Origin of the sequence: Paraburkholderia sp. J76 (genome assembly GCF_905220295.1) — a bacterium.
GTDB lineage: Bacteria > Pseudomonadota > Gammaproteobacteria > Burkholderiales > Burkholderiaceae > Paraburkholderia.
In genome coordinates this window covers 172157-228413 of record NZ_CAJMZJ010000010.1, presented here as the reverse complement: position 1 = coordinate 228413, position 56257 = coordinate 172157, and the positions used below count along the sequence as shown (strand labels likewise).

Sequence of the window (56257 nt, the reverse complement as noted above, 5' to 3'; positions counted from 1 at the left end):
TGCCCACGTTGGCGTCGATCACCACCGACTCGACGATGTTGATCGGCGTTTCCACGCCGTGTGTCTCCAGCACCGATAGCAGGTGCTGGTGCATCGGGGCGCCGGCGCTCGGCACGATCCACGCCAGGCCGGCCAGATCGGCCCACTTGAGGCGCTTGCGGGCCGCCAGCGGATGCGTGCGCGCGACCACGATGACTGTCGGGTCGTCGAACAACGGCTCGCTGGTGAATTCCGGCGCTGCCAGTCCACGCGCGAGGCGCCCGACGATCATATCGAGCTCGTTCGCGCGCAGCGCCGGCACGAGTTGATCCAGCGTGCCTTCATGCAGGCACACCGTAGCGGTTGGCGAGCGCTGCTTGAACAGCGCCACGGCCGCCGGTATCAGGATTGGCGCAGCCACCGACAGCACGCCCACCTCGACGCGGCCGCCAATGCCGCTGGTCATCGCATGCAGTTCCTCACTGGCGCGCTGCGCCTGTAGCAGCAGTTCGCGCGCATGGCGGATCAGGCATTCGCCGTAGGCCGTGGGCCGGATGCGGCGGCCATCGCGCTCGAACAGCGGCACGCCGATACCCTTTTCCATCTCGTTGAGCATCTTCGAGACAGCGGGCTGCGTCACGTGCAGCGCGTCGGCGACCTTGCCGACCGTCTGGCGATCGGCGAGTGCCACGAGCAACTGCAGGTGCCGTAGCTTCAACTGGCGGAAAAAATAGCTGTCGATCGCACTGCGTTCGAGCGAAGTATCGGTAGACGTGCCGGAAGTTGCGGAACCCATCGACTCATAACCTTTATTTTATGATTTGAAGGCAATATCTCATTGGACGGTTACGAAGTAAATCCACACAATCGTCATCGCACTCCACCCGGAAAGCCCCGAGCGCCCGGCTGGCAGCGACAACAATACAGACACGAGACATGGCAGCCGGCCGCCCGCGAGCCCGGCCGCCACCTGGAGGATTCCGCGATGCCAACCATGCCCGCCCTGCCCCGCGCCAATCGCCGGGCGATCGTCGCCGCCACCATCGGCAACGCATTCGAGTGGTACGACTTCATCGTCTTCGGCTTCCTCTCGGTGATCATCGCGCGGCAGTTCTTTCCTTCGTCGAACCCGACCGTATCGATGCTGCTGACCACCGCCACCTTTGGCAGTGCGTTCCTGATGCGGCCGATCGGCGGCATCCTGCTCGGCATCTACGCCGACCGTGCCGGGCGCAAGGCCGCGCTGTCGCTGGTGATCCTGCTGATGACGCTGTCCTCGGCAATGATGGCGCTCACACCCGGATACGCGACGATCGGCATCGCCGCGCCGGTCATCGTGGTGCTGGCGCGACTGCTGCAGGGCCTGTCGGCCGGCGGCGAGTTCGGCAGTGCCACTGCGATGCTGATCGAATACGCGCCCCCTCACCGGCGCGGTTTCTATGGAAGCTGGCAGAACTTCGGCCAGTTCGTCGCCGCGGTGACAGCCGCGCTGATGGGCGCTCTCGTCACGCGCGGGCTGAGCGCCAGCACACTCGATGCGTGGGGCTGGCGTGTGCCGTTCCTGTTCGGCATGCTGATCGGCCCGGTCGGTTTCTATATCCGCACGCGGCTGCACGAAACGCCGGTCTGTCACGACGACGCAGCGAACGCCACCCTGTCCGACAAGGCTGCCTCGACACTCGCCGCCGTCTGGCGCGAGCACCAGCCGGCGCTATGGATCGCGTTCGGACTCGTCGTCGCCAGTTCGGTCGCGCAATACGTGCTCAATGTGTACCTGCCGGTCTATGCGGTGAGCCAGTTGAAGCTGCCGGTATCCGCGCCGTTCATCGTGCTGATGGTCACCGGCACGCTGCGCATGATCCTGATTCCCCTGTTCGGGCTGCTGTCCGATCGCATAGGACGCAAACCGGTGATGGGCGCCTCGATGGCGCTATACGTGCTGTGCATTTATCCGCTGTTCGTTTGGCTCGTGGCCGCGCCGAGCCTGCCGAGACTGCTCGCGACCGAGGTCGTGTTCGCGGTGCTGATGGCCGCGGCGCTGGGCCCTGCATCGACCGCGCTGGCCGAACTGTTTCCCGCACAGGTTCGGGCGACGGGCCTGTCGATTTCGTACAACGTGGCCACGACTCTGTTCGGCGGCTTCTCGCCCTTTCTCGTCACCTGGCTCATCAGCGTAACCGGCGACAAGATGATGCCCGCCTATTTCGTGACGGCAGCCATGATTGTCGGCCTCGTCGCGTTGTGGCCAATGCCGGACATGGCGCGCCGTGCGAGCGGGTTGCGACTAGCCAGCAATGGCACGACGTCGCGTTGAATATCGCCCTCTGCTTTTAATTCGGATTCCTACGATGTCATCGATCCGCAATGTGCTTTTCGTGATGTGTGACCAGCTGCGCGCAGACCACCTGTCGTGCTATGGGCATCCTTACCTGGCCACACCCAACATCGACAGCCTGGCCCGTCGCGGCGTGAAGTTCGAGCGTGCATTCGTGCAGTCAGGTGTGTGCGGTCCGTCGCGAATGTCGTTCTACACCGGGCGCTATGTGGCCAGCCATGGCGCGACGTGGAACCGCGTGCCACTGTCGATCGACGAAATCACACTAGGCGAATACCTTGCGGCACGCGACATGAAGCTGGCGCTGGTTGGCAAGACGCACATGATGCCGGACAACCACGGTCTGAAGCGGCTGCACCTGGACGGCGGCAATGCGCTCGGCGCGCTGCTGCGCGAAGGCCATTTCACGCTGGTCGACCGTTACGACGGCCACCATGCCGAACCCGCCGGCGGCTACGCCGGATACCTTCGCCAGCGCGGCTACGCAAGCGACGATCCGTGGACGGACTTCGTGATCTCGGCCGAAGACGAACAGGGCCGCATCGTCAGTGGCTGGCACATGCGCAATGCGCACCTGCCCGCGCGCGTCCACGAAGCCGATTCCGAAACAGCCTATACCACCGATCAGGCCATCCGCTTCATCGAACACCAGGGCGATACGCCGTGGGCGATGCACCTGTCGTATGTCAAGCCACACTGGCCGTACATGGCGCCTGCGCCGTACCACGACAAATACACACTCGACCAATGCCTGCCGGTGCGGCGCGCTTCACGTGAGCGCGAGGCGCCGCATCCGGTGACGGGCGCCTACTTCCAGCAGGAGGAATGCGCCAATTTCATGCGCGACGAGGTCATCGCCAAGGTGCGGCCCGCGTACCAGGGCCTGATAAGCCAGCTCGACGATCATCTTGGGCGCCTGTGGGAAACGCTGGACAGGCTCGGGCGGTGGAAGGACACGCTCATCGTCTTCACCGCCGACCACGGCGACTTCCTCGGCGATCACTGGCTGGGCGAGAAAGAATTGTTCTACGACACCGTGCAGCGCGTGCCGTATATCGTCTACGATCCGTCGCCCGAGGCCGACGCCACGCGCGGCTGCAGCGACGCACGCTTCGTCGAAGCCATCGACACCGTGCCCACGCTGCTGGACGCGCTGGGCATGCGGGTTCCCGGTCACCGCATCGAAGGCCGCTCACTGCTTGCGCTTACCCGCAACGCCGCAACGCAAGCGCCCTGGCGAGATGCGGTCTACTCCGAGCTTGACTACGCCTATCGGCAGGCGCGCCAGATCCTCGGCCGCCGCCCCGACGCCTGCCGCGGCTGGATGGTGCGAACCGACGCGTGGAAATATATCCATTGGGACGGCTTCGAGCCGCAGCTTTTTGATCTGCACAACGATCCCGAAGAATTCATCGACCTCGGCACCGATCCTGCGTTTGACAACGTGCGCCAAGCCATGCGCGAGCGCCTGCTCGCCTGGTCCCTCGGACTGCGCAATCGCACCACGGCTACCCATGACGACGTCGAACGCGGCACGCACCAGTACAAGAATGCTGGTGTGTTCTATGGGGTGTGGTAAAGGCCGGCGACGTCCCGAAGCCACGCCGATGGCGCTCGCCCAATATCCTGCTGATTCCGGGCACGTCCACGCTTTCGCACCTGCGCGAAAACGTGGCAGACGCACACGCCTGAGCGCCACGCCGTCACGCGACTTCGGCGGTCTCCAGCTTGCGGGCCAACGCATCGCGAATGAGCGCGACCGGGCGCACGAGGCGCCCCGGCAGCGCCCCGTGCACGAGCCACACGTTCAGGCCCGAGCGGAAGTCGGTCGCGTCGATGATCTGCAACTGGTCGCGCAGCGGGCTGCGGGCGAGCGCCTGCGGCGCGGCGAGCCCGACGCCCATGCCGCGCGCGACCAGCGAAAGCTGCAGTTCCGAGCCGAACGCCTCGACCGCCACGTTGAACGGCAGCCCCGCCGTGCCCATGGCGCGGCTCAGCGCCGAGCGCATCCCGCAGCCGTCCTGGTTCAGCACCCACGGGTGATGCGCGAGCGCAGCGAGCGTGGTGGGCTCGTCGGGCAGGCCGAACGAGCGCGCCGCGACAACGAGGGTCGGCGTATAACCTAGCTGCGTTGCGACGACGCCCGGCGGTGGCGACACCGCGGCGGGCAGCAGGATGACGGCTGCATCGAGCCGCGCGCGCTCGACCTCGTCGAGCAGCCCCGGCGACCAGCCCGCCCTCACCCGCAGCGTCAGCTTTGGAAACTCGCCGCGCAGTTGATCGACGGGTTGCTCCAGCGCCAGTTCCGAAAGAAACGGCGGCACGCCGAGCTTGAGTTCGCCCGCCGGTTCGGTTTCCGGCGAGGCGACCGACATCAGGTCGTCGACCGCGCGCAGGACCGAGCGCGCGAGGCCGTACACCTCGTTGCCCGCGGCCGTCGGTTTGAGGGGCTTGCTCTGACGGTCGAGCAATTCGATGCCGAGCGTCGTTTCCAGGTTCTGCACGCGGCGCGTGAGGCCCGGTTGCGTAAGGAACAGCCGCTCCGACGCCCGCACGAGCGAGCCGCTTTCGACCACCGCCACGAAGGCTTCCAGATCTCGCGTATTCACAACGACTCCGCATAAAGATTATCGCGATAATTCAATTGTCGCATAACGCGGCGCTTCCTACGATACCTGCACTTGCCACGTTGCGGAGCCAATCGATGGAGCACCCTGCTGAAACCTGCACGCGCGCGATGCCGCGCGAAGCCGTCCCCCCGAGCCACGCCGGTCACGCCACCCACGCCACCCTCACGCTGCCGATGACGCTGTTCTTCGCCGCCGCTGTCGGCGTGATCGTCGTCAATCTGTCGGCGGCCCAGCCGCTGGCCGGGCTCGTGAGTCATTCGCTGCATCTGCGCCCGGAGTTCGTGGGCGCGGTCGCCATGCTGCCGCAGCTTGGCTATGCGGCCGGCCTGCTGCTGCTCGTGCCGCTTTGCGATCTGCTCGAAAACCGGAGCCTGATTTTCCGCACGCTGCTCGCCTGTTCCGTCTTTCTCGCGCTCGCGGCGCTGGCGCGCTCTGGCCCGCTCTTTCTCGCCGCCGCATTCCTCGCGGGAGCGACCTCCAGCGTGATCCAGATGCTCGTGCCGATGGCCGCATCGATGGCGCCCGAAAGCCAGCGCGGGCGCGCGGTGGGCAACGTAATGAGCGGCCTGATGCTGGGCATTCTGCTGTCGCGGCCACTTGCGAGCCTGATTGCGGGCACGCTGGGCTGGCGCGCGTTCTACGGCATCGAAGCGGCCGCCGATGCATTGCTCGCCGTGATCCTGTTCCTGCGCACGCCGCGCCGCATGCCGGCCGTGACCGCGCGCTACGCCGAGCTGCTTTATTCGCTCTGGACGCTGCTGCGCACCGAACGCGTTTTGCGGCGCAGCGCGTTCCTGGCGGCGCTCGCGCTGGGCGCGTTCTCGGCGTTCTGGACCGCCGTCGCGTTGCTGCTTTCGCAGCCGCCGTTTTCACTGGGCATGAACGGCATTGCCGCATTTGCACTGGCCGGCGCGAGCGGCGCGATCGTCACGCCGCTCGCGGGCCGGCTGGGCGATCAAGGCGCGGGGCGCACGGTTCAATACGCCGCGCACGCGACCATGCTCGGCGCGGTCGTGCTGCTGGGCGTGGCGGGCGCGGGCTGGGGCGGCTTTTCGCCCGCCGCGCATCCCGCGCTGGCGCTCGGGCTGCTCGTGGTGGGCGCGGCCTCGCTCGATGCGGGCGTCATCGCCGATCAAACGCTCGGACGGCGCGCCATCAACCTGCTCAATCCCGCTGCGCGAGGTCGGCTCAATGCGATTTTCGTGGGGATGTTCTTTATCGGCGGCGCGGCCGGCGCGCTCATGGCTGGCGCGGCGTGGGCCTCGGCGCGCTGGAGCGGCGTATGTTTCGTCGCCCTGGGCTTCACGGTCGTGGTCATCGCGCTCGGTTTTGTTTATCGCGCGGCGCCGGCTTCCGGGCGCTAGTGCTGCGCCCGGCGTACCAGTGAAAAAGCCGCGGCTGAGCCGCGGCTTTTCTGTATTTTTCTGTATCCCAGGTGCCGCTCGTACGCGGCGAGCCGCTCAAATCTGCTGATCGGAGCCGTCCGCGGGCTGCGCGGTGGTGTCGTCGGCTGCCTGTTCGTCTTCCTTCTTTTCCGCCAGCTCCTCGAGCTTTTTGGCCCCCTCGAAACCGGCAACGGCTGCTGCCGCCCGGGTCAGAAAACCTGCGTTCGGATCCAGTTTCTCGGCGCCTTCCACCGCGGCCACCGCACCGGCAACTTCACCCAACTTGTCCAGAATGCCCATTTCACCCCTCCAGTTGACATATTCACACCCGCTCCGGGCGCGCCGCGTCATTGTGTGCCCGCTCCAGGGCCGCATCAATCGCTAACGCATTAATCTGACAATGGTTAACGATTCTTTATACGAACGTATATTGCGATGCGGTAATGGTTTGACTATAGTGGATGTGTCTCCTCCATGTCTTCCCTGGCATGGTTCAAGCCCGCGCTTGCTGCGGGCTTTTCTTTTTTCGGGCTCCCTTCGCCTGAGCGCCGCGGCCAGGCTCGCGCCGTCTGCTGGCATAATCGTCCCTTCGCCGTTTTCCAGCCCTCTTTTCTCTCGCCGCTGCAATGAATCCGCATACCTGGTGGCTGTTCCTCGTTACCGTCTTCGTCGTCTGCGCCATCCCCGGTCCCAACATGTTGCTCATCATGTCGCATGGCGCGCAGTACGGTCTGCGACGCACGAGCGCGACCATGGCCGGGTGCCTTTCGGCACTCGTGCTCATGCTGGCCGTTTCGGCAGCCGGGCTCGGTGTGTTCCTGCAAGCGTGGCCGGCCATGTTCAATGCGCTGCGCTTCATCGGCGCCGCGTACCTCGTGTATCTGGGCGTCAAGGCTTGGGGCGCGAGCGTGCCCGAGGCCGCCGCCGATACCAGCGAGCGTGTGGCGGCGCGCCCCGCGCGCTCGGCGCTTGCTCTCTATCGCAATGGCTTTTTCGTCGGCGGTAGCAATCCGAAGGCGATCCTTTTCGCGGCCGCGCTTTTGCCGCAGTTCATCGACGCTGGCCGCCCGGTGCTGCCGCAGTTCGGCGTGCTCGTCGCGACCTTCGCCGTGTGCGAGGTGAGCTGGTATCTCGTCTATGCCGGTTTCGGCACGCGCATCGGCGCGACGCTCAAGAGCCGGCGCGTGGCAAAAGCGTTCAATCGCGTGACGGGCGGCGTATTCGTCGGCTTTGGCGCGATGATGGCGTTGCTTCGCCAGTAAAGCGGGGCGAACGGCGCGCCGCCAGTCGCGCAAGCATTCCGTGCAGGCGAAGGGTCCCGGGCGCCCCATCGTTCGATATCAATCCCCGATCAGAAACTTGTCCGGCAAGGTAATTTCGATCAACTGGAGATCTTCCGAATAGCGATCGAATGCATACCGCGTGTTTCCGGGGATCGTTACGCTTGCATCCGATGTGAGCGTATAACGGTCGCCCTCCACGACTACCTCGAGCCTCCCGGATAGCACATAGAAAAAGCACAGCTCGGTGTTGTGCGTCTGGGTCCGACTATTCGCCTCTCCCGCAGGCCGAATAACGCGAACCCCGCCAACGCCCGCGGTAGCGGCGCCAATGCCGGTATCGGACGCCTCAAAGCCGGCAATGCGCCATGGCTCCCACCCGGCTGACTTCGCAACGTGACGCACAAAGCGCTGGCCGTTGAAATCCCGCACAGGATGCGTCGCGGTTGTCGGCAGCAGCATCTCGTGGTCGACGACCGTGATGTGCTCAGCCGGACTGCTGAGTTCGACCACTTCCGCGCCAGCCGAGCTTGCAAGCACGCGATGGCGAATTGTCGGCGGCTGCAGAACGCAGTCTCCGGCGTGCATTTCAAAGGGCTCGCCCTGCCCTTCATAAACAACGCGCACCCAGCCCTTTCTGCAAAAAATCGTCTGGAAGCGAACCTTATGAAAGTGCGTGTAGTCGGGAACCGGTCCCCCTTCGAGAATGCGAATATGCGATGCGATAAATGCGCCACCGTGCCTCGCCGGCAGGAGATCCCGATAGCGAAGCCCAGCGCGCCCGACATTCCAGTGCGTCTCTTCATCCAGGTTCGAAAGCACGAGTTCCTGAACCGTCTCTGGCTGAAGGATTGGCGGATCGCTCGCCTCGAGGCGAATACGCACCCCGTTCGGCGCAACGAGTTCCCGTGCGCCAGCCGGCAATTGATAAGGATCGTCGCAAAGCACGCGCAGCTCCTTAACGCCGTTGGCAAGGCCGACGCCAAGCCGGATCGACAAGCCATGCCCGGAGAGCATCGCGGTTGAAGGGTTGTCGGCCGGAAAGATAGCGTCGATCCGAAGCCCGAGCGTGCTCCTGAGGAACTCGAGCGTCGGGTTTAGCTCGTCGCATGCCATGAGCACCTGGCAAGCGTGAATGCCGGAAATGGGCTGCGGGGCGGAAGAAGAATCGTTGGGTTCGTACATGACAACGCTCCAGAATCGTGGCCACGGCATCGCTCGCGCGTTGACGCCGTGGATATTCAGGTTAAAACTCAGTAGTGCAAATCGGGTTCAGCGCCGGAAGTATTGCTTGATTGCATTAACGAACGTATCGATATCAGCGCGCGAAACATCCAGATGAGTAACGAAACGGGAACCGTATAACACCTGCGTGAGAATGCCGCGCTCCCGGAGCCATGCTTCCAGCGGGGCGCAATGCTGTTGCGGGAATTGCGCAAAAACCATATTGGTGGCCTGCGACAGGACCTTCACCTGATCAATCTGCGCGAGCCCTGCGGCGAGATGTGCTGCATTAGCGTGATCTTCAACGAGGCGTTCGAAGTTGTGGTCGAGCGCGTAAAGACACGCTGCCGCGAGTACGCCCGACTGTCGCATGCCGCCGCCCAACATCTTGCGCCAGCGGCGCGCCGCCTCGATTACGGGCTTGCTGCCGACCAGCACCGAACCCACAGGGGCACCGAGTCCCTTCGAAAAGCACATCGACACCGAGTCGAAGGGCGCGCACAGCGCCTCGAGCGGCAGTTTCGAAGCGACCGCCGCGTTGCAGACACGCGCCCCGTCAAGATGCGTCGACAGCCCGCGTTCGCGCGCAAGTTGCGTGGCTTCGGCGACATAGCCCGCGTCCAGCACCTTGCCCCCGGTTGTGTTTTCCAGCGCGAGCAGGCGTGTGCGCGCGTAGTGGATGTCGATCGGCTTGATGGCGGCCGTGATCTTGTCGAGCGGCAGTGAGCCATCAACGGCGTTTTCGATGGGCTGCGGCTGAATGCTCCCCAGCACGGCCGCGCCCCCACCCTCGTCCCTGTATGCGTGCGCCGCCTGGCCAACGATGTATTCGTCGCCGCGCCCGCAATGCGCCATCAGCGCGGACAGATTGCTTTGTGTGCCGGTCGGGAGAAACAGTCCCGCCTCCTTGCCCGCACGCTCGGCGACTGTTGCTTGCAGACGATGCACGGTAGGGTCGTCGCCCCACACATCGTCGCCAACTTGTGCGGCTGCCATGGCGGCCAGCATCCCCGCACCTGGACGGGTCACGGTATCACTGCGCAGATCGATCATGTGTTGTCCTTCAGATCCCGTATATTTGTCGCCTTGTGGCCAGGCGCCGACGATATGCACCAGTCGCCTCACTAAATGTCCGATGAAACGCCCCACGCAATCCTGGCGATACGCCGGGTAGCGACTAAAATGTGACTGTGCCGCCACTATCGGAGGACACGTCATGAAGCTCAAAACCCGGTGCGTGCTGGCTGTTCTGCTCGGCACTGCGGGAGTTCTTTCCGCAAGCGCACAAACTTCCCCCATGCCGTCGCACCAGCCGTCCCCTCCGGCTCGCGCAGACGTACAGGCCGACCTTGCCGCCTGGCGGGCCGCCGGATTCAAGCCGCCCATTAACTTCGAGCACTATCCCGACAACGCCCAGCAAGCGGGTCGAATCGTGGCGGAACGGCGAGCCGGTTCGCCCAACCAGCAGTAGCGGGGGCTTTCACCGGCGCACTTAGCGGCCAGGCACCAGCGCGACTACCCGAAGCGGACTTCCTGAGCCTCCTTGAATCTTCAAAGGCGCAGCAAATATCACTGCGCCAGTGGGCGGCAGTTCGTCGAGGTTTTTCAGGCACTGCAACCCATATCGGTTGGCCCCGTGCATCAACGTGTGGCACGGGTACGGAACCGGCCATGCATACGATTGGCCGGCGTCCGTGTTGATCGTTTCAACGCCGAAGCCATGGACGTTGCGCTCGTGAATCAACCACTCCACGGCATCCTGAGTGGGCCCCGGCGTATGCGCGCCGTCTTCCCGAAGATTGACGAATTCGGCGACATCGGTGCGTTTGGACCAATCTGTGCGGAACAACACCCATGCAGACGCAGGTATTTTCCCGTGCTGCGACTCCCAGTGTTCCAGAAACGCCTTCGTGAGTAGCCAGTCGGGGTTAGCCGCCACTTCCGTGCTGGCGTCGATCACGACTGCCGGCGTAATGAAATTCTTCACGTCAATCGTATCGACCGAATTGTGTACGTGGTCCTTGCCGGTAATCCAATGAACGGGAGCATCGAAGTGCGTCCCGGTATGTTCGCCGCAAGAGAAGTTGTTCCAGTACCAACCGGGACCCTTTTCGTCGTAGCGACTGATCTGCTCCATCTTGAACGACCAGACTTGCCCGAATTCAGGCGGCAACTGCAAGGCAGGAAAATCCGGCGAAAGCGTATGCGTTAGATCGACCGAACGAATCCCGCCCTGGGTGAGTTCGCGAGTGAGTTGATCGAGAATCGTCGTCATATAACCTCTCGTATCCGTAATGTGTGGACAATCGTCGTTGACTTCGAAAAAACCGCCGGAGCCTGTATTTCGTTGATGCTCCCCGGCAAAAACTATCGCACTGCTAAATCTCTTCATATACGCCCCGTTCAGTACATTTTCGAGGCGCTGAATCCGCTTCGGAATCATGGCTAAGGCCGACCCGATCCCCGCGAGTCATGCGCATTGTTAAGCGCCGGTCATCCTCTAGCCAGCCTGGTCTTCGCCGGGATTACTATCCGTGCTATGGTTGCCGTTCTTTCTCTCGATACGTGCCTGCCTTAGCTGTGCATACGAAACGTCCAACCCCATCCCAGTCACTGGCTTTTGTTGAAAACTACACGCCAGCGCTGCTCGCTCAGGTTAGTCAACTCATCTCTGGCGAATTTCACGCTATCGTTCAGGCCAACGGGTTCGAGATCTCCGACTGGCGTGTTCTGTCCACCCTGTCTGACGGCAAGCCAATCAGCATTGGCCGCCTGGCCCAGGTCTCGGTCACCAAACAGCCCACGGTCACGCGGCTGCTGGACCGGCTGGAGGCGCAGGAGTACGTCGAGCGCCTCCCTCACGAGAAAGACCGGCGCGTGACACTCGTGCGCATCACGCCACAAGGGCAGCAACTCGTCTCCGCGTTGATCGAACAAGCGAAGGCGCACGAAGAGCAGGTGCTCGCGCCCCTCGGCAAACAAAGAACCGAGGAACTGAGAGCAACGCTGCGCCTGTTGATCGAGCTGCATCGTTCGGACGTTTGATAGCCTGATTGTTCCATTAGCTGCCCGGAATCCTCTGCACGCGGGTCATCAGGCCAACGCGTGCCGGGCGAGCGCCTCCTGAAGCTTTTTGCCGTGCTCGTCCGCTAACGCCGCCTCGCGCAACTCACGCAACGTGGCGGGCGCGAGCAGCGCGCCCGCACGGGCAAGGGCGGTCATGATCCTTTCATAGTTGCGCAATCCGCGCGCGTGCGTATCGCTGTAGCCCTTGACTAGACGCTGACATTGCGCCACCTCAATGGCAAGCGCCGGATTACGCTGCGCCGCCTGGAGCACCTGGCTCAGCCAGTGTTCGATTCGCGCATTTTCGATCTGGTAGCGCAGCGTGGCGCGTCGCCAGCGGCGCATGCGCGACACCGCGTACAGTGTCAGGTACCCACGCAACGAACTGGTGGTCACGACGCGGCCCGAGTGCGTGATACGGCGTACGAAGCGATGCACCCAGTGCGGGCGCATCAGCCAGCGACCGATCGAAGCAGGCAGCGTCTCGCAGATCTCCTCGACACGCGGATGCATGAACTCGTTGATCGCGAGGAGTTGATCCGCCTGCGCGCGCACTTCGTCGCGCACCCGCTCGAAACGCGAGCCACGTGTCTTGAGATCGGCGACGCGAATCGTGTCCTCGTACGACATCCACAGCGCAAGATAGCGCGCCGTCTCCCGCACGAGTGTGGCGTCCGGTTGCTCGAGCGCGCGCTGCATCTGATCGAGACGATCGAGATAGAGTCCCGCGTAGTCCGGGTCCTGGTAATCGATCAGCCGGCGTACGCCTTCGATCACGACCTTTCGAACCCCGGCAGGGAAACCGGTACGCACGCGTTCGACGAGCGCGGCGACCTTTGGGTTAGAGGGAATCGCTTCGAATTCGGCCATCGCGACTGCTTCGGATTCCTCAGCGGGAGGTTCGGCATCGTTTGCCTTGAGGTACGCCACGCCGAATGCGCGCAGGCTCGGCTTTACGCCTACGCCGCCGCGCTCGATGGTCTGCTCGAACTGCGCGCGGCTGAATGGCAACACGCCCGTGCCCGCCAGCGCGCCGAACAACACTGCGCTGATTACGCTGCCGGAAGCTTCGGCTGCCCGAGCCATGTCGAAGCGCACGAAACGCCTGGCCGCCTTGCCCGCGTGCTCGATCAGCGCACCGCTGTCCACCAGCCCGTCGCCCATCGCCGTCTTCTCGGCAATCGAATACACGCGGTGCGTGGAAGCCACGAGGGTCGTGCGATCGGGCGTCACGAGACCGCGTTGCACCGCGCGTCCCGCTTCCATCAACTCGGAGGCGAGCACGACGTCGACGTCGCCCGGCAGCGGCATCAGCGCGAGCACCGGCACGCGGCCCGTCCGGTCCGCGATTTCGCGCGGAAACAGTTCGACGTAGTAGATCGTAGCGCCGGTACGTTGCGCCACGCCCGGCACCGATGTGGTCTGCGCGTAGTAACCGTTGTGCTCGCCGAGATCCACGATCCAGTCCGCGAGAACGCCGCCGCCCTCGCCGCCCATCGCGAGAATTGCGATCTTGATCGGTTGTGCTTTCATGATTGAACCCTTGCTCTTTAAAACGCGTAGCGAGCGCGGCGCGCGGCGTCGCGGCGCTGCAACCAGCCAATCAGGCCCGAGCGAATCCGCTGGCGAAGCCGATCCACCCGGGTCGGGTTGGTGACGATCTGCGCACGATAGAACGACGGGCACAACACCGCTGCATGTGAAACTTCACCGCACAGCCCGCAGCCCACGCAGCTATCGAGCACCGTCGCCACCGGGTCGGTGCGCAGCGCATCGGGATTGGGCTTGACCGACAGCGAAGGACAGCCCGAAAGCCGGATACACGAGTGGTCGCCCGTACAGGTATCGGAGTCAACACCAAAACGCTCACGCACCACGCGTTCGCCAGCCGCGATGGCTTTGCGCGTTTTCGGCTTTTCGCGACGCTGCCTGTTGAGCATGCACTCGCTCTGCGCGATCAGCACCTTCGGCCCCTTCTCGCCCGTGGTCAACGCTTCCCTCAAGGTCGACATCATCGCCTTAAGATCGTATGTACGACGAATTGTCCGCACCCACTTCACGCCGACGCCGCGCACGGCGCGCTCGATCTCGTGACCGGTGCTGCGCGTCGGGTTCAGCGCCGTCGACGAGAGAATGTCCTGGCCGCCCGTTGCCGACGTATAGCTGTTGTCGACAATGACGGTGAGATTGTCGCTTTTGTTGAAGACCGCATTGGCGATCCCGCTCGTCAATCCGTTGTGCCAGAACCCGCCGTCGCCCATTACCGAGATCGCCCGCTTCCCGGCCGGCACGTTCAGCGCCGAGGCGCTCGCACTGCCAAGACCGTAGCCCATCGTCGTGCTGCCGAGATTGAACGGCGGCAGGATGGAAAACAGGTGGCAGCCGATATCGGCGCTCACATGGTGCGGACCGAGTTCGCGCTCGACGAGCTTCATCGCCGTGAAGATCGGCCGCTCCGGGCAGCCTGTGCAGAAGCCGGGAGGACGCGCATGGACGTTTTCGTCGAGCGAGGGAGCCGCATCCGCAGCACGCGCCGAATCAGGCGAATCGGGCGAATCGGGCGAATCAGCGGGCGCGGCCACGAGCGGAATCACCTTGCGCGGCACGATTGCAGCGGGCTCGGGCGCGAGCACGCCATAGCGCTCGAAAAACGTACGCAGTCCTTTCAATACGGTAGCGGTGTTGTACTCGCCGGCAAGCGGCAACAGGTCCTTGCCATGGAGCGCCACCTCAGAATCGGAATGGCGAAGTATCGCGGCGGCGTTCTGCTCCACGAAGTTAGGCTGCCCCTCTTCGATCACGAGCACCGCGCGCTTGCCTGCGCAAAACCGCTGCCACTCGGAGTCGATGAGCGGGTAGGCGACGTTCATCACGTAAAGCGGGACTTTCGACTCGCCGTATACGTCCGCGAGATCCAGGCGTTCCAGCGCGCGCAGCACGGTGTTGTAGTTGCCGCCCTGCACGGCGATGCCGATGTCCGCGGCGTCGGCGGAGAAAAATTCGTTGAGTTGCCGTTCTTCGACGAACTTCACCGCTGCCGGCCAGCGATGCCTGATCTTTTCCTGCTCGTGCAGAAAGCTTGCGGGCGGGAGCACGATGCGGTTGACATCGCGATCGGGTTTTTCGAGTGCGTCCTTGATCGAGAAGGCCGAGACACGGTTATCCGACGCGACAAACTGCCCGTGCACATGGCACGCACGAATGCGCAATTGCAGCATCACGGGCGTATTGCTCGCCTCGGAGAGTTCGAAGCCGTCTTTCACGGCCTGAACGATGCATGGCAGATTCGGGCGCGGGTCCAGCAGCCAGATCTGCGACTTCATCGCAAACGCGTGGCTGCGCTCCTGCATGATCGACGAGCCTTCGCCGTAATCCTCGCCGACGATGACGAGCGCGCCGCCCTTCACGCCGCCCGACGCGAGGTTAGCGAGCGCGTCCGACGCGACATTGGTGCCGACAGTCGCCTTGAACGTCACCGCGCCGCGCAACGGATAGTTGACCGATGCTGCCAGCGATGCGGCGGCTGTCGCCTCGCTCGCGCTGTTCTCGAAACGGATACCGTGCTCGCTCAAGATGTCCTGAGCGTCGGCCAGTACGTCCATGAGATGCGATATCGGCGCACCCTGATAACCGGCCACATACGCCACGCCGGATTCCAGCAGCGCCTTGGTCACGGCGAGTATCCCCTCGCCGCTGAAGACTTCGCCCGCCTGCAGGCGCAGCTTCTTCACTTCCTCTGCAAATGACCGCTCGGCCATGTTCTTCCTTGTAGGTGATCCAGTCCGGCATGGCCGGTCAAACGCCATGCCTTCGCACGCGCTCGCTTCGCACTACTCGGGAAGGGCCCGGACCGGCGCCCGAACTCCTCGAACGGGTTGTGCGCGCGGCACAACCCGGCAGTCGCGACAATCAGGCGCTCGCGGCGTTGCCGACCAGCGATTGCGCCAGCCGCTTGCGGTAGATGAAGTACACGATGGACACGGCGACCAGCCATGGCACGCCAACGATCCAGGAGATGTTCCAGAATTCCGTATCCAGTCCCATCGTCACCAGAATCGCGCACAGCAACGCGATGCCGGTGATCTGCGCGATCGGGAAAAGCGGCATGCGAACCGGCAGTTTGCGGCCTTTCCAGGCGCGGCGAAAACGCAGGTGCGTGGCCAGAATCACGATCCACACGAAGATGCCGCCGAACAACGCAATGCCGAACAGGTAGTTGTACGCGAGCGGGCTGAAGAACGAAATCGCCGCTGCGGCCAGCACCCCGACGCCCGAGATCAGCGTGGCGACGAGCGGCGTGCCATTCTGGGTGAGCGCACCGATCCAGCGCGGTGCATAGCCGCCGCGAGCGAGCGAGAACAGCGTGCGCGAGGACAAGTAGATGTTGGTGTTCATGCTCGAAAGCGCCGCCGTGATCACCACGAAGTTCATCAGCCCCGCCGCATGAGCAATCCCTGCGTGCGTGAAGAGCTTCACGAACGGGCTTTGCTGCACCACCTTCGCTCCGGCTTCGGTCCACGGGAGGTAAGCCACCATGATGCCGAGCGCGAGAATGTAGAAGAGCGTGAGGCGCACGACCATCGAGCGCAGTGCGTGCGGAATCGCGCGCGACGGATCCTTTGCCTCGCCCGACGTCACGGCCACGATTTCCACGCCGTAGAACGAGAAAATCGCCATGAGCACGCCCATCCACACGCCGTGGAAGCCATGCGGCATGAAGCCACCCGGCAGCCCGGTGAGATTGTGCAGGCCCACGGCGGGTGATCCCGTGCCGATACCGAACACATGCGCGAGGCCGACCACGATGAAGCCCAGAATCGCCACCACCTTGATCAACGCAAACCAGTACTCGAACGAGCCGAAGTTGGTCACCGACCGGCAGTTCACGTAGATCAGCGCGATGCCGAACGCAATGGACCACAGCCACACGGGCACGCCCGGGAACCAGAAGCCCATATAAATGCCCACTGCGATCGCCTCGCCGCCGACGGCCACTACTTCGATGACCCAGTACGTGTAACGCACGACGAACCCGGCCCAGCGGCTCAGGTACATCTCCGCGTAGGTGCCGAACGAACCGGCGGTGGGATGCGCAACAGCCATCTCCGCGAGGCTGAACACCATGATCACGGCGATCAGCGCGGCGATCGCATAGCTGATCAACACGCCAGGCCCCGCGTAACCGATCGCAATGCCGCTGCCCATGAAAAGGCCCGTGCCAATTGCGCCGCCAATGCCGATCATCGCGATCTGCCGCTGCGTCAAGGCTTTATGCAAGCCCTTCTCCCGCGCGGTAATGTTTGTCTCTTCCATGTCGTTATTTCCCTGGATTGGTTTTGCGCAAGCGGATCAGGCTTCGGGAAGCAATGCCGACAACGTGTCGAGCACGGCATGAGTTGTCAGCATGCCCGGCGACATGCGTACGGTGCTGCCACGTGTATCCACGAGCACACCATGCTTCGCCAGGTTGACCTCCAGTTCGTGCGGATCGACGTTTGCGGGCAGATCCGCCATCACGCTGCCGCCGCGCTGCGCATCATCGCGCGGCGATCGCACGCGGTATCCCTTGGCGTCGGCAAGCGCAATCAACCGGCGCGACAGCGCAAGGTTGTGCTCGCGCATGCCAATCGCCTCGGGCGAGAGCCGCCACGCGAGGCCGGGGCCCGACGCGACGAACGGCAAGAACGATGGCGTGCCGCCGTCGAAACGCCGCGCGTCGGGGGCCAGGGAAAAGCGCGTGAGATCCCAGTTGAAGGGGTCGGGCTGGCTGAACCAGCCCTGCACGAGCGGCGCCATATCGCTATCGAGCAATTTCGGATCGAGATAGGCGAGCCCGGTGCCCGGTGCGCCGCACAACCATTTGAGCGTGGTGGACGCGACGAAATCGACTGCCGGCTGCATGACATCGAAATCGAGAATGCCGGCGCCCTGTGTGAGATCGACCGCAATCAGGCTACCCTGCGCGCGACCGTGCGCAGCGAGCCGGGGGACGTCCGCGCGCTTCGACGTGGTCGACGTGACCCAGGTGATGACAGCCAGCGCTACGTCGTCCTGCCAATGGGCGATGAATTCGTCGTCGGTCACGTAAGCTGCGCCGGGCGCGAGCGGCACCGTGTCGAGCGTAAAGCCGAGCACGGGTTCGAGTCCGCGCAACATATAGTGCAGGCTCGGGAAACAATCCCCGGCAATCAGCACGCGACGGCCGGCCAAACGGTTCCGGCCGAGCGCACCGACGAAACGCGCGAACGCGTCCGTGACGTTCTCCGCCGCGAAAACGGCGTGAGCCGGCGCGTTGACGAGCGTGGCCCATTGATCGAGCACCTGGCGCCGCGCGGCGAGGCCATAGTCCCAGCGCGCCAGGTCGGGGCGGCACCAGCTCGACGCAAAGGTGTCGAGCGCGGCGCGAACCGCATCCTCCTGACCGGGAAACATGCCGACCGAGTGGTAGAGCAGCCACCCTGAGCGATCGGAATCGGTGGGTTGAGTCATGTATCAGTTCCTTTCAGTGTGATCCGGTTCGCGCGTCAGAACATGTGGCGCATGCCCACGGCGACGCCCGTCTGGTTGTTCCTGCCCGGCAGCTCCGTATACGCGCCGCCCGAGACGTGGTTGTAGTCGACGGTACCGTAGACCTGCGTGGCCTTCGACAGCGAATACTCGGCCAGCAGCACGCCGGTATAGCGCTCGCCGTTGTTGCCGGCGAAACCGTTGAGGTTGTGCATGTCGTCGTAGTAGAACGCGCCCGTGAGCGCCAACGCCGGCGTGGCCTGATACGTCGCGCCCGTATAGAGCGTCATGTCGCGGCGCTTGTTCGCAGAGGACGAGCCGGTGGCGACGGTGCGGCTCGGGTCGTTAAGCGACTCGTCGACAGTACCCGTGCCGTCCTGTCCGCCCATGTACCCCGCGAACAGCGTGGCCGGGCCGGCGGCATACTTCGCGCCGAGACCCCACATGCGCTGAATGTTGTTGCTGAGGTCGCGCGTTTCCTGATACGTGCCGCCAAAGCTTGCCGGACCGAGGTCGTACGATGCGCGCACGCTCCACGACGAATTCCTGCTCAGGCTGCCGGGCTGCTGGCCGAACCCGTAGGTCGCGCCGAGATGCAGGCCGCCGAACTGCCCCGCGTAGGTCGCAGCGCTGTCGATACGGCCGACCGTCATGAAAAACGGCCACGAGTTCGCCGTGTAGTTGCCGACGGTCAACGGGTCGAAGTCACCGAAGAAGTTGAAGGCCTCCGTGCCCTGCCGTCCGAACGTGAGCGTCCCGAGCGTGCTGCTCGACAGACCGACGTACGCGTACCGGCCGAAGAGACGACCCTGGTTGAGCGTGCCGGTCTGCGGATCGAAACCGCTTTCGAGGCGGAATACTGCCTTCATGCCGCCCCCGAGGTCTTCGTCGCCCTTCAAGCCCCAACGGCTGTTCGTGATGGCGCCGTTGGTTAGTTGTACCTGGTTGTCGTTCGCCGCATTCGAATTGTTGGTAAAGCGAATACTCTGGTCGACAATGCCGTACAGGGTGACCGAGCTTTGCGCGAAGGCGCTACCCGTCAACCCGATTCCCAGCGTTGCTATCGCGGCGTGAAGTTTGCGTTGCATGATCTCGCTTAGTCTCCTCTTGTGATGGACAACGGCTCCCCGGCGGTGGCCGGAGATGGCTACTACAAAAGCCACGCTGAAAGGGCCCATTCAGGGTCCGTGACGTATCAGCGTTTCGAGTCGATCCAGCGCTTCGATCAGGCTGGCGTCGCTGCGCGCGTAGCACAGGCGGATCTGGTGCGCCGACTCCTTGCCGAACGCGATGCCGGGTGCAAGCCCCACGCCGGCTTCGTGCACGGCGCGCTTGCAAAATTCGAGCGTGTCGGTAACGCCGTCGATACTGAACATGAGATAGAACGACGCGTTGGCGGGGACCACATGCAGACCATCGATCGCGCGCAGACGATCGAGCGCGATCCGTTGGCCGCCGCGGCAGCGCGCCACGAACGCTTCGACCACCGCCTCGCCTTCGTTCAGGGCAACTACGGCCCCGGCCTGCAGGAACGCCTGGCCGCCGCTGGTGTTGAACTGAAGGAGCTTCTCGAATGTGCCGAGCATCGAGCGCGGATACACGAGCCAGCCCATCCGCCAGCCGGTCATGAGCCACGCTTTGGAGAAGCTGTTGATCACGAAGACCGGATCGTCGGGTGAAGCGATTTCCAGCAGCGAAGGCGCATAAGGCCGGTCGTAGACGATGCGCTGGTACACCTCGTCAGCGATGATCGCGATGCCGCGCGAACGCGCGAATTCGAGCAACCGACGCTGCTCGCCGGCCTCCATCAGCCAGCCTGTCGGGTTGCCCGGCGAGGCGTAGTAAATTGCCTTCGTGCGCGCGTCGCAAGCGTCGAACAGTTGCTGCAGGTCGAGATGCCATCCGTCGTCGCCGTAGCGCAGCGGCACGCTACGCACGTCGCCGCCGGCAATCGTGACGGCGCGCAGAATGTTTGGCCACGACGGTGTCACGCACACCACGTTGTCGCCCGGTTCAACGATCGCCTGTGCCACGAGCATTACCGCATTCATACCGCCGCAAGTGACGGCGATGCGCTCGTCTTCGACGTGAATTGCGCACAACCGCTCGTAGTACGCGCGAATCGCATTGCGCAACTCACCGATGCCGCGATTCGGCGAATAGAAAGTGTGCCCGGCGGCCAGCGCGCGACTGGCGGCGTCGCGAAAAGCCTGCGGAGTCGGCAGGTCACTCTCTCCCGCCCATAGACCTATGACGTCATTGCGGCCGATCCCCAGGCGCCAGACGTCGATGATCGGCGAATCTGGCATCGCTGCGATTGCTCGTCTCGTGATATCCATTACATCCCTTTGGAGTCCGATCAAAATGAAAAACCGAGGTCCTGCTCCGAACGGGCCGCCGCTTCCCGCGCCGCGACAAAGCCTTCCTTCACGAGGTCGATGTCGTTGGCGCACACGGCCATCCGGCATCCGCTTTCGAAAGCCTGACGTACGGCGTTCGCGTTGCCCGTGAAGATGCCGCACGGCAAGCCGTTCGCGGTGGCGGCGCGCACAATGCGCTCGCAGTCGCGGCCGATCACCTGGCTATCGCTGGTGCCGCGTGACAGCGCAAGGTCGCCCGTTCCTATGAAGAGATAGTCGATGCCCGCAGTCGCTGCGATGGCCTCGACGTTTTCGACTCCCTCGGCCGTTTCGATCATCAGACCAATAGCCACGTCGCGATCGGCGGCCCGCATTGCCTCCAGTCCCGCCCTCAAAGGCCGCACGCCGCCCGCCGAACGCTTTCCCATTGGCGGGTACCGTCCCGCCGATATGGCGCGGCGCGCGTCGTCCGCTGTTTCAATGAGCGGCACCAGCACTGAGGCGGCGCCGGCGTCGAGCGCTCGCGAGATGGCGCTGTGCGAGTTCTCCTCGCAGCGGGCAATCACGGGCACCCGCGCGTTGGCGACGCCAATTGCCGATTCGAGCGTGCCGCGCTCCCACAAGCCGTGCTGAAGATCGAGAACGAGCGCATCCGGGTTCGCATGCGCGGCAAACTCCACCATGGGCACGCTCCCCATCGCCAGCCAGATCAGATGAAGGTGCCGTTCACCGGCCAGAAGCGGCTTCAGCGAGCGAAAGAACATTGATTCACGCCTCGTTCATGATGGTTGCGCCGAGCCTCAAGGGCCCGCATTTTCAACAAACTGAATTCAGTTTTTCGGATGTGGGAAACATTACTGTGGATATATTTTGGTGTCAACAAACTGCGGCGCCGTAATCTGCCTGACTCCCGGCGACGGCTTGATTTACAAGGACGTGGGGATTTACCTGGACGGGTTTTCCCCGACATTCCCTGTTGACAGGTAGAAAATTTCCAAAACAGGTTGAACGCTCAACGAGTGCGTGGACGCCGCACGCAAGGCGCGTCTGCCGCCATGGAAGCCCGTTCCCTGGCTGTGTTGACAATTCACGCCTCTGCGGACAAGAATCGCAAAGAATTCAGAATCCAGTTTTCGGAACACGCCCATGACGACACCGGTCGAAAAGCTCGCAAAATCGCCCGCCAGAACTGCGCTCACGCAGACGACGCTGACCGAGACGATCTATCAGGAGGTCCGCACCCGGTTGCAGCGCGGGAACATTGGGCCGAACGAACGCATCCTCGACTATGAAATTGCAGACGAGTTTGGCTGCACGCGCATGCCTGTTCGTCAGGCACTGGTGCGCCTGGTAAATGAAGGCTTCCTGGTCGGCACCACGCGCGGCTTCGTCATTCCCAGACTGACGAACGACGACGTCCACGAAATATTCGAAGTCCGCAGGCTGCTCGAACCAGGTGCCGCGGCCGGTGCAACCGCAGCACTAACGGACAAACAGCACGCTGCGTTAAAGCGCGCCTACCAGAAAGCCGCGCGAGCCTGCGAGAAGCAGGACGGTGCCGCGTTGATTGCGGCCAACGTGGAGTTTCGTGACGTTTGGCTCTCAGCCGTGCAGAACAGCCGGCTACAGGACACGATCAGACGCTTTACCGACCACGCACAGCAGGTCAGATCGCTCACGTTGACCGATTCTTCGACGCAGAAGATTGCATTGACGGGCATGCGAGACTTGCTGGAAGGCTTTCTCGAACGCGATTCGAAACGTGTCAGAACCCTCATGCTCGAATTCATTCTCAACGCTGAGCAACGCTATTTCATATTGGCGGACGGCCAGGAGCCGTGATCGGGACACGGCGAGTGCGCACGTCGCGTTCCAGGCGGCCGCCTGGTTCATATGTCCGATAGCGACGACTGCGAAGTCGTGCACCGCCCGGTGAGCGGCGCCGATGTTTTCGTTCTATGCTTCTGGAAGGCGCCGCCGGTCTAATGGCGTCTGACTTTTTCGAGGGGGCGGATATGCGTGCAGCCAGCGCCCGGCCGATCCGGCTGGCAGTCGTTGCGATTGGCGTGCTGATACTGCAACCAGTCGGCGCCCAGAAATCTGCCCCTCGCACAGGGCAACATACGGCTAGCGTGGAAGCGTTGCGACATTTGCAGGCACGCGTAGCCGGGACGGACCTGTCGGACAACAGTGTGACCTTGCGCGATGCGGGCGGCGAGATGGTCGTGTTTGAAATCAACCCGGCTATCATCGACGTACAGACGTTGCAAATCGGTGACACAGTCAATGTTGCCTATAAAAACGCGATTCTGACGCGTATGGATAAGGTTGCCTCAAATGGCATCCGCGAGCGCATCGAAACGGAAGTCATGCAGCCGGCGTCCAATGGAGACGTCACCTCGACACATAGCGTCCAGTTTGTGGCGACAGTGCTCGATATCTCCCGAAAGAATCGGGAGATCACGCTCCGCGGCCCGATACAGACCGAGGAGTTCGAAGTCGCCTCGACGTTATCGCTCAACAATCTGAAAGTCGGCGATACCGTGCACGCCGAATTTACTTCCCCCATTGTCGTTTCGGTCGTCAAGGTCCGCGCCGCTCCTTAATGCGCGGGTCGGCGGAAATGGATTTTTGCCCGGTTTGGCAACCGCGTTTTCACTGCTTCCAGCGCGTGAGGCAAAAAAGCTCACATGCAGGCGAAAAAAATTGGTTTTGCGCACGCGGCTGCGGCGACTAGCATTGCCGAAACGATGCCAGCGCACGGGAGGGACCATGATTCAGCCAGTCGAGTTTCGCTCCATAGCCGACGCTACCGACGAAAGCTATCGAAATGAAATTCTCACCAGCGTCAATGACCACCAGGTGCATATCAGCGTGATGAAAGCGCCGTATTTTTGGCATATTCATCCCGACTCCGACGAAACATTTATCGCCATTGACGGAACCTTGATCATCGATTTCGACGATGGTATGGCCGAGTTGAGCCCGGGCCAGATGCTCACTGTTCCGGCGGGAGTGCGCCATCGCACCCGTCCTGCCACTCGGCGAACGGTGAATCTCACCATAGAGCGGCGCTCCACGACGACGGTCCGCAGCGATATTCAGGAGCCGCCTGCGCCGCCGGAGGCGCCATAATGCGGTTCTGTCGCGACAACAATTGCGGCTTGAGCGAAGCGCGATATGAGTAGGACTACTGATGCGACGCCATGGCGGAAATGCTTGAACCGCTCTCGCCGGAGAATCGGCGCTTGACGCCTGCACGAGTTGGGGATTAATGGTTCCCCGATCGAGCCCGCTTGCGCGCCCGTCACGCTTTGTCTACGCTTTTTCGTCTTGCGCTTCGAGCCTGCGATGAAATCCCATCGGCGTACCCTCTTCCCGGCGCTGCTCGCCGCCGCGCTATTCGGTATCACCACGCCGCTCGCCAAGGCGCTGCTCGGCAGCGTGTCGCCGTTCATGCTCGCGGGGCTCTTCTATTTAGGCAGCGGCTCGGGGCTCGCAGTCGTCTTGTTGTTACGCCGCCTCCCGGCGCGCCGCGACCGCTCCGCCGCCACGCACGATCCCGCGCACGACCTGCTGCGCGTGGCGGAACTGCCGTGGCTCGCCGGCGCGATCGCCGCGGGCGGTGTGGCGGCTCCCGCGCTGCTCATGCTTGGCCTGAACGCCACGGCCGCCGCTACGGGCGCGTTGCTGCTGAATCTGGAAGGCGTGCTGACGGCGCTCATCGCATGGGTCTGCTTTCGCGAAAATTTCGATGCGCGGATCGCGCTGGGGATGCTCGCGATCGTCGCAGGCGGCGTACTGCTCTCGTGGCCGGAGGCGCATGCCAGCGCGGTTTCCGGCAGCCTTGCGGCGGGCGCCGCGCCCGGCGCGCTGCTCGTCGCGCTCGCGTGCCTGTGCTGGGCCATCGACAACAACCTCACCCGCAAGGTCTCGACCAACGACGCGATGGTCGTCGCCTGCACCAAGGGGCTCGCGGCCGGCCCGGTAAACATCGGCATTGCGCTCGCCGCGGGTGCGCACTGGCCCGCCTGGCAGTCAGTCGGCGGCGCCATGGCCGTGGGCTTCGCGGGCTATGGCGTGAGCCTTGTGCTTTTCGTCGTTTCGCTGCGCCATCTCGGCACGGCGCGCACCGGCGCTTACTTTTCGGTCGCGCCGCTCTTCGGCGTGGCGCTTTCGTTGCTGTTCTGGCCCGAGCGTCCGTCGCCCGCTTTCTGGCTCGCGCTCGCGCTGATGGCGTTCGGCGTGTGGCTGCACGTGCGCGAGCGCCATGACCACGCGCACACGCACGAGCCGCTGGAGCACACCCACGCGCACCGGCACGACGAACACCATCGGCACGAGCACGACTTCGCCTGGGACGGCACGGAGCCGCATACGCATGTGCATCGTCACGCGCCGATCACGCACAGCCACGCGCACTATCCCGACGTGCATCATCGGCACGCGCATTGAAGGCGGCACGCGCAGACGCCGCTGGCTTCGCAAACGAGGTCAAGATTTCCCAGGACCGTCGCGCGTTGCGCGCGCACGATGCACTCGTCACACAAACGAAGGAGGCAAGTGCGATGGCTACCGTGTACCGGGACATTCCCGTTGAAGCCGCAGCGGAAGACGTCTGGGCCGCGCTGCGCGATCCCGCCAACGTCGCCCGCGTGTTCGCCGGCGTGCTGACCGGCGCGCGCATGGAAAACGACGTGCGATGGGTGACGTTCGCCGATGGCTCCGTGATCGAGGAACGTGTGATCGGCGTGGACGACGCGCACATGCGCCTCGCTTACACCGTGGGCGGCGGACGTTTCGAGCATCATCACGCGACGCTTCAGGTGATGCGGGAGTCGCCCCAGCGCTGCCGCGTGGTATGGATCAGCGATTTCAAGCCCGACGAGCGCATCCAGATTGTCGAACCGCTTACGGATGCGGGCTGCGCGGCGCTCAAGCGCAATCTCGCACGGAGATAGGCGGGGCCGCTAGGCAATCGTCGAAACGGCCTGAGCTTTTGCGCCTCCACGCCTTGAAGACGGGTGTCGTTAGGGCTGGTGACGGTCGGAACGTTTTTGCGGGCGCGCGGGCTGAACGTGCGCGCGGTGGTCGGGATAGGCAGTTAGTTGCACTAATACCTCGGATCGGAGAGCATGCGCGGCACGGCGACTGTGCGACGGCGCCCAGACCGGCACGCCGATTGCGGCCAGAATAGTGCCAGATGACTCGACCACGGGAGCCGCAATGGAGGCTGGGAAATTAAGGTGGGCTGTTCAATACGCCGCCATTTGTATGGCCGTCGCCGGCACACCGGCGGCGCGCGCCGCAGATACCTTCGATGGGGAATGGAACGTCACGCTCACGTGCCCCCAAGGCGCCGACGGCACATCGGGCTATCGATATCAATTTCCCGCGCAAATCCAGCAGAACGTGCTGCACGGCGAACACGGCGAGCGCGACGCGGCCGGTTGGCTCACGCTGGACGGAAAACTCGAACCGGACGGGTCGGCCACACTCGTCGCCAAAGGTCTGGCTGCGCGCGCCGGACGGCACACCAACACCAAAGTACCCTACTCCTACGAAGTCAGCGCGCAGTTCGACGCGACTTCAGGCAGCGGTTCACGCACGACGGCGCGCAAATGCGATCTTGTATTTGTGAAGGAATAGCCGGCGGAAATGGCGTGGCGCCAGAAAAGAAAAAGCCCGCCAAAGAAAGCGGGCTGAATCCATATCAGGAGGAGACATGGAGGAGACGAGATAAGTATAGGGTTTTCCCCTAACCCGTGCAACTGGTTTCTTGCGTGTGCGGTCGCCCTCCAATAGAGCCCGCCCTCGTCAAACGCGCATACCCGTTGTGCGCTACCATCGCTGCATGTCCGAACAACCGCTCCCCGCGGCTGCCGCGCCGCTTGCCGCCGGGGCGCCGCCCCAAAGCCTCTATGCCACCGCATTGGCGGCGGCAATCGCGGTGCTCGCGTGGGGCGCGCTCGCCGCGCAAACCGACATTACGATCCAGCGCATGGTGCTGCGCGGCTTCGATACGTTCGAGGCCATCGGCAGGCTTTCGGCCTACCTGACCAATCTCACGGTGCTGCTCGTCGCGCTCACTTTCACCTCCATCGCGCTGCGCCTGCGCGCGTGGCCGGTCCGCTTCTTCAGTGCGCCGGCTACCGTGAGCGCGGTAACGGTGTATATCGTCTTCGTTGGCATTGCTTACAATTTATTGCTGCGACCTCTCTGGACGCCGCACGGCTATCGGGCGCTGCTCAACGAAAGCCTGCATAGCCTGATTCCCGTGCTATGTGCCGCGTACTGGCTGCTGTTCGTGCCGCGCTTCACCCTTGCCGCACGCGATCGCCTCGCCTGGCTTCTCTATCCGCTGGGCTACCTCGCCGTCACCTTCTGGCGCGGCAGCGAGACGGACTTCTATCCCTATCCATTCATCGACGTCGGGCAGCTCGGCTATGCGCACGTACTTGTCAACAGCGCGTTGCTGTTCGCCGCCTTCATGGTGCTGATGGCCGTTTTCGTGACGATCAACGCGCGAAGGCGTCCCGTTCTCGTGGAAGTCGACCCACCCGGCGCATCGGATCTGGGGCGCCCCGACTAATCCGCCGTTTCTCGATCGAACTCATGCCTGTCTATATCGCCCTTCTGCGCGCCGTGAATGTCGGCGGAACCGGCAAGCTCCCCATGTCCGAACTTCGCGGCATGTGCGAAGCGCTCGGTTTCACGCGCGTGCAAACCTATATCGCGAGCGGCAACGTGGTGTTCGAGAGCCGGCTGGCCGAAGCGTCGGTGAAAAAGAAGCTCGAGAAGAGCCTGGAGGTTTATGCCGGCAAGCCCGTGGGCGTAGCGGTGCGAACGGCCAAGGAATGGGCCGCGGTATTGCAGGGCAATCCGTTTCCCGATGCCGCGCCTGATCGCACTGTCGCCTTCTTTCTCGACTCACCGCCGCCTGCCGATGCACTCGACAAGGTGAGCGGCCGGAACGCCGAGGAATTCCGTCTGGGCGCCCGCGAGATCTACGTGTTTTACAAGGACGGTATCGGGCGATCGAAGCTCAAAATCGCTGCGGCGAAGGACGGAACGGCGCGCAACATGAATACCGTGGCGAAGCTTCTGGAGATGGCGCAGGAGTGACTTCCCAGTGTTCTCGTAACCGGCATCGCGCGAGCGCTGCGCGCTATCCCCTGCCCGTCGCCGTTGCGAGCGCCTCCTGCTGCGCCTCGCGGTTCGCCTGCCCCGGATCGCCCTTGCTCGTATCGTGCAGGCGGTCCGGAATGAACAGCGCCATCACGCCGCTCAGGAAGAACACCGCGCCCACCACGAGAAAACCCATGCCGATCGAAAACTGCGTCGCGATATAGCCGATCACGATGGGCGCCGCGCCCGAGCAAAAGCGCCCCACGTTATACGAGCCGCCAACAGCGGTGCCGCGAATACGCGTTTCGAAGCTCTCCGACATGAACGTGCCGATCGTGCCCAGCGGCACGCCGTAAAGAAAGCCGAATACGAGCATCAGCCACGCAATATTTTCGCGGGTATGCAAAAGCACGATCACCGGAAGAAAAACGGCCGCGCCCATACAGCCCAGCACATAAACCCCACGCCGGCTCCAGCGGTCGCCGAGCCAACCCGCCACGATCTTGCCGATGAACGCAACGACCCATGTCGCGGTCATGTACCCTGTCATCGAGCTGAATTTGATGTGCAATTCGCTCTCCAGATACGTGGGCAGCCAGTTGTTCAATCCATAGAATCCGGAGAGCGCAAATACGGAAGCGAGCGACCAGAAGATAAACATCCTGCGCGCCTGGCGGTCGGCGAAAATCAATGCGTAGCGGTTGTCGTGCCAGCGGCGGCCGCTCGGGCGGACTGCGGCCTCGCTCATGCGCCAACTCGGCGGCTCCGGCACGAAGAAGTGAATCGCCACAGCGATCAGCACGGGCGCAACCGCCACGTAAAACAGCATGCGCCAGCCGTAGTGCGGCAAGATCCATGTGCTGAGCGCGATCACCGTGATATAGCCCGCCGAAATCGCCGTTTGCAAAACGCCGAGTATCAACGAGCGCCGCGCCATGGGCACGTATTCGGCCACGAGCGTACTCACGAGCACCATGCAGCCAATCCCCATCGAACTGATGAAGCGCACGACCGCAAATTCGAGGAAGCTATGCGTGAGTCCGAGCAGCCCCGCGCCCACCGAAAACAGCATCATCGCCCAGACCACGACGCGCACGCGCCCTAACGAGTCGCTGGCCCAGCCGCCGAGAATGCCGCCAATTGCCATGCCGAGCAGCGTCAGGCTGCCGAGCGCGCCCGCCTCGACATTGGTCAAGCCGAATTCGCTCTTGATGCGCGTGAGCGTGAGGCCGTACATCATGACGTCCGCGCCGTCCACCAGCAGCGCAAGATAGCCGAGCGCGAAGACGAGCAACCAGCGGTTCGCGTTTTGTGTGGATGTCGTTGTCTTCATCAAAGGGCCTGCAATTAGAAGGACATGCCGTACGCGATTAGCGCGGGCGCGAGAAACGTGCCGAGCAGCAAGCCCGTTTTTTCGTGTTGCGACGTGTACCAGCCTTCCACGTGCGTAAGGTTCATCGTGCCGACACAGCGGCCGTCATAGGCAACCGGTATATTCAGAATCGAGCCGAGACCCATTGCCGTCATCACCGCGTGATCGTCGAACGCTTCGCGCAGACCTTGCGGCGTCGTGGCGCGGAATGGTTCGATATCCGAAAGAACGCGTTGCGCCCACGGCGTACCGCTTTTCTTCTTGCGCCCGCGCGGTGGATAAACGTCAGGCATGTTCGTGAACACGCGTTCCACTTCCTGGTTCCCCGCGTCGTAGGCCATGATCGTAAAGAGGCGAAAGCCAATGGCCTCGGCGGCGACGGCGCACACTTCGCGGAAAATGGCCTGCGGTTGACCGGGCTGCCGAATCACGTGTGAAAGGCGTGCGAGACCGGCGATTTCGCGCTGCAGCGCATAGGGTTCGTTCACGAATGAAAGGGGCGTTTGCATGGCGCGTACAAGAGTAAGAAAGAAGCGTGCTCAGCCTCGCATCCCGTCACGGGCGAGCGGCTTGTGCGCATCGAAGCGCGCCTGCGTGCCGCTTGCCTCGATATCTTCGAGCGAGCGATTGCGCGTTTCGATGCCGAGGAAGAACACGACGCAAGCGCCGGCGAGCAGCACCGCAGTCGTCATCGCGAACACACCGAAAAAGCCGAACGCCGGATACACGAGCCCGACCAGAATCGGCGCGCTCACCGAGCCAATGCGGCCGAACGACGACGACGAGCCCGTACCGGTCGTGCGTACGGCCGTAGGGAAGACTTCCGGCGTATAGGCATAGACGCCCGCAAACGCGCCATTCATGAAGAACGATAGACACATGCCCGGCACCGTGATCTGCACACCCGTATGCGAGAACGCCAGCGCAATCGCGGCGAGGCCGCCGAGCGTCATATACGACGCCACAACGCCTTTGCGGCCGATCCGCTCATTGAGCCATGCCGCGGAGAAATAGCCGGGAATCTGCGCACCGTAAATGGCAATCGAATAGCCAAAGCTCTTCGTGAGCGTGAGGCCTTCCTTCACGAGAAGACTCGGAATCCACGAGAAGAACGAGTAATAGGCGAACGCCACGGAAAACCACATCAGCCAGCTTACTGCCGTCGTGCCGGCTAACCGGCGCGAAAACAATGTCAGCACGTTCTGCAGCGCATTGCCGCTGGCCTGGGTCGCGGCGGGAATCGCGCCCACCGAACCGGGCGGCGCTAGTGCAATACCCTCTTGTTCGTAGCGCGATTCGATGGCCCGTACGATGCTATCAGCCTCGGCGGAGCGTCCTCGGCTTTCGAGCCAGCGCGGCGACTCGGGCAGCGTTCTGCGCCACCAGAGCAGCATCACCACGGGCAGCGAAGTCAGAACGGCGAGATAGCGCCAGCCGTCCGCGAAATTGCGCACGACGGTATAGCCCAGTATCGATGAACCTAGATATCCGAACGACATGAACCCGACGAGCGCGCCGCAGAACATGCCTCGATAGCGCCGGGGCACGAATTCCGCGAGGAATGGTGCGATCACAACCGTTTCCGCGCCGGAGCCGAAACCGGCGAGCATGCGCAGCGCAAAAAACGTGTGCCAGTCGTGCGCGGCGGCACTTGCCATCGATGCCGCGCAATAGATCGCCAGCGCGCTCATCATGATGCGGCGGCGGCCAATCACGTCGGCCAGCACGCCCGACAGGAACGCGCCGAAAAAATAGCCGATATAGGTGCTGCTCGCGACGAGCCCCGTTTCGGCGCTCGTCAAATGCCAGAGCTTGCTCACCACGGGCAGCAAAAAAGCAAGCGACGACGAGTCGAGCCCGTCGAACATGTAGCCGAGGCCGCCGATCAACAGCAGTTTGCGATGGAATCCCGCGAGCGGCAGTCTTTCGAGTCGGGCAGCGACGGCGGACATGTTGAGTGGGTTCCGGTTGAGCGCGTCGCTATTCAGCGGCCGATCGCATAAGCCTGCATCTGGCGCGGTGTGGCCGCGCCGCGCATGAGGCCGTTGCGGATACCCACTGCGCACACGCGCCCGAGTCCCCACGGCTCGGCCACGGTGAGATCGTGGCCGCGTGCGCGCAACTCCGCGAGAGTGGCTTCGGAAAAGCGCGACTCGGCCGACATCTTGCCGAGCTGCATCGAGCGCGGATAGAACGAGCCTGGGAAATGCGCGGTCTGGAACGAAGGAGCATCCACCGCGGCCTGCAGGTTCATGCCCGCATGCACGTGGCGCAGAAACAGTTGCATCGACCATTGATCCTGCTGATCGCCACCCGGTGTGCCGAACGCCGCATAAGGCTTGCCCTCGCGGGTAACGAGCGTGGGCGAAAGCGTCGTGCGCGGACGCCGCCCCGGCCCGAGCGAGGAAGGCAGGCCCTCTTCCATCCAGAACATTTGCGCGCGCGTCGTGATGTTGAAGCCGAGGCCGGGCACCGCGGGCGATGCCTGCAGCCAGCCGCCCGACGGCGTGGCCGACACCATGTTGCCCCAGCGGTCGACCACGTCGAGATGAACGGTATCGCCGCGCAATTCGGGCAGCGGCGCGAAGGTCGGCTCGCCCTGGCCGAAGCCGCCCGGCTGCTGCCGCCCCGCGTTCGCAAGAATGCGCGCTGCACGCGCTTCGCTGTCGAGCAGCGCGCCCGGACGGAATTCGAACGAGGCATTGCGCGGATCGACAAGACGGCGGCGTGCATCGTTATACGCGTCGCTCAGCAGCGTCTGCATCGGCACGTCGGCAAAGCGCGGATCGCCGTAGAACACGTCGCGGTCGGCAAACGCGAGCTTCGACGTTTCGATGACCGTGTGCACGAAGTCCGGACCGAATGGATCCATGGCGTCCAGATCGAAGCCCTTGAGCAGCGCAAGCTGCTGCAGGAACATCGGCCCCTGGCCCCACGGCCCAGTCTTGTGCACGCGCAGGCCCGCATAGTCGTACGAGAGCGCTTCCTCGTAAGTGGGTTCCCAGCGCGCGAGATCGTCCGCATTGAGCAGGCCGCGATTACGGCGGCCCGAGGTGTCGAGCACGTCGGTCGAGCGGAAATACTGGTCGATCGCCTCGGCCACGAAGCCGCGGTAGAACGTCGAGCGCGCGAGTTCGCACTGCTCGGCGCGATCACGTTTCGCGCTCGCCTCGCGCAGGATGCGGCGGTATGTGGCCGCAATGGCGGGATTCGCGAACAGTTCGTTCGGCGCGGGGGCCTCGCCGTTGCGCAGCCATTGCCCGGCAGAGGTCGTCCATTCGCTTAGAAAGAAGTCCTTGATCGCGAGAATCGACGCGCACATGCGCGGCAGCACGGGATAACCGTTTTCCGCGTAGCCGATGGCGTAGCTCAACACGTCTTCGAGCGGCAGTTGTCCGTAGTCGCGCAGCATCGCCATCCATGCGCCGAACGCGCCCGGCACCACGGCGGGCAACAGGCCAGTGCCCGGCACGACTTCGAGACCGAGCGCGCGCATGCGCTCGATCGTCATGGCCGCGGGCGTCACGCCCTGCCCGCACAGCACACGCACGCGGTCTTCACGCGCGCTATAGAACACGACCGGCAATTCGCCGCCGGGACCGTTGAGATGCGGCTCGACGATCTGCAGCACGAAGCCGGCTGCTGCTGCGGCGTCGAACGCATTGCCGCCCTTCTCGAGCACCGCCATCGCCGAGGCACTGGCGAGCCAATGCGTGGACGCCACCATCCCGAAAGTCCCGATCAACTCCGGGCGCGTTGTAAACGACATTCTCCACTCCCTGTGCGAAAGGATCGATCTGCAATTGAACCATTCACTAATGGTTCAAAAACCTTTCATGATCAGCTTACGAAGGAAGAATTTTTGCCGCACCCGGTGTTAACCCTAAAAGCCGCCGAAATAACCTGGTCTGCGTCAATCCGGCAGCTTCGCGGTTGCGCGCCGCAAGTCTGCTGCTAGAATCGAACCAATTCACATTGGTCCGACCTGCACCATGGAACGTTCCGCGCTCGACAGCCTGCTCGCCTACATCGCGCAACACCGGTTGAAGGACGGCGACGCGCTGCCCGCCGAACGCAAGCTTGCGGAAGACCTTGGCGTAAGCCGCCGCGAATTGCGTGCGGCGCTGGCCTCGCTGGAAGCATCGGGCCGAATCTGGCGCGGTGTGGGGCGCGGCACTTACCTGGGGGCGCGGCCGCTGAAGTTTGCGCCCACGCTGCGCGGGCTGCGCTCGCGCACGAGTCCCGCGGATATTGCGGAAATGCGCCTCATGTTCGAGCCCGCACTAGCCGGCCTGGCCGCGGTGAAGGCCACGCCCGAGGATCTGACCGAACTGGAGAAGTGCGCGAAAAGAAACGCGACGGCGAAAAACGATGAGGAGTGGCAACTATGGGACCAGCGCTTTCACCTGCTGATTGCGCGGGCCTCGCGCAATCCCGCGATCATCGCGCTGATGGAAGTGATCAACGGCATGCGGGTCAAGCCAACCCAGCGTGAAAAGACCACGGACCAGGCCACGCGCCGTCATTTCGCACAGCAGCACCAGTCTATCGTCGACGCAATTATCGCCCGCGACGGCGAAACCGCCGTGCGCTGCATGCGCGAGCATCTGCTGAAGGTGCAGGGATACGGGTCGCCGCATTGAATGAGTAAACAAGGAGCCCCATCCCGCTAGCCCGTGCCGTTCGCGCATCGCTTCGCTGAGAAACTGAAAACGCGATGGAATGACGCAGCGCGCGAGGAGGTTTCGCGCACGGCAATGCAAGGGCGTTACTGCGCGAACATGACGGCGCTGTGCCGATTGCACCGCTCGTCTCCATGCACGACTTGCGCGCGGCCGCCACCCGTGCGCACCCTGGTCGGCTTCCTGTTTTCGCCACTATGCAGAAATCGTCACGAGTCGAACCCCAATCGACCAAGACGCGTCTATTTTCGCTACCTAGACTGCATTCGCCGATCTCGCCACGCTCGCGCGCCAACGCGAAGCACAGCGGCGTGTTCGCAACAACTCAAGATCGCACTCGCCGGCACTGCAGCATCGGGTCCCGGCATTGCCCAACCTGCACCTGAGGGGAAGTGAAAAGTGAAATTGAAGGTAATGCACTCCGCACTGGTAGTCGCCTGGGTAGTTTCCTGTGCCGCCGCGCACGCCGACGTCGTGAAGATTGGTTTTGCCGCGCCGCTCACGGGCGCGCAGTCGAACTATGGCACTGACATGCAAAAAGGCGTGCAACTGGCCATCAACGATTTCAACGCCACGCATCCCACCATCGGCGGCAAGCCCGTATCGTTCGAACTCGATTCGCAGAACGACCAGGCCGATCCGCACACGGGAACCGTCGTCGCGCAGCGTCTCATCGACGACGGCGTGAGCGGCATCATCGGCCACTTCAACTCGGGCACCAGCATTCCCGCCTCCGATCTGTACAACCGCGCGGGCCTGCCGCAAATTTCGATGGCGACCTCGCCGGTATACACGGCGCGCGGCTACAAGACGACGTTCCGCCTCCTGACGAGCGATGCGCAGGCTGGCCGCATTGTCGGCTCTTATGTGGTGAAGACGCTGCACTACAAGCGCATTGCGATTATCGACGACCGTACCGCCTATGGTCAGGGCATTGCCGACGAATTCGCAAAAGCCGTCGAGGCGGCCGGCGGCACGGTGGTGAAGCGCGACTATACGAACGACAAGGCGCTCGACTTCTCTGCAATCCTTACCAATCTCAAGGGTATCAATCCCGATGCGGTGTTTTACGGCGGCGGCGATGCGCAGTCGTCGCCGATGATCCGCAAGATGCGCCAGCTTGGCATCAAGGCGGCGTTCGTGACCGGCGAAATGTCGCGCTCGCCCACCTTCCTCAAGATCGGCGGCAATGCGGCCGAAGGCGCGATCGTCTACATGGGCGGCCTGCCGAAGGAAAAGATGCCCGGCTTCGCGAGCTACGCAACGCGCTACAAGGCGCGCTTTGGCGAAGACCCCATCACTTATTCGCCCTACTCGTACGACGGCACGATGGCGCTTCTCACCGCGATGAAAGACGCGAACTCGACCGATCCGAAGGTCTACGGCCCGTACCTCGACAAATTGTCGATCAAAGGCGTCTCGGCCGCGACGATTTCGTATGATCCGACCGGCGACCTCAAGGACGCGCCCGTGACCATCTACAAGGTCCAGCACGGCGACTTCAAGCCGGTCGATACGATCGCGGGCAATTGATATCGTCTGCGGGTCCACGGCGGACCCGCGCAATCCGCACCTGATCGGCCCCTGCCATCCGTGCGGATTCGCCTCCTCTTGTGCCCTGACTTCGCCTTCGGGTGCCAGATCGCTCGCCTCGTGCGCCTTCCCATAATCGGGCACGGCTGTTGCGCCCCCCGCACATACGTGGCGATTCCGCCGCACGTCGAGCGAAGGGAGGTAGTGATGAGGCAAACCGTATTGGGCGTTTACGACAGTTATGGGAGCGCGCGTTCCGCGCAAAAGGCCTTGGGCGACGCCGGCGTTGCGCAAGCCGATATCGCGATTTACTCGATGTCGGTCGATGCCCCGCTGGAAAAAGGGCCGCGTGTCTACGCGCCTGGCGGAACCGATGCGGGACAGCAGACGCGGGTGTTCGATCAACTCGAACGCCTGTTCGCACGGCTATTCAAGCACGGCGCGTATCCGCCCGAGACCGAAGATTATCGGGAATTCATTCGGCGCGGCGGCGCGGTCGTAAGCGCCGACGTTTCCGAAATGCAGGTGAATCTGGCGCGCGACGTGATGCGCAGCGCCGGCGCGGCGGATATCGAGGAGCGCAGCAGTGCATGGCGCAACGCTTCTACCGACGCTCAACTCTCGCGGACCACAACTCAAGCGTCCGGCAAGTTATACGAGACATCGCCCGAGGCGGCAGCGGAAACCCGGCATACGGCATTTTCCTCTGCAGTGCCAACTGTCGTCAGCGGCATGCAGCAGGTTACGACGCGCACGGCCCCGGAGCCCGAAAGGACCGCGAGCGCGGCCCAATCGCAACACGCGACGACGAGGGGCCTGGTGGGAGACCCTGTCATGGGCACGCCCATCGACGACGCTTCCTACGAGACGGAAGTCCGTAAGGACTATGACGCCAATTACGCGAACTCCGGCATGTCCTACGAGGAATATTGCGCAGCGTATGAGCACGGCGCAACGCTCCGTCAGGACGAACGATATCGCGGAGACGACTGGCTGGGCGTGGAACCAAGCGCCCGCGAGGATTGGGAAGCGCGCTATCCGGAAAGCGGCTGGGAAAAATTCAAGGCCGCCGTGCGTCACGGCTGGGAGCGCATGAAAGAGCTTTAAGCGCGCTTTAAACCCGCTTTAAACCGGTTAGTTTTCTGCTTTTCCACCACTGCCTTTACCCGATCCCAGGCTGCCTGCCAGGCGGCTTGGGAGCGCGCGTCTAAAGCACCCTCTTCCCTAAGTGTTTTCTTCCATTCCCGTTCGATTCATCGCGCCATTCACGGCTTGCACCTTCGTATCCCCCTGGAAGAACTCGTAAGCGATTAGCCAAACGCCACGCTGATTCGTGCTTCACTCAAGCACTCTGCAAGCGAAGATTTGTCCCGCCGTTCGCCGATATTCCCCCGATCGGCGAAAGGCGGGGCGCGCTTCCCTCCCCCGGCGCGCTCCTTCTTTTTGTTCCATTGCGCCAAGGAGGCCCATCATGACGAGCCCTATCGGTTCGAGCAGTATTGCGCACACGTCTTCGTTGACGTCGTCGGCCGAAAGCCGCAGCACCAAAAACGCCAGCACGGGAAGCGCCGCAGCCAATCCTTTTCCGCAGCAGGAAACGGTGCATCCGGCCACGCCGGTCGGGCCGCTCGGCCACAACATCAACACCTCGGCATGACCCCGTCGCGGTTGCGGGAAACCCCGGCGCAACGCGCAAGCTTCTCAACGCATGTCGTGCGCGCCGCGTCGGCGATTGCGCTGGCGTGCCTCGCGCTGCCGCTCGAAAGCTGTGCCGTGGCGGCCTTTCCGTGCCGGGTCGCCTCGGCCACGCTGAAGATCGTGCCGCTGGTCGGCCACCCGGCAGCGGTGCCGTTCGATGCGTGCGCGGCGGCCGTCGACTGACCGAGATCCAGCCGATGAAACCGACGCCCTTGATCGCATTCGCTTTGAGCGCAGCCTACGTGGCCGCGCCGCTCTCGCCCGCGCATGCGGACACGCGTTTTGAAGGGCATGTACAAATGTACGCCGCACCGAAAGCCTCCTCGCCTCCGGCGCCGCCCGTAAAAAAGCGCCGGCCAGCGGCTGCGTCGTCCCATCGCTCGCGCATGACGGCGCCCGGCGATTCGCCATTTGCGTTTCGCGGCATTCCGCTCGGCGCGGCGCTGAGCGCGTTGCGGCAAACGGACATGGTGCGTGCAACGCCGCACGAAAGCGAACTGCTATGTGAAACCGATATTGCGGCCAGCGACATCGGCATGATGGTCAAGAGCTACGCGAGCCTCACGGTCGCTTGCCGGTGGGCATACCACACGGCGCGAGGCTGGACACCCTCGCGCGCAGTGGTGGACGGCGTACCGGCGGTGGATCATATCCTGCGCTTCGCGCACGCCTCGGCTGGCGATCCGCTGCGTCTCTACGAAATGTCATTCGTCGTGGATTCGACAACAGCCTTCGACTTGCGCGATCTGCTCGCCTCCCGCTATGGCGCGCCGCGCGTGACCGGCGCGCCCACGCTGCCGCTGCTCGTGTGGGAGAACGCGTCGAGCACGATCACCATCTGCCTCCTTCCCGACAGCCACCGCGCGACGCTCACGTATCTGCTCAAGCCCGCCACGCTGCGCGCCAAAGGCAGCGACAAGACACTCAAGCTCAGCCAGTTCGACGAAGGCTGAACCGGGCACGCCATCCGATGATTCATACTCGCATCCCCGCCATGCCATTTATTAACCCGGAATCCTTAATTTTCAGCGCATTCCGCAAAACTCGATTGAAACGCCTGGCATATGTGTCGTTGTTCGCAGCACTTGCCGCAGCGCTGGCTGGCTGCGCGACGCCGGAGTCGATCGTCAATACGCCCATGACGCCGCCGCTCGCGGAACCGCTACTGAACGTCAACACGAGCGGCGCGATCTATCAGTCTGGCACCGCCATTTCGCTCTACGAAACACCACGTGCGCAGCGAATCGGCGACGTGCTCACGATCCGGCTTTCCGAAACCTATAGCGGCAACGACATCGCAAGCGCCGCCGCGAAGCGCGACAGCAACATCACAGCCACGGCCGCCGACCAGTCGACCAGCGCGGCGGCACGGCTCGCGCGCCTCTTTAATATCGGCTCGGCTTCGACCTCGTTCAATGGCAGCGGGAGCCACACGCTTTCGAGCGGCATGACCGGCACGCTCGCCGTCACGGTGATCAGCAAGACGCCTACGGGCAATCTGGTGGTCTCGGGCGAGAAGATCATTGCGATGAGCGGCGAACATCAACGGCTGCGGCTTTCCGGAATCGTCAATCCTAACGACGTGGAAGCCGATAACTACGTCGAGTCGGGCAAAATCGCCAATGCTCGAATCGAGCAGGTCGGACGCGGGTTACTCAACGATGCGACGACCGTCGGGTGGTTGCAACGAATGTTTCTTAGTGTGCTTACGTTTTGAATTTGCGATCTTTTCGACTTCTTCCCGGCTAATCATCCGGAATTCCCGAAGCGGTCGGCAAACCCCGTCTCTCCATCCGGCACGAACACATACCCGTGCCCCCAAACCGTTTGCAGATACCGGGGCTCGGAAGGATCGGTTTCAATCAACCGCCGCAAACGCCAAATCGCGACATCGAGACTACGGTTCCGGTAACGCCCCGCCTCCCCATACACGATTTCGATAATGCGCTCGCGCGAAAGAATCGTCATTGCATGATTGACAAACAGCTTGAGGAATGCGAACTCACTCGAACGCAGCGGCATGCGGACTTCATCGCGGTACAACTCGCGCGAACGGAAATCGAGTTCGAACGGACCGAAGCGAAACGATTCGCGGCTCTCCGGCGCACCCGTGAGATTGGAAATACTGCGCCGTCGCATGACAGAACGAATGCGCGCCGCCAGCTCGCCCGGATCGAACGGTTTGCCCACGTAGTCGTCGGCGCCGAATTCGAGGCCCAGCACGCGGTCGATGACCTCGTTGCGCGCGGTGAGCATGATGACGGGCAGATCGTCGCCGCTTTCACGCAACGCGCGCAGCGCGCTGATGCCATCCACTTCCGGCATCATGATGTCGAGCACCACGACCTGCGGCCGCTCGGAGCGAAGCCGCTCCTGCATCGCGCGCACGGAGGGCAGCGTCGTGACGGTAAAGCCGCGCATCTGAAGATATTCGGCCGTGACGTCGCGCACGACAGCATCGTCGTCGACGAGAAAGATATTATTTGCCATACGTAAATCGTAAGGGACGCGAACGAGCCGGTACAGGCCCCCGGCCTTACCTAGCCTTTCCCGCGCGTCACGCGGGGCGCACGGCTTACTGGCCGCTCGACGCGGACTGGAACGGATTGTCCAACGGCGTCTGGTCGACCACCATGCTGTCCACCAGTCCCTTGAGCTTTACCGCCGCACTCGCATAGCGGTCGGTGCCGAGACCGCGGACTTCGTAGCGCGCGGTAACGGCAATATGGTTGTGCAGGAAGATCGTGAGATTGATCGTCGAAAGATAGGCACGGCTTTCGTCGCTGAAGGTCGGCTTGCCGAACTCGATCGATGCGTTATACACGAGACGTCCTTCGCAACTCACCGGCTCGGTTCCCGCGCCGTAGACATCCGAAGTCACGCCGCGCTGCGCGAGCACGAGTTGCAGCGACGGCACGAAGTCGCCCGACGTGACCATGGGATTGTTCTCGATGCAGATCGAACTGAGATTCACAGGGCGCCCCGTCACGAATTTAGGCGAGGAATAATTCGACGCGACCGCGTAACCAGCCTGAATCACGGAGCCGGTCGCATCGGCCGCGGTGATGAGCGTCCACGCGCAACCGTTGAGCGCAAGCGCCGCGGCGCATAGCGCGCCGAATTTCGCCGTGCGCGCGCTCGCACGACTGACGTATGACACGATTTCATGTGGCATGGGAGCGGGTACCCGATGCGTTGATGGGCTGCGCGGAACACGACACAGTCGCCGCAGGACACACCACGCATGATCGGTGCGAGGCGACCCGCCCGAAGGCCGGGAAACCGGTCAATGTTGAACGCCACTTTCCATCTCTTCAAAATTCTCTCGTGCGGTAAGGAATGAAACGCCTGCGTTGCGGCACGCTATGTAATGTTTCGTAAGTTCTCCTGCATTCTCCCCGCTGAGCGAGGCATTGCGAATTCATCGCCGCGCTATCGTGCTCACTGCAGTTCACACGCGCTTCTCACTGCCGCGCCTTGGGCTGCCACTCCTTTCCTCTTCCCGCTTTTTCATCATCATGGCCGCCATGAACCGAGAATCGAAAATCCCCCGCGCTCCTTTCTTCAAGCGCGGCCTGAACACCGCTGCGTTCGCGCTGTTCGCGTCGCTCGCTGGCACGCCGTTCGCACACGCCGCAAGTTTTCACTGCCCGCGCAACGCGTCCGCTTCCGAGCGTCTCGTGTGCAACGACCCGACGCTTTCCGCACTCGACGATAAACTGGCCGCGCTTTATCGCAGCGCGTTCGATGCAACCACCGACACGGCCGCGCTCGAAGCCGACCGCGTGAGCCAGTGGCAATGGCGCCAGCACAACTGCAAGGACAAGGCGTGCGTGACAGATTGGTACGACCGCCGTATCGCCGAACTCGAAGGCGACCTCAAGCATGGCAAACAGGCTGCCGTGCGGCGCGTGAAGGAAGGCGTCGTGGACCAGCAACTCGCCCCTTCCGCGCAGGACGCCGTGCTCGAAATGCGCGGCATTCCGCCGATGCCCAGGGAAGATCGCGCAACAGCCACCACGTCCGCCGAAATCCACGCGCCGCTACACCTGAAAAAAATGCCGAGCGGCGTGGCCGCTGACGCTCGCCAGACCCGACTCGCGCAAGCGCAAGCGCAGGTCCGTCGCGCCACTGCGCAAATGGCCAGCGCAAACTCGGCATTCGCGAAAGCGGCAGGCGTGGCATCTATCGACGCGCCGGGCCCGACGACAGACTCGGCGAGCAAACCGCACAGCGCGAGCGCGCTTGACTGCGAATCCGTTGCGTCGACGGAACCCGCGCACGCTGCGCAAGCGTCCAACGAGCCAGACGCTGTCGCCGGGAAGTAAGGTCGCCGTGTAAGTTGCGGCAAGAAATCTGCGCTCGCGCGCTGTTCTGAGCGTTGTCGATATCAAATAAAATAGGGCGATGAGTCCACACGTTCTCATCGTCGACGACGATCCGGTCGTGCGCGATCTCCTCTCCGGCTTTCTGCGGGCCAACGGTTTCGAAGCCTCGGTCCTTCACGACGGCACGCATCTCGGCGCGCGGCTAAAACGCGAGCGGCCATCGGTCGTCGTGCTCGACGTCATGATGCCGCGCACCGACGGCCTGCGCGCCCTCGCCGCGCTGCGCGCGCAAGGCGACGACATTCCGGTGATCTTCGCGTCCGCGCGCGGCGCAGCGGGCGACCGCATCGCCGGTCTCATGCTGGGCGCGGACGACTACGTTACCAAGCCTTTCGATCCCGAGGAATTGCTGCTGCGTATCCATGCCGTGCTGCGCCGGCGCGGCAGCGCGCACGCAGGCGCAGCCGAGGCCCGCGAACGCTATCGCTTCGGCGCGTTCGAGCTTGATTTCACGGCCCGCACGCTCGAACGCGACGGCAAGCGTGTGCCCTTCCGGAACTGTGAGTTCGTTATCCTGAAGATTTTCACGGAGCATCCGTATCGCGTGCTTTCGCGCGGGTTGCTTCACGATCTGCTGCACGCCGAAGGCTTCGACTTTCACGAACGCAGTCTCGACGTGCCGGTCTGGCGTTTGCGCCGCGTGATCGAGGACGATCCCGCGCAACCGCGCTACGTGCAGACCGTGCGCGGCAAAGGATATGTGTTCGTGCCGCAAAACGGCTCCACGGAAGACAGCGCCCACGGCACGAACGCGTAATTGCATGAACAATCCGTTGAATACGCTGTTCGGGCGCATGGCGCTGATGTCCGCGCTGCTGCTGTTCGCCATTCAGGCGTGCTGGTTCATCGTGTTCGCGCCGCAGCCGCGCCGCCACGAGGTGGAGGGCTTCGAACGAGGTCTGCTGCTCATGTTGCATGCCACGACGAGCGCGGCGGCCAGCGCGCCGCCCAACGAAATGGACCTCGCGCCTGCCTTGCGCGTGCATCTCGTGCCCACCTGGAACATGCCCGCCGACGTGCGCCTCGAAGTGCCGAAGCGCGAGCCGCTCGCCGACTTGCGCAAGCAGCTCTTGCGCGACCTGCCGCCCGGCACCGAGATTCTCGCCGACCTGCGCCATCGCGAAGCGCTATGGGTGCGTTTCGCGGGCCAGCCCACGTGGATCGTCGCGCCCGTCGATCTGCCGCCGCCGCGCGATCTGCTCCCGCTGTTCGGCTCGATGCTCGCTCTCTCGCTGCTTCTCGCGCTGCTCGCCATGTGGCAAATGCAGCGGCCGCTTTCGCTCGTGGCTCAAGCGGCACGCGCGTTCGGCACGGGCCATCGTCCGGCGCCCGTCAAACAGCATGGGCCGCGCGAATTGCGCGAACTGATCGGCTCGTTCAACGGCATGATGAAGCAGCTCAACGAAGCCGACGACGATCAGGCCGTGATGCTCGCCGGTGTCGCGCACGATCTGAAGTCGCCTCTCACGCGCCTGAAGCTGCGTGCGAGCATGATGGGTTCGGAGCGCGAGCGCGAGCAGCTCATACGCGAGGTCGATTCGCTGAACGATATCGTCCAGCAGTTTCTGGAATTCGCGCGGCAGCGGCCCGAATCGGGGCCCGCGGTTGAAGTCGATGCGCTGCTGCGCGAGCAATTCTTTTCCGATGCCGGCGACGATGACGACGCACTCTTCAGACTCGATCTGCGCGCGGGCCCGGCGTTCCGGCTGCCGCGCACGCTGCTCGACAGGCTCGTGTCGAATCTCGTCGACAACGCACTCGAACACGGCGTGCCGCCCGTGGAAATCGCCACGCGCCGCGAGGGCGCGCAGTGGATCGTCGAAGTCCGCGATCATGGCCCGGGCATTCCCCCAGGGCGCGTGGCCGCTGCGCTCAAACCGTTCGTACGCCTTGACGAAGCGCGCGGCGGAGAAGGCCATTGCGGACTCGGGCTCGCGATCGTGACGCGCCTCACGCGCAATCAGGGCGGCCGCTGCGATTTGTCGAATCACCCCGAAGGTGGACTGCGCGTGCGTATCGCGCTACCCGCCGATGCCAGGGCCACTGCATAAGCCGTATATTGCCCGTCGATTTCTTCGTTTGCGCGCGCCGCTCAAACCACGAGCCGCCCGCGCAGACGACTCACTGTTTCCGACGCGAGACCCAGCCCCACGCCGAGATAGCGATTGAGGTCGCCGTAGCTCTCTTGCACCGCGTCGAACGCGGCCTGCAGATAGCTGGCCTGCACGGGCGACGCTGCGGTAACCGAATCGACGCTCGCCGGGCGCCACGCGTCCGTCAGCATGAAATCCTTCACGATGATTTCTAGCGGCACGTTTGCGATCAGCAGCAACAGCGCGCACGCCCAACCCGCCACATCCACGCCGGTGCCGCCCGTAATCAGCAGCGGCCCCGGCGCATCGGCAATGTGTTGCAACAGCGCGCCGTAAATCGCGCATTGCGTGCGGCCTGTCACGAGTGTGCGCCAATGCGTCTGCATCGCCGCATCGAGTTCGCTGGCGAGCATGCCCGCGAACGACGGCGGCTCGGGCGTACCCAGCACATTGAGCGCGAGAAAACTGGCCGCGCCAGGCATGTCGGGCGCGGCGTCGATTTCCGCAGGCGTTCGCAGATCGTAGACGTTGGACAGCGCCATGCGCTCAAGTTTCGCCGAGTCGGCGGCATCCGGTTTGAGCACGTCCGAGCGGAAGATGAAAGCGCGGCGCACATGTGCGCCATCGCTCGTCGAATAGCCGGGCGCGGCGCCGCCCAGATCGCGGAAGTTCGCGACCGAACCGATAACGGGCGACGAGGCATCCTGCGTGCCATCGCTTCCCGTGTAATCGCCGCCACACGCACTCAACAATGTGCTCGCGCAACCGCTCAGCGCCAGCAGGCTCATGGTGCCTTTGAGCAGTGCGCGGCGCGGCGGGTTGGCGAGCGCGGCGCCATCGCAGAGGCTGAGATTGCCGGTCGCGGCCACAGGCAAGCGCTTACGCGCCCGTGCGAACGAAGAGGAGCAGGCAGAGAAAGGCAAATTCATCGGTTGGCGGATTGTGCAGGGAACGCGAAACGTCGCATGTCACAGGCGTTCGAAAAGGGCGCAGTTTACCGGCAGATAAGTCTGAATAGGTAAAGTGCAAAACGCCGTAATAATTTTTCGCGATTCGCAGTACATTTTTCGCCAGGTTTATTACCAGAACTTTCCGTTTACACACAGCATCGAATTTCAGTGGTAATGCGCATCCAGTGAGTTTTTCTTTATAGAACCCGCCATTCCTTTCCAAATATTATTCTTGACGCTCCTGGTCGCGCTTTTATAATCGCCCGTGAATTCAGGCATTCGCTTGATCATCGTGGCAGTCGCCGGCTGCCTCTGGGAGTACCACGTCATGTACAAAGGCAATGTGACCGAAGAAGCGCGTGAAGTACTGCGCGCAATCGAGCTGATCCAACTCGGCGCACGCATGCCTGTGCTCGAAAAAGAACTGACGCTTTCGCGCAATCGTTTGATCAGGCTTTACCGGGAACTCAAGAACGCTTCGCCGCCCAAGGGAATGTTGCCGTTTTCGGCGGACTGGTATTTCACGTGGCTGCCGAACATTCACGCGTCGCTCTTCTACAACATTTACCTGTTTCTTGCCGACAGGGCGAAATGCAGTCGGCTCGACGCACTCACGCGCGCGTACCGCCTCTACATGGAACACTGCGAGAGCGCCGAAACCGAACGCGTGCTGAGCTTCACGCGCGCATGGACGCTGCTGCGCTTTTTCGAAGGCGGGCTGCTCACGCTTTCGACTTGCACCGTCTGTTCTGGCCGCTTCGTGCGCCACATACGCGATGCGCATAAGCCCATTGCGTGTTGCATTTGCGTTCCGCCCGCGCGCGCCGGCATGACGCGCGCCGCACGCATGCCCCGCGATACGGAAGCGGACACTGCAACGCTCGCTGAAGTCACGCGTGCCCTCGACCCCAAGCGTTCCGCGAACCGCGTGCGGCTCGCCGCACCCGTTTCCGTTTAAACGGCAATTAGAACGTTCTTCGAGTCACATCTTCATCGCGCCGTGCATCGGTCTGTAAAGCGCGGCGAGAAAGTCGAAAGGAGTCGGCCATGCAAATCGGGGCGGCGACACAGTTCGCCAGCAGCAGCACCAACACGAACTCACCCGGCGCGGGCGCGGCATCCGGCCAGGCAATCGCGCCGCCCGCATCGCAGAACGACGCCGTGCAGATTTCGCCGCAAGGCTATGCGGCCGCATCGACCGACAATACGGCGAGCGACGAGACCGACGCGGCATCCACGCCGCCCAGCGCGCAGCCCGTGAAGTCGCTCGTCTATGGCGCACTGGGGCTTGAGCGCCCCGACGCGCCCGCCGACCCGAACCGCACCTATACGCTCGGGCGCTGGATCGCAGCGGGCATTACGCTGGGCGGCGTTATTTCCCTGTTCGTCTAAGCGGCGCGATTCGAGGCGCAATATCCGCCTGTTCGTATCCGCCAACCTGGCGGAATCCGCCGATTGATCTTCGCTGCGAAGTGGCCCATATTCGATGAAGTGCGCCAATCGCGCACTCACTTTGCGGCAATTCGTCAATTGAAGCGAAGCGCGCTCCTCCCATGCTCAACGCCCCTGGTCACGACGATTCCGGCCCGTCGGAGTGCCCCTACTGCGGGACCACGTTCAACGCACCGCTCGCACTGTGCCCTCAATGCGGAGCGAATCAACTCGCCGCTGCCTCCCGCATCGCGGGGGAGAGCGAGCGCGCGCCGGACGAACGCGCACACAAGGTTGCCGAACGCCTGCGTGCGAACCTCGGCGCGATCCCGGGCAATCTGGTCGGCAAGCGCGTCTACAACGGCGAATATCCTTCGATCGACGAGGAACACATTGTCGAGCGCTCGCGGCTGTCGCGCTATGCATGGGCGGCCCTTGGCGCGCTCGCGATCGCATTCACCGGTTATACGTTCCTGCATCGCAGCGGTTGGGCGCCAAGACTCGGCGCACAGGTGATAGTGGGGTCCGTGAGCGGCTCGAAGGACATGCAGGGCGCGCTCGCCACGCAAACCAGCCGCCAAACGGCCGCGCCGCCGCGTGGGAAGTCCGCTCAGCGCAGCATCGCCCAGCAGAATGCACCCGCCGCGCCGCGCTATGCCGCCGCGCATCCCGACGTCGCGCGAAACCTGGCCAACGCGCGCGCCAACCTTGAGAGGAACAACCTCTGGCCCGCGCGCAGGGCGCTCGCGAATGCGCTCGCCGCAGAACCCGCCAACGCCGATGCGCGGCAGATGCAAGCCGACCTCGTCGCACGCGAGCACCAGCGCGACGCGCTGATCGGCCAGGCACGGCAATGCGCGCACGCACGCCAATGGGCTTGTGCCCGGCAAGACGCGGGCCATGCCGTGAACGTGGACGCATCGAGCCGCGAGGCGAGGCATCTGCTCGCGCTCGCCAGCGCCGAGCACCGGCCGGGCGCGGGAAAGCGCAACGGCTGGACGTGGCCATGGGAAGGCCAATATGCGCAGGCAGGCGACACGCGCCCCAAGCAGGATCCCCTCTTCTGGCATCACTGATTCTTCGCAATGAGCCCTATTGCCGACCGCTTCCGGTCGGGCAACGCTTGCGCGCGATTGGTGAACGTTGAATAATATTGAACGTCGTTCAATATTTCCTCAGCATGACTCCATCCACGCCCGCTTCGCCAGGCCGCCGCGAACGCAAACGCCTGCAAACCCTGGAGCATCTCGCGCGCACCGCCGCCGCGCTGTTTGAAGCTCACGGTTACGAAGCGGTGACCATGGAGCAGATCGCGGCCGCTGCGGACGTCGCCAAGGGCACGCTCTACAACCACTTCGCGGTGAAAGAGGCGGTGCTAGCCCATTGGCTGCACCTCGAACTGGGAGAAAATCTCGCGGCGCTGCATGCCAGGCTCGAAAGCACGCCGGGCTTCGCCGCCGGTGCGCGGCTCGTGCTCGATCATTCCGCAGGCTGGTGCGAGGCGCATCCGGACTACCTCGCGCCTTATCTGCGCTTTCGCTTTGCCGGCATCGGCGCCACGCCTTCGCCGTCGCACGACAGCGAGCAACTGAGCGATATCGCCGATACGTTTGCGTGGCTCGTGCGGCGCGCACAGAAGCAGGGCGAACTGCGCGACGATCTCGACCCGGCGCGGCTCGCGCTCTCGTTCCACCACCTCTACCTCGGCGCCATGCTGCGCTGGCTCGCCGAACCGCGCCTGAAGCTGCGCAAGGAGTTCGCCGCAGCGGTCGATCTGTTTCTGCGCGGCGCGGCCCATCCCGCGCAGTCCGCTCCAAAAGCAGCCCGGAAAGCACTACCGGGCGCAGCGCCGAAAGCGAGGAAAAAGATCACATGAAGCTACTCATCGCGACGTATGGCACCGAGGGCGACGCGCGCCCCTTCGCCGCGCTGTGCCGCGGTCTGATGGACGCTGGCCACGAGGCGCAACTGCTCGCCGACGCCGCCACGCTTGGCAGCGCCCACGCGCTCGGCGTGCCGGCTACGGCGCTAGCCGGCGACATTCGCGGCATGCTGCGTCCGGACCATGCCATCGCCGGCGTCGTCCAGAAAGGCGGCGGCTTCAACGAGACCGCGCGCGCGCTCGCGAAAATCGCCAACGAAAACGCGCAATCGTGGATGCGCACCATCGTCGAGGCAGGCGAAGGTTGCGATGCGATTCTGGTCGCGGGGCTCGCGGCGTTCGTGGGACTTTCGGCGGCGGAGTATCTCGGCGCAACAGGCATCGGCTCGGGCATGATCCCGCTCACCCCAACAGCGGCCTTCCCTTCCGCGTTCTTGCCGCCCAGATGGGTGCCGCGCGTGTTCAACCGCGCGAGCCACAGCCTCGTGAACGCCATGCTCTGGAAGGCGTTCCGCGACAGGACCAACGCCGCGCGCGCCACGTTCGGCCTGCCGCCGCGCAAGGCGGTATGGAAGGACCATCCGATGGTTTATGGTGTCTCGCCAGCCCTGCTGCCCGCGCCCGCCGACTGGCCCGCCAACGCGCATCTATGCGGACAATGGCTCGCGCCGAACCCTGCATGGACGCCGCCGCCCGGTTTGGCGCGCTTCCTCGCTGCGGGCGAAGCGCCCGTCTACATCGGCTTTGGCAGCATGACGGGCTTCGACAATGCGCGGTTACTGGCCGCCCTGATCGAAGCCATGCAGGGCCGGCGGGCGCTCTTCTATCCGGGCTGGAGCGGCATCGATCCGCGGACGCTTCCCGAAAATTTCTTCGTCGTCGGCGACACGCCGCACGACTGGCTGCTCCCGCGCACCGCCGCCGTCATCCATCACGGCGGGTCGGGTACTTCGCACTCCGCAACACGTGCGGGCGTGCCTTCCATCGTGACGCCGTTCGCGGGCGACCAGTTCTTCTGGGCCGAGCGCCTGCGCGAGGCGGGCGTCGCGCCGATGGCGGTGGACGGACGGAAACCGTGCGCCAAAGCGTTCGCGAGCGCACTCGACTTTGCCGCCAGCGATACGGTTCGAAGCCGCGCCCGCGCGCTAGGCGAAACAATGCGCGCGGAAAACGGCGTGGCGAACGCCGTAGCCATCCTGGAGCGCATCGTGGCGGCCGGCGTGCGCGAGGGAGCCTGACGCTAGCCCGTCAGCGAAGCCGCAATCGCCTTCCTGAACGGCATGAACCTTGATGCGGCGCGCAGCAGGAAGTCGCGCGCGAGTTTCGCGGGCGCGGTATTGTTCGTATAGACGTCGGTGATGAAGCGGGTCGCGAGATAAAGCGGCCGGGTCGCGCGGCGATGCTCGGCTTCATAGCGTTGCAGGAGCGGGAGAGCCCCGATGTCGAGGCCCCTCGTTTTTGCATCGATAATTCGGTTGCCTAAGTTTTCCACGCCAAGCAGCCCGAAATTGAAGCCATGCGCGGTGACCGGATGCATGCCGACCGCGGCATCCCCCACGGCCGCGAAGCGCTGGCCGACGAAGCGCTCCGGATAAACCGCAACGAGCGGATAAACGTGCCTTGTGCTCGACAGCTTCATCGCGCCGAGCCTGCGCATGAAACGTTGCTCGATATGCCGCGCGAACGCCTCGGGATCGAGCGCGGCGATCTCGTCGATCTGGCCCACCGCCAGCGTGAGAACGACCGACGACTGATGCGCGTTCGTCGAACGCTCCGCGTTCATGGGGAGCAACGCTAGCGTTTGGCCGTAGTCGAACCATTCCCACGCGGCGTGCTCGTGCGGCGCAGCGTGCGTCATGCGGCACACCAGCATGGCCTTGCCGAAATCGTGCATGTTGGCGGCAATGCCCATCATCTTGCGCGTGGCCGAGAAGCGGCTGTCCGCCGCGACGACCAGCTTCGCCTGAAGCGTCTCGCCGCTCTCCAGCGTCACGCTCGCCACGTCCTCGCCGGCTTTCACGCCGCTCACCTTTTGCGCCGCGAGCAGCGTCACGTCGGCGTGCGTTGCCGTGCTTTGCAGCAGGGCCTCATAGGCCGCCTTGCGAATCAGGTGATTGGAAACGAGCCAGCCCAGTTCCGTATGGCCGCTCAGTTCGTGCCCGATCTCGAGCGCGCCCGGCGCGGGGCCATTGAATACCTTCGCGCTGCGCAGCGGGGCGCGCGCATGCGGCTCGATGAGATCCCAAAGCCCGAGCTTGCGCATCACGCGCACCGACTTCTGGGTCAGCGCAATTTCGCGCCCGTCGAACTGCGGCTCGCTGATGTCGGCGAGACACTGCTGCTCGACCACGACGATCTTGAGGCCCGCACCACTGAGCGCACGCGCGAGGCAAAGCCCCGCCGGTCCGGCGCCCACAATCACGATATCTGCTTGCATGAATCGAACGATCTGAAGATGACTTAAACAACCGGGGCAACGTGAGCGGCCTGATCGACCTGCACAATGCCGCGTTCGCGCAGCGCTTCGACCAGCACCGCATCCATCGATTTCACGTGCCACGCGAACCATTCGCGCAGTTCGCCCACCAGTTGCCGCCCCTTGGCGAAGCGCCCTTCTTCGGCAACCTGCCTGCGCACTTCGCCCGCAACGTTCAGCACATGCCGATGCTGGCTCGCATGGCAATGGCGCGGACCCAAGCGCATTTCCTCCATCCACGTTTCTTCCTGCGCGAAATGCTGCTTCGTATGCGCCACCCAGGCGTCGAACGCGTCGAGCCACGTTGCGTCGGCGGCGCGCGCGAGCGCGTCGAGCAGCGCGACGAATTCGGCATGCATCGTATCGGTCATGGGTTCGCCCAGATGGAGATCGGGCGCGAGAGTGGACGACGGGCGCGGCGCGGATGAGGTCATGAAGGAAGGTTCGGACAAACCTTCAAGATACCGGCGCGCATGGATTTACACGCTGATTTTCAGCAAACGTCGCACGATGGGTGACTGAGGCCGATGGACGCGGCCGGCGCGATCCACCCGCTTGCAGGCAAAGCGATCAAACGAAAGGAAACGTCAAGGCCGGCGCAACGCGGGAACGCGGGCCGCAAACCTGAAATGACGAAAAGAGAAATGCCGCAGACGCGAAAACACGAAGCCGCGCGGCGCGCGGCTCAAACCAGTTCGGCGAGATTGACGAGGGCGCGGTCGCCGTCGGATTGGGCTTCGTTTTCGGCGTGGAACGTCCTTTCGCTGTACGCGATAACCTTGAACCCGCCGCCTGCCGAACGCTCGATGGTGATACCCCAGTGCCAGCCGCCCTCCTGTTCGAATACGTGCAGCCTCGGACTCGATGGTTGGCTCGGCGATTGAAAAATATTCATGTAAAGCCTCCCGTAGTGGGAATATCGTCTCGGACGATTGTCTGGATAAAAACCAGTCTAAAAACCTCCTTGCTGCGACGCAATACGGAATTACGTGGACGTGAGAACCCTGAGGCGCCATGCATCATTAGCGCAATCACATCGATGCACGACTCTGTTTATGATTCGACGCCCGGCACCGCGAATGCCGCCATCCCAAACTCCGAGACAGCGATGACTTCCGTAACGAATGCCGCGACGCATTCCGCCTCCCCGTACCGGCTCGACCTTTCGCAACATCCGTGCCGCACGTTGCTCGAAGGACCCACGCCGATCCAGCCATTGCCGCGCCTGAGCCAGGCACTCGGAGGCGTGAATGTCTACGTCAAGCGCGACGACCTGACTGGTCTGGGCGGCGGCGGCAACAAACTGCGCAAGCTGGAATTCCTGGTGGGCGAAGCGCTGGCCGAGGGCGCGGACACCATCGTCACAGTCGGCGCGCGCCAGTCGAACCATGCGCGTTTGACGGCAGCCGCGGCCGCGCAAGCGGGTATGCAGTGCGAACTCGTGCTAACGCGGGCCGTGCCGCGCGACGACTTCGAGTATCTGGAGAACGGCAACATCCTGCTCGACGACCTGTTCGGCGCACGCGTGCACGATCTGCCCGGCACCGCCGATGCGCTGGCGTTCGCGCTCGCGCGCGCCGACGCGTTGCGCGCGCAGGGCCGCAAGGTCTACGTCTGCCCGCTGGGCGGATCGAGCCCGGTGGGCTGTCTGGGCTACGCCGCCTGCGCCGCCGAAATCATGACGCAATCCCACGCGCAAGGATTGAGCTTCGCGCGCATCATTGTGCCCAACGGCAGCGGCGGCATGCACGCGGGGCTCGCCGCCGGGTTTGCGGCGCTCGGCATCGACCCGGGTCTCGTGCTCGCGTACACCGTCCTCGCGAAGGCCGAACCGGCGCACGCCGCAACGTTCGAGAAAGCCGGCAAGACGCTCGCACTGATCGATCCGGCGCGGCGCATCGAAGGCCGCTCGATCGCTATCGACGAAACCCAGCTCGGCGAAGGCTACGGCGTCCCGACCGACGCGATGCGCGAGGCGGTGCGCCTCGTGGCTTCGAAAGAAGGCCTGCTGCTCGACCCCGTGTATAGCGGCAAGGCGTTCGCGGGCCTCGTGCAAGCCGCGCGTTCCGGGCGCTTCGCACGCGGCGAGAACGTCCTCTTTGTCATGACCGGCGGCTTGCCGGGACTATTCGCTTATCGCAGTGCTTTCGAGGGAGATCACGATGACCGATGACGAACGCGCCATCCGCGAGTTGGTCCAGATGTGGATGGAAGCCAGCCGCGCCGGCGATACGGCCAAAGTGCTGAGCCTGATGACGGACGACGTGATATTCACCGTGCCCGGCCAGGAGCCGTTCGGCAAAGCCGAATTCGCCGCGGCTTCCCGCGCGCAGCAAGGCATGCGTATAGCGGGCACGGCCGAGATCGTGGAACTTCAGGTGCTGGGCGAGTGGGCCTTTCTGCGCAATCGCATCGACATCTCCATCACGCCGCCAGGCGCGGCCGAGCCCATGCGGCGCGCAGGCTACACGCTTACGCTGGTGCGCAAGGACGCGAGCGGCCGCTGGCTCCTCGCGCGCGACGCCAATCTGGTAGCGCCGAAGCCGTAAATCCGGCGCCATCCGGCAACGCCCTCCTCCAATCAGAAAAGCTTATCGATTCCTTCAGTTTATTGAGTTTCCCTTAATCGTGCGCTTGCGGCAAAGTGACGCCATACGCTTGGAGCCACTCCTTGAACCAACGAATCGATCCTTCCCTACTTGCCGCGCCCGACCTGTCGTACGCCACGTTGCACTCGGGCATTGCCCTGCCGTTTCTCGAGCGGGGCGAGGGCGAACCGCTGCTGTTCGTCCACGGATCGCTCTGCGACTACCGCTACTGGATGCCGCAACTCGATGGCCTTTCGGACCATTTCCGCTGCATCGCGCCGAGCCTGAGCCATTACTGGCCCGCGGCGGACGCCTGCATTCAGGGCGATTTCGGCTGGGAAAGCCACGTTACCGAGCTGGCCGATTTCATCGCCGCGCTCGGTCTCGAATCGGTGCACCTCGTGGGTCATTCGCGCGGCGGCTGCGTGGCGTGGCACCTCGCGCGACGCTACCCGCGTCTCGTGCGCACACTCGTGCTGGCCGACCCGGGCGGTCCGCTCTCGCGCGTGGACAACGACGACGCCGCGCTGCCCCCCGCCACCAACGCGCTGCGCACGCGCGCCGCCGACCTGATTCACGCGGGCGAAATCGAAGCGGGCCTTGAATTGTTCGTCGATTCCGTGAGCGTGCCGGGCGCGTGGAAGAAAAGTCCGGCGGCGTTTCGCCAGATGGCCGTCGCCAACGCCACGACGCTGCCCAAGCAGTTGCAGGACCCGCTGCCGCCCTACGCGCCGCGCGCCGCCGGCGAAATCAAGTGCCGCACGCTGCTCATCGACGGCCAGCGCAGCCCGCTCATGTTCCGCAATAACGTCGAAGCGCTCGACGAGTGGATCGAGTTCGCGCGGCGCGTCACGATCAAGGGCGCCACGCACGGCATGAACGGCACGCACCCCGACCTCTTCAACACGCACGTTCACACCTTCATCACGCAAGGCTAAGTCGTGGCCGGCCCCCGCGCCGGCACCCAGCCAGAGCGACGGCGCTCAGTCGAGCGACATCCCCAGTTCGGCAGCCATGCGCGCGACGAGCGCCTGCAAGCGCGCGACTTCTTCGGCAAGACGCTGCTGCCCGGCGCGCACCTCCTCGAAGTCAGCCAGCGAAACGCTCTCGCCGGCTTCTTCGCGGGCGCCGGGCGCGGGAGTCCCCTCAGCCACGAAACTCGCCGTGTTCACCTCGCCGCACAGCAGATGCATCCAGCGGCTTTCGCGCTCGCCCGGCGCGCGCGGCAGTTTCACGACGAGCGGCGGCTCGCGCTCGGCCAGTTCCTCCAGGAAGCCTTCCACCGACGACACATCCGCGAACCCATGCAGACGCGCCGAGTTCAGGCGCAATTCCGCCGCCGTCTGCGCGCCGCGCAGCAGCAGCACGGTCAGGAGCGCGACGGCCTGGCTCGGCACGCCGAGCACGCGGTTCAGGTTGTGCTCGAAGCGCGGCACGCGGCTGCTGCTGCCCTCGAACACGAGACTCAGCAGCTTGAGGTCTTCGATGGCGGCGAGCACCTCGGCTTCGCTCATGTTCATGACGGGCGTGCGCGCCGTTTTCTGGTTGCAGCCGAGCGTGAGCGCATTGAGCGAGAGCGGATAGGTGTCGGGCACCGTGTGCTGCTTTTCGACCAGCACGCCGACGATACGCGCCTCGGTCGGCGAGAGCGCGCGCAAGGCGCGCGGCGAGGAAGCATCGGCAGGAGAATTCATGGGCAGATCAATCCGCTGTGGTTCAGGTTGGAATCAGGCGTTCGATCATACGCGCGCCGGGCTTCGCGCAGAAGCCGGACGGACCCCGGCCGCGAACTAGCCCGCGATGAGCTTCAGCCCCGCCGGCAGCGCTTCGCCGAACACCCGGCCCGTGTCCGCCGTGTCGAGCGAGACGACTTCGCGCACCATCGTCACCCACGTGGGCGGCGCGTTCGCCGACTCCATGCGGCGCACCACGGTCTCGCGCAATTCGGGCGGCAGGTCGCGCGAGCGGTCGCCTGTCATGCGCGCGATCTGCGCGGCGGCGAACATCGCCGGTTCGATCTTTTTCCAGTCGAGCGCGAGGATCGCTTCGAGCCATTGGGCTGCCGTTTCCGGCGGCACCACAGTGTGCGCGCTGCCGTAAAAGGGCTGGCGCGCGCCGATGCGGCCCACGGCCCACCACGTCTGGTGATTCTCCGAAGGCTTCCGGAGCCGCTGCAACAACCGCTCGCCGATCTCGATCTTGCGCGCGGCCGCGATCTGTTCGAGCGAGGCATAGAGCCGGATCATGTCCGCATGGGCGAGCTTCGCCGGATCGAAGGGCAGCTTGTGGCGCTTCGAGCCGGCCGCTTCTTCGAGGTACGTCATCGCGTCGAGCACCTCGTTTTGCTGCGCTTCGTTCAAGCCGCCCGCCGCGCGCCGCCAGAGCGTCCACCACTCGGACCACACCTGGCCTTCGCCCACGAACTGGATGCCGTCGTCGAAGAGCGTCCAGAGTTGTTCGACGCGCCATTCGTCGAGCGGATAGCCGAAGCCCGGCCGCAGGCTGAAGCCCGCGAGGTTCAGCCACAGGCGTTCGTGATCGGCGGAACGCCGGCGCTTGCCCGCACGCTCCCACAGCGCGCCGAACAGCTCGCGCAGGAGCGGGCCGTCCCAGTTCTGGCGCGCTCCGAGCCGCTCTTCGAGATGCGCGCGCAGACGCTTGACTTCCTTCGCGTCGACCTTGACGGAGCGCGCGCCGAACACGCGTTCGATCGCCTCGATGGCGTCGTCGAGCCCCGCGTGGCGCGACTCGCCGCTCACTGCGGCGGCATCGCCCTCGTGCTCGGCGCGGCGCAGCGCGAATTCGAGCAGCCAGCGCTGCGAAGCGTCGTCGGTGGCGATGCAGTGCATCTCCAGCGTGCCGACTTCGGTCAGCGCGGTCGTGAGTTTGACGGGGCGCTCGCGCGCCGTCTTCGCGTCGCCGCCCGCGGGCACCACGGTCGCGAGCGGCGGCAGGCGCACGAAGTCGCCCGCCGTCAGGTCGGCCAGTTCGCCGGGTTGCCACGCGGTGTCGGCCACTGTGGACGCGAGGTGAAACTGCACCGGCTGGCCGAGTTGCAACGCGAACGTGCGGTCGTCCAGATGCAGTTCGCGGCCTTCTTCCGTACCGCGCGGCAGGACGCACACGCCACGCGGTGCGGCGTCGGCGAGCGCGCCTTCGTCGAGCACGAGAAAGTAGCTGCGCGGCGAGCCGCCGCCGATGCGCGGCGCGTGGCCTGCGCGTGCGAGTGCGTACGCAACCGCGCCGCGTGCGACGGCCACGTCCGGTTGA

General features: G+C 63.9%; 57 protein-coding genes (2 of these 57 cut by a window edge). 32 read left to right on the top strand and 25 right to left on the bottom strand.

The features are described 5' to 3' along the window. Positions 1–775, bottom strand: partial view of a LysR substrate-binding domain-containing protein gene (locus tag U5768_RS20465; protein ID WP_322032222.1) — the 5' portion only. 209 nt of this gene lie to the left of the window's left edge; 775 of the gene's 984 nt are visible here — the first part of the coding sequence; its start codon is at positions 773–775; its stop codon lies beyond the left edge, outside the window. A 189-nt stretch (positions 776–964) separates the two neighbouring features. Here U5768_RS20465 and U5768_RS20460 point away from each other — a divergent pair, with 189 nt between their 5' ends. Continuing rightward, positions 965–2293, top strand: a complete 1329-nt coding sequence (locus U5768_RS20460) for an MFS transporter (protein ID WP_322032266.1) — start codon at positions 965–967, stop codon at positions 2291–2293. 34 nt (positions 2294–2327) lie between these two features. After that, positions 2328–3893: a sulfatase-like hydrolase/transferase gene (locus U5768_RS20455; protein WP_322032221.1), complete on the top strand. Its 1566-nt coding sequence runs from the start codon at positions 2328–2330 to the stop codon at positions 3891–3893. A gap of 124 nt (positions 3894–4017) precedes the next feature. Here U5768_RS20455 and U5768_RS20450 read toward each other — a convergent pair whose 3' ends face one another. Beyond that, a complete protein-coding gene (locus U5768_RS20450) occupies positions 4018–4923 on the bottom strand; it encodes a LysR family transcriptional regulator (RefSeq protein WP_322032220.1) in 906 nt (301 codons plus the stop codon). A 95-nt stretch (positions 4924–5018) separates the two neighbouring features. Between U5768_RS20450 and U5768_RS20445 the strand changes: the two genes are divergently transcribed. Continuing rightward, positions 5019–6308 carry an MFS transporter gene (locus U5768_RS20445; protein ID WP_415913944.1) on the top strand — a complete coding sequence of 430 codons (1290 nt, stop codon included), beginning with the start codon at positions 5019–5021 and terminating at the stop codon, positions 6306–6308. A 96-nt stretch (positions 6309–6404) separates the two neighbouring features. On the opposite strand, the gene U5768_RS20440 is transcribed toward U5768_RS20445, so the two are convergent. Continuing rightward, on the bottom strand, positions 6405–6629 hold the full coding sequence (locus tag U5768_RS20440; protein ID WP_322032219.1) for a hypothetical protein: 225 nt from the start codon (positions 6627–6629) through the stop codon (positions 6405–6407). 326 nt (positions 6630–6955) lie between these two features. Between U5768_RS20440 and U5768_RS20435 the strand changes: the two genes are divergently transcribed. Beyond that, the gene (locus tag U5768_RS20435; protein WP_322032218.1) at positions 6956–7591 is read left to right on the top strand and encodes a LysE family translocator; all 636 of its coding nucleotides are present in this window, start codon (positions 6956–6958) and stop codon (positions 7589–7591) included. Between the two features lie 78 nt (positions 7592–7669). On the opposite strand, the gene U5768_RS20430 is transcribed toward U5768_RS20435, so the two are convergent. Next, complete coding sequence (locus U5768_RS20430; RefSeq protein ID WP_322032217.1) at positions 7670–8794, bottom strand: cupin domain-containing protein; 1125 nt, start codon at positions 8792–8794, stop codon at positions 7670–7672. An 87-nt stretch (positions 8795–8881) separates the two neighbouring features. Then, positions 8882–9886, bottom strand: coding sequence for a low-specificity L-threonine aldolase (gene ltaE, locus U5768_RS20425; RefSeq protein ID WP_322032216.1), 1005 nt, complete (start codon positions 9884–9886; stop codon positions 8882–8884). Positions 9887–10049: 163 nt separating this feature from the next. On the opposite strand from ltaE, the gene U5768_RS20420 reads away from it, so the two are divergent. After that, positions 10050–10304, top strand: coding sequence for a DUF4148 domain-containing protein (locus U5768_RS20420; protein WP_322032215.1), 255 nt, complete (start codon positions 10050–10052; stop codon positions 10302–10304). A 21-nt stretch (positions 10305–10325) separates the two neighbouring features. Here U5768_RS20420 and U5768_RS20415 read toward each other — a convergent pair whose 3' ends face one another. Continuing rightward, the gene (locus tag U5768_RS20415; RefSeq protein ID WP_322032214.1) at positions 10326–11108 is read right to left on the bottom strand and encodes a cyclase family protein; all 783 of its coding nucleotides are present in this window, start codon (positions 11106–11108) and stop codon (positions 10326–10328) included. A 305-nt stretch (positions 11109–11413) separates the two neighbouring features. Here U5768_RS20415 and U5768_RS20410 point away from each other — a divergent pair, with 305 nt between their 5' ends. Continuing rightward, a complete protein-coding gene (locus U5768_RS20410; RefSeq protein WP_322032213.1) occupies positions 11414–11878 on the top strand; it encodes a MarR family transcriptional regulator in 465 nt (154 codons plus the stop codon). A gap of 48 nt (positions 11879–11926) precedes the next feature. Here the strand turns inward: U5768_RS20410 and U5768_RS20405 are convergent, their stop codons facing one another. From U5768_RS20405 to U5768_RS20375, 7 genes are all read right to left on the bottom strand, one after another. After that, positions 11927–13432 (bottom strand): indolepyruvate oxidoreductase subunit beta family protein, encoded by a 1506-nt coding sequence (locus U5768_RS20405; protein ID WP_322032212.1) that lies wholly within the window; start codon positions 13430–13432, stop codon positions 11927–11929. Positions 13433–13449: 17 nt separating this feature from the next. Beyond that, positions 13450–15657 (bottom strand): indolepyruvate ferredoxin oxidoreductase subunit alpha, encoded by a 2208-nt coding sequence (locus U5768_RS20400; protein ID WP_322032211.1) that lies wholly within the window; start codon positions 15655–15657, stop codon positions 13450–13452. A gap of 151 nt (positions 15658–15808) precedes the next feature. After that, the gene (locus U5768_RS20395; protein WP_322032210.1) at positions 15809–17212 is read right to left on the bottom strand and encodes an amino acid permease; all 1404 of its coding nucleotides are present in this window, start codon (positions 17210–17212) and stop codon (positions 15809–15811) included. A gap of 36 nt (positions 17213–17248) precedes the next feature. Then, entirely contained in the window at positions 17249–18388 is a 1140-nt protein-coding gene (locus U5768_RS20390; RefSeq protein ID WP_322032209.1) for an aminotransferase class V-fold PLP-dependent enzyme, read from the bottom strand. 35 nt (positions 18389–18423) lie between these two features. After that, positions 18424–19494, bottom strand: coding sequence for a porin (locus U5768_RS20385; protein ID WP_322032208.1), 1071 nt, complete (start codon positions 19492–19494; stop codon positions 18424–18426). Between the two features lie 90 nt (positions 19495–19584). Beyond that, positions 19585–20745 (bottom strand): pyridoxal phosphate-dependent aminotransferase, encoded by a 1161-nt coding sequence (locus U5768_RS20380; RefSeq protein ID WP_322032207.1) that lies wholly within the window; start codon positions 20743–20745, stop codon positions 19585–19587. Between the two features lie 20 nt (positions 20746–20765). Then, positions 20766–21530 (bottom strand): HpcH/HpaI aldolase family protein, encoded by a 765-nt coding sequence (locus U5768_RS20375; protein WP_322032206.1) that lies wholly within the window; start codon positions 21528–21530, stop codon positions 20766–20768. 382 nt (positions 21531–21912) lie between these two features. On the opposite strand from U5768_RS20375, the gene U5768_RS20370 reads away from it, so the two are divergent. The 8 genes from U5768_RS20370 to U5768_RS20335 all read left to right on the top strand — a co-directional run bounded on the left by U5768_RS20370 (position 21913) and on the right by U5768_RS20335 (position 27891). Then, entirely contained in the window at positions 21913–22608 is a 696-nt protein-coding gene (locus U5768_RS20370; RefSeq protein WP_322032205.1) for a GntR family transcriptional regulator, read from the top strand. Positions 22609–22724: 116 nt separating this feature from the next. Further along, positions 22725–23372, top strand: coding sequence for a hypothetical protein (locus U5768_RS20365; protein ID WP_322032204.1), 648 nt, complete (start codon positions 22725–22727; stop codon positions 23370–23372). A 166-nt stretch (positions 23373–23538) separates the two neighbouring features. Further along, complete coding sequence (locus U5768_RS20360) at positions 23539–23901, top strand: cupin domain-containing protein (RefSeq protein ID WP_322032203.1); 363 nt, start codon at positions 23539–23541, stop codon at positions 23899–23901. 216 nt (positions 23902–24117) lie between these two features. Next, on the top strand, positions 24118–25221 hold the full coding sequence (locus tag U5768_RS20355; protein ID WP_322032202.1) for a DMT family transporter: 1104 nt from the start codon (positions 24118–24120) through the stop codon (positions 25219–25221). A 113-nt stretch (positions 25222–25334) separates the two neighbouring features. Further along, on the top strand, positions 25335–25727 hold the full coding sequence (locus U5768_RS20350; RefSeq protein WP_322032201.1) for an SRPBCC family protein: 393 nt from the start codon (positions 25335–25337) through the stop codon (positions 25725–25727). Positions 25728–26040: 313 nt separating this feature from the next. Next, on the top strand, positions 26041–26415 hold the full coding sequence (locus U5768_RS20345) for a hypothetical protein (RefSeq protein ID WP_322032200.1): 375 nt from the start codon (positions 26041–26043) through the stop codon (positions 26413–26415). A 205-nt stretch (positions 26416–26620) separates the two neighbouring features. After that, positions 26621–27358 carry a Pr6Pr family membrane protein gene (locus U5768_RS20340; RefSeq protein WP_322032199.1) on the top strand — a complete coding sequence of 246 codons (738 nt, stop codon included), beginning with the start codon at positions 26621–26623 and terminating at the stop codon, positions 27356–27358. A gap of 23 nt (positions 27359–27381) precedes the next feature. After that, positions 27382–27891, top strand: coding sequence for a DUF1697 domain-containing protein (locus U5768_RS20335; RefSeq protein WP_322032198.1), 510 nt, complete (start codon positions 27382–27384; stop codon positions 27889–27891). Between the two features lie 43 nt (positions 27892–27934). Here U5768_RS20335 and U5768_RS20330 read toward each other — a convergent pair whose 3' ends face one another. Genes U5768_RS20330 through U5768_RS20315 form a run of 4 tightly spaced genes read right to left on the bottom strand, consistent with a single transcriptional unit; the run spans position 27935 to position 33035 of the window. After that, positions 27935–29227 (bottom strand): MFS transporter, encoded by a 1293-nt coding sequence (locus tag U5768_RS20330; protein WP_322032197.1) that lies wholly within the window; start codon positions 29225–29227, stop codon positions 27935–27937. A gap of 14 nt (positions 29228–29241) precedes the next feature. Next, positions 29242–29775, bottom strand: coding sequence for a GAF domain-containing protein (locus U5768_RS20325; RefSeq protein ID WP_322032196.1), 534 nt, complete (start codon positions 29773–29775; stop codon positions 29242–29244). A 30-nt stretch (positions 29776–29805) separates the two neighbouring features. Further along, complete coding sequence (locus U5768_RS20320; RefSeq protein WP_322032195.1) at positions 29806–31218, bottom strand: MFS transporter; 1413 nt, start codon at positions 31216–31218, stop codon at positions 29806–29808. Between the two features lie 32 nt (positions 31219–31250). Then, positions 31251–33035 (bottom strand): gamma-glutamyltransferase family protein, encoded by a 1785-nt coding sequence (locus U5768_RS20315; RefSeq protein ID WP_322032194.1) that lies wholly within the window; start codon positions 33033–33035, stop codon positions 31251–31253. 223 nt (positions 33036–33258) lie between these two features. On the opposite strand from U5768_RS20315, the gene U5768_RS20310 reads away from it, so the two are divergent. The 7 genes from U5768_RS20310 to U5768_RS20280 all read left to right on the top strand — a co-directional run bounded on the left by U5768_RS20310 (position 33259) and on the right by U5768_RS20280 (position 38896). Further along, complete coding sequence (locus U5768_RS20310; RefSeq protein ID WP_322032193.1) at positions 33259–33909, top strand: FadR/GntR family transcriptional regulator; 651 nt, start codon at positions 33259–33261, stop codon at positions 33907–33909. Between the two features lie 438 nt (positions 33910–34347). Beyond that, positions 34348–35481, top strand: a complete 1134-nt coding sequence (locus U5768_RS20305; RefSeq protein WP_322032192.1) for a branched-chain amino acid ABC transporter substrate-binding protein — start codon at positions 34348–34350, stop codon at positions 35479–35481. Positions 35482–35751: 270 nt separating this feature from the next. Further along, complete coding sequence (locus U5768_RS20300; protein ID WP_322032191.1) at positions 35752–36588, top strand: hypothetical protein; 837 nt, start codon at positions 35752–35754, stop codon at positions 36586–36588. A gap of 364 nt (positions 36589–36952) precedes the next feature. Beyond that, a complete protein-coding gene (locus tag U5768_RS20295) occupies positions 36953–37138 on the top strand; it encodes a hypothetical protein (RefSeq protein ID WP_322032190.1) in 186 nt (61 codons plus the stop codon). Beyond that, positions 37135–37362 (top strand): DUF6726 family protein, encoded by a 228-nt coding sequence (locus U5768_RS20290; RefSeq protein ID WP_415913943.1) that lies wholly within the window; start codon positions 37135–37137, stop codon positions 37360–37362. The genes U5768_RS20295 and U5768_RS20290 overlap by 4 nt, the downstream gene beginning before the upstream one ends. A 14-nt stretch (positions 37363–37376) precedes the next feature. Then, on the top strand, positions 37377–38132 hold the full coding sequence (locus U5768_RS20285; RefSeq protein ID WP_322032189.1) for a hypothetical protein: 756 nt from the start codon (positions 37377–37379) through the stop codon (positions 38130–38132). A 104-nt stretch (positions 38133–38236) separates the two neighbouring features. Next, the gene (locus tag U5768_RS20280; RefSeq protein WP_415913949.1) at positions 38237–38896 is read left to right on the top strand and encodes a flagellar basal body L-ring protein FlgH; all 660 of its coding nucleotides are present in this window, start codon (positions 38237–38239) and stop codon (positions 38894–38896) included. A 32-nt stretch (positions 38897–38928) separates the two neighbouring features. On the opposite strand, the gene U5768_RS20275 is transcribed toward U5768_RS20280, so the two are convergent. Both U5768_RS20275 and U5768_RS20270 read right to left on the bottom strand, forming a co-directional pair. Continuing rightward, on the bottom strand, positions 38929–39669 hold the full coding sequence (locus tag U5768_RS20275) for a response regulator (RefSeq protein WP_322032188.1): 741 nt from the start codon (positions 39667–39669) through the stop codon (positions 38929–38931). A gap of 85 nt (positions 39670–39754) precedes the next feature. Next, positions 39755–40339 (bottom strand): hypothetical protein, encoded by a 585-nt coding sequence (locus U5768_RS20270; RefSeq protein ID WP_322032187.1) that lies wholly within the window; start codon positions 40337–40339, stop codon positions 39755–39757. 367 nt (positions 40340–40706) lie between these two features. Here U5768_RS20270 and U5768_RS20265 point away from each other — a divergent pair, with 367 nt between their 5' ends. From U5768_RS20265 to U5768_RS20255, 3 genes are all read left to right on the top strand, one after another. After that, on the top strand, positions 40707–41507 hold the full coding sequence (locus U5768_RS20265; RefSeq protein WP_322032186.1) for a hypothetical protein: 801 nt from the start codon (positions 40707–40709) through the stop codon (positions 41505–41507). A 79-nt stretch (positions 41508–41586) separates the two neighbouring features. After that, positions 41587–42324 (top strand): response regulator, encoded by a 738-nt coding sequence (locus U5768_RS20260; protein WP_322032185.1) that lies wholly within the window; start codon positions 41587–41589, stop codon positions 42322–42324. A gap of 4 nt (positions 42325–42328) precedes the next feature. After that, the gene (locus tag U5768_RS20255; protein ID WP_322032184.1) at positions 42329–43618 is read left to right on the top strand and encodes an ATP-binding protein; all 1290 of its coding nucleotides are present in this window, start codon (positions 42329–42331) and stop codon (positions 43616–43618) included. Positions 43619–43659: 41 nt separating this feature from the next. On the opposite strand, the gene U5768_RS20250 is transcribed toward U5768_RS20255, so the two are convergent. Beyond that, a complete protein-coding gene (locus U5768_RS20250) occupies positions 43660–44529 on the bottom strand; it encodes a tyrosine-protein phosphatase (protein WP_322032183.1) in 870 nt (289 codons plus the stop codon). 409 nt (positions 44530–44938) lie between these two features. On the opposite strand from U5768_RS20250, the gene flhC reads away from it, so the two are divergent. The 5 genes from flhC to U5768_RS20225 all read left to right on the top strand — a co-directional run bounded on the left by flhC (position 44939) and on the right by U5768_RS20225 (position 49161). Then, positions 44939–45568 carry a flagellar transcriptional regulator FlhC gene (gene flhC, locus U5768_RS20245; RefSeq protein WP_322032182.1) on the top strand — a complete coding sequence of 210 codons (630 nt, stop codon included), beginning with the start codon at positions 44939–44941 and terminating at the stop codon, positions 45566–45568. Between the two features lie 89 nt (positions 45569–45657). Next, on the top strand, positions 45658–46002 hold the full coding sequence (locus U5768_RS20240) for a hypothetical protein (RefSeq protein ID WP_322032181.1): 345 nt from the start codon (positions 45658–45660) through the stop codon (positions 46000–46002). Positions 46003–46163: 161 nt separating this feature from the next. Then, entirely contained in the window at positions 46164–47117 is a 954-nt protein-coding gene (locus U5768_RS20235; protein WP_322032180.1) for a hypothetical protein, read from the top strand. Between the two features lie 104 nt (positions 47118–47221). Beyond that, positions 47222–47917, top strand: a complete 696-nt coding sequence (locus U5768_RS20230; protein ID WP_322032179.1) for a helix-turn-helix domain-containing protein — start codon at positions 47222–47224, stop codon at positions 47915–47917. After that, positions 47914–49161 carry a glycosyltransferase gene (locus U5768_RS20225; RefSeq protein WP_322032178.1) on the top strand — a complete coding sequence of 416 codons (1248 nt, stop codon included), beginning with the start codon at positions 47914–47916 and terminating at the stop codon, positions 49159–49161. The genes U5768_RS20230 and U5768_RS20225 overlap by 4 nt, the downstream gene beginning before the upstream one ends. Positions 49162–49163: 2 nt before the next feature. Here U5768_RS20225 and ubiM read toward each other — a convergent pair whose 3' ends face one another. The 3 genes from ubiM to U5768_RS20210 form a co-directional block, all read right to left on the bottom strand. Beyond that, positions 49164–50492 (bottom strand): 5-demethoxyubiquinol-8 5-hydroxylase UbiM, encoded by a 1329-nt coding sequence (gene ubiM, locus U5768_RS20220; RefSeq protein WP_322032177.1) that lies wholly within the window; start codon positions 50490–50492, stop codon positions 49164–49166. Beyond that, the gene (locus U5768_RS20215; RefSeq protein WP_322032176.1) at positions 50384–50833 is read right to left on the bottom strand and encodes a hemerythrin domain-containing protein; all 450 of its coding nucleotides are present in this window, start codon (positions 50831–50833) and stop codon (positions 50384–50386) included. Before U5768_RS20215 ends, ubiM begins: the two co-directional genes overlap by 109 nt. A 251-nt stretch (positions 50834–51084) precedes the next feature. Next, positions 51085–51294: a hypothetical protein gene (locus U5768_RS20210; protein ID WP_322032175.1), complete on the bottom strand. Its 210-nt coding sequence runs from the start codon at positions 51292–51294 to the stop codon at positions 51085–51087. Positions 51295–51507: 213 nt separating this feature from the next. Between U5768_RS20210 and U5768_RS20205 the strand changes: the two genes are divergently transcribed. From U5768_RS20205 to U5768_RS20195, 3 genes are all read left to right on the top strand, one after another. Then, positions 51508–52572, top strand: a complete 1065-nt coding sequence (locus tag U5768_RS20205) for a D-cysteine desulfhydrase family protein (RefSeq protein WP_322032174.1) — start codon at positions 51508–51510, stop codon at positions 52570–52572. Further along, on the top strand, positions 52562–52948 hold the full coding sequence (locus tag U5768_RS20200) for an SgcJ/EcaC family oxidoreductase (protein WP_322032173.1): 387 nt from the start codon (positions 52562–52564) through the stop codon (positions 52946–52948). The genes U5768_RS20205 and U5768_RS20200 overlap by 11 nt, the downstream gene beginning before the upstream one ends. Positions 52949–53070: 122 nt before the next feature. Further along, positions 53071–53925 carry an alpha/beta hydrolase gene (locus tag U5768_RS20195; RefSeq protein WP_322032172.1) on the top strand — a complete coding sequence of 285 codons (855 nt, stop codon included), beginning with the start codon at positions 53071–53073 and terminating at the stop codon, positions 53923–53925. Positions 53926–53970: 45 nt separating this feature from the next. Here U5768_RS20195 and U5768_RS20190 read toward each other — a convergent pair whose 3' ends face one another. Beyond that, the gene (locus tag U5768_RS20190; RefSeq protein WP_322032171.1) at positions 53971–54681 is read right to left on the bottom strand and encodes a YceH family protein; all 711 of its coding nucleotides are present in this window, start codon (positions 54679–54681) and stop codon (positions 53971–53973) included. Between the two features lie 96 nt (positions 54682–54777). Further along, positions 54778–56257 carry the 3' portion of an Hsp70 family protein gene (locus U5768_RS20185; protein ID WP_322032262.1) on the bottom strand. The gene runs 1325 nt beyond the window's last position, so only the last 1480 of its 2805 coding nucleotides appear in the window; its start codon lies beyond the right edge, outside the window; it ends in the stop codon at positions 54778–54780.

Bases quoted from the DNA above. Each gene is read 5' to 3' on its own strand.
- U5768_RS20460 (WP_322032266.1), top strand. From the start codon at position 965: ATGCCAACCATGCCCGCCCTGCCCCGCGCCAATCGCCGGGCGATCGTC.
- U5768_RS20455 (WP_322032221.1), top strand. From the start codon at position 2,328: ATGTCATCGATCCGCAATGTGCTTTTCGTGATGTGTGACCAGCTGCGC.
- U5768_RS20445 (WP_415913944.1), top strand. From the start codon at position 5,019: ATGGAGCACCCTGCTGAAACCTGCACGCGCGCGATGCCGCGCGAAGCC.
- U5768_RS20440 (WP_322032219.1), bottom strand. From the start codon at position 6,629: ATGGGCATTCTGGACAAGTTGGGTGAAGTTGCCGGTGCGGTGGCCGCG.
- U5768_RS20435 (WP_322032218.1), top strand. From the start codon at position 6,956: ATGAATCCGCATACCTGGTGGCTGTTCCTCGTTACCGTCTTCGTCGTC.
- U5768_RS20430 (WP_322032217.1), bottom strand. From the start codon at position 8,794: ATGTACGAACCCAACGATTCTTCTTCCGCCCCGCAGCCCATTTCCGGC.
- ltaE (WP_322032216.1), bottom strand. From the start codon at position 9,886: ATGATCGATCTGCGCAGTGATACCGTGACCCGTCCAGGTGCGGGGATG.
- U5768_RS20420 (WP_322032215.1), top strand. From the start codon at position 10,050: ATGAAGCTCAAAACCCGGTGCGTGCTGGCTGTTCTGCTCGGCACTGCG.
- U5768_RS20415 (WP_322032214.1), bottom strand. From the start codon at position 11,108: ATGACGACGATTCTCGATCAACTCACTCGCGAACTCACCCAGGGCGGG.
- U5768_RS20405 (WP_322032212.1), bottom strand. From the start codon at position 13,432: ATGAAAGCACAACCGATCAAGATCGCAATTCTCGCGATGGGCGGCGAG.
- U5768_RS20400 (WP_322032211.1), bottom strand. From the start codon at position 15,657: ATGGCCGAGCGGTCATTTGCAGAGGAAGTGAAGAAGCTGCGCCTGCAG.
- U5768_RS20395 (WP_322032210.1), bottom strand. From the start codon at position 17,212: ATGGAAGAGACAAACATTACCGCGCGGGAGAAGGGCTTGCATAAAGCC.
- U5768_RS20390 (WP_322032209.1), bottom strand. From the start codon at position 18,388: ATGACTCAACCCACCGATTCCGATCGCTCAGGGTGGCTGCTCTACCAC.
- U5768_RS20385 (WP_322032208.1), bottom strand. From the start codon at position 19,494: ATGCAACGCAAACTTCACGCCGCGATAGCAACGCTGGGAATCGGGTTG.
- U5768_RS20380 (WP_322032207.1), bottom strand. From the start codon at position 20,745: ATGGATATCACGAGACGAGCAATCGCAGCGATGCCAGATTCGCCGATC.
- U5768_RS20375 (WP_322032206.1), bottom strand. From the start codon at position 21,530: ATGTTCTTTCGCTCGCTGAAGCCGCTTCTGGCCGGTGAACGGCACCTT.
- U5768_RS20370 (WP_322032205.1), top strand. From the start codon at position 21,913: ATGACGACACCGGTCGAAAAGCTCGCAAAATCGCCCGCCAGAACTGCG.
- U5768_RS20365 (WP_322032204.1), top strand. From the start codon at position 22,725: ATGCTTCTGGAAGGCGCCGCCGGTCTAATGGCGTCTGACTTTTTCGAG.
- U5768_RS20360 (WP_322032203.1), top strand. From the start codon at position 23,539: ATGATTCAGCCAGTCGAGTTTCGCTCCATAGCCGACGCTACCGACGAA.
- U5768_RS20355 (WP_322032202.1), top strand. From the start codon at position 24,118: ATGAAATCCCATCGGCGTACCCTCTTCCCGGCGCTGCTCGCCGCCGCG.
- U5768_RS20350 (WP_322032201.1), top strand. From the start codon at position 25,335: ATGGCTACCGTGTACCGGGACATTCCCGTTGAAGCCGCAGCGGAAGAC.
- U5768_RS20345 (WP_322032200.1), top strand. From the start codon at position 26,041: ATGGCCGTCGCCGGCACACCGGCGGCGCGCGCCGCAGATACCTTCGAT.
- U5768_RS20340 (WP_322032199.1), top strand. From the start codon at position 26,621: ATGTCCGAACAACCGCTCCCCGCGGCTGCCGCGCCGCTTGCCGCCGGG.
- U5768_RS20335 (WP_322032198.1), top strand. From the start codon at position 27,382: ATGCCTGTCTATATCGCCCTTCTGCGCGCCGTGAATGTCGGCGGAACC.
- U5768_RS20330 (WP_322032197.1), bottom strand. From the start codon at position 29,227: ATGAAGACAACGACATCCACACAAAACGCGAACCGCTGGTTGCTCGTC.
- U5768_RS20325 (WP_322032196.1), bottom strand. From the start codon at position 29,775: ATGCAAACGCCCCTTTCATTCGTGAACGAACCCTATGCGCTGCAGCGC.
- U5768_RS20320 (WP_322032195.1), bottom strand. From the start codon at position 31,218: ATGTCCGCCGTCGCTGCCCGACTCGAAAGACTGCCGCTCGCGGGATTC.
- U5768_RS20315 (WP_322032194.1), bottom strand. From the start codon at position 33,035: ATGTCGTTTACAACGCGCCCGGAGTTGATCGGGACTTTCGGGATGGTG.
- U5768_RS20310 (WP_322032193.1), top strand. From the start codon at position 33,259: ATGGAACGTTCCGCGCTCGACAGCCTGCTCGCCTACATCGCGCAACAC.
- U5768_RS20295 (WP_322032190.1), top strand. From the start codon at position 36,953: ATGACGAGCCCTATCGGTTCGAGCAGTATTGCGCACACGTCTTCGTTG.
- U5768_RS20290 (WP_415913943.1), top strand. From the start codon at position 37,135: ATGACCCCGTCGCGGTTGCGGGAAACCCCGGCGCAACGCGCAAGCTTC.
- U5768_RS20285 (WP_322032189.1), top strand. From the start codon at position 37,377: ATGAAACCGACGCCCTTGATCGCATTCGCTTTGAGCGCAGCCTACGTG.
- U5768_RS20275 (WP_322032188.1), bottom strand. From the start codon at position 39,669: ATGGCAAATAATATCTTTCTCGTCGACGACGATGCTGTCGTGCGCGAC.
- U5768_RS20265 (WP_322032186.1), top strand. From the start codon at position 40,707: ATGAACCGAGAATCGAAAATCCCCCGCGCTCCTTTCTTCAAGCGCGGC.
- U5768_RS20260 (WP_322032185.1), top strand. From the start codon at position 41,587: ATGAGTCCACACGTTCTCATCGTCGACGACGATCCGGTCGTGCGCGAT.
- U5768_RS20255 (WP_322032184.1), top strand. From the start codon at position 42,329: ATGAACAATCCGTTGAATACGCTGTTCGGGCGCATGGCGCTGATGTCC.
- flhC (WP_322032182.1), top strand. From the start codon at position 44,939: ATGTACAAAGGCAATGTGACCGAAGAAGCGCGTGAAGTACTGCGCGCA.
- U5768_RS20240 (WP_322032181.1), top strand. From the start codon at position 45,658: ATGCAAATCGGGGCGGCGACACAGTTCGCCAGCAGCAGCACCAACACG.
- U5768_RS20235 (WP_322032180.1), top strand. From the start codon at position 46,164: ATGCTCAACGCCCCTGGTCACGACGATTCCGGCCCGTCGGAGTGCCCC.
- U5768_RS20230 (WP_322032179.1), top strand. From the start codon at position 47,222: ATGACTCCATCCACGCCCGCTTCGCCAGGCCGCCGCGAACGCAAACGC.
- U5768_RS20225 (WP_322032178.1), top strand. From the start codon at position 47,914: ATGAAGCTACTCATCGCGACGTATGGCACCGAGGGCGACGCGCGCCCC.
- ubiM (WP_322032177.1), bottom strand. From the start codon at position 50,492: ATGGTTCGCGTGGCACGTGAAATCGATGGATGCGGTGCTGGTCGAAGC.
- U5768_RS20215 (WP_322032176.1), bottom strand. From the start codon at position 50,833: ATGACCTCATCCGCGCCGCGCCCGTCGTCCACTCTCGCGCCCGATCTC.
- U5768_RS20210 (WP_322032175.1), bottom strand. From the start codon at position 51,294: ATGAATATTTTTCAATCGCCGAGCCAACCATCGAGTCCGAGGCTGCAC.
- U5768_RS20205 (WP_322032174.1), top strand. From the start codon at position 51,508: ATGACTTCCGTAACGAATGCCGCGACGCATTCCGCCTCCCCGTACCGG.
- U5768_RS20200 (WP_322032173.1), top strand. From the start codon at position 52,562: ATGACCGATGACGAACGCGCCATCCGCGAGTTGGTCCAGATGTGGATG.
- U5768_RS20190 (WP_322032171.1), bottom strand. From the start codon at position 54,681: ATGAATTCTCCTGCCGATGCTTCCTCGCCGCGCGCCTTGCGCGCGCTC.